At 29.1% G+C, this 48999-nt stretch carries 48 protein-coding genes and 3 tRNA genes (1 of these 51 running past the window's edge); 33 read left to right on the top strand and 18 right to left on the bottom strand.

Features of this window, described 5'->3' with window-relative positions:
• The first annotated feature begins 218 nt into the window (after positions 1 to 218).
• The 4 genes from pdxH to WAO74_RS07575 all read left to right on the top strand — a co-directional run bounded on the left by pdxH (position 219) and on the right by WAO74_RS07575 (position 3484).
• Positions 219 to 866 carry a pyridoxamine 5'-phosphate oxidase gene (gene pdxH / locus WAO74_RS07590; RefSeq protein ID WP_422160901.1) on the top strand — a complete coding sequence of 216 codons (648 nt, stop codon included), beginning with the start codon at positions 219 to 221 and terminating at the stop codon, positions 864 to 866.
• Between the two features lie 33 nt (positions 867 to 899).
• Entirely contained in the window at positions 900 to 1388 is a 489-nt protein-coding gene (locus WAO74_RS07585; RefSeq protein ID WP_422160899.1) for a SixA phosphatase family protein, read from the top strand.
• A 4-nt stretch (positions 1389 to 1392) separates the two neighbouring features.
• Positions 1393 to 2289 carry a Ppx/GppA phosphatase family protein gene (locus WAO74_RS07580; protein WP_422160898.1) on the top strand — a complete coding sequence of 299 codons (897 nt, stop codon included), beginning with the start codon at positions 1393 to 1395 and terminating at the stop codon, positions 2287 to 2289.
• Between the two features lie 94 nt (positions 2290 to 2383).
• The gene (locus WAO74_RS07575; RefSeq protein WP_422160896.1) at positions 2384 to 3484 is read left to right on the top strand and encodes an OmpA family protein; all 1101 of its coding nucleotides are present in this window, start codon (positions 2384 to 2386) and stop codon (positions 3482 to 3484) included.
• A 59-nt stretch (positions 3485 to 3543) separates the two neighbouring features.
• Here the strand turns inward: WAO74_RS07575 and WAO74_RS07570 are convergent, their stop codons facing one another.
• Together WAO74_RS07570 and lpxK are read right to left on the bottom strand one after the other, a co-directional pair.
• Positions 3544 to 4032, bottom strand: a complete 489-nt coding sequence (locus WAO74_RS07570) for a thioredoxin family protein (protein ID WP_422160894.1) — start codon at positions 4030 to 4032, stop codon at positions 3544 to 3546.
• Between the two features lie 124 nt (positions 4033 to 4156).
• On the bottom strand, positions 4157 to 5179 hold the full coding sequence (lpxK, locus tag WAO74_RS07565) for a tetraacyldisaccharide 4'-kinase (protein ID WP_422160892.1): 1023 nt from the start codon (positions 5177 to 5179) through the stop codon (positions 4157 to 4159).
• A gap of 53 nt (positions 5180 to 5232) precedes the next feature.
• Between lpxK and WAO74_RS07560 the strand changes: the two genes are divergently transcribed.
• Positions 5233 to 6327 carry a Nif3-like dinuclear metal center hexameric protein gene (locus WAO74_RS07560; RefSeq protein WP_422160891.1) on the top strand — a complete coding sequence of 365 codons (1095 nt, stop codon included), beginning with the start codon at positions 5233 to 5235 and terminating at the stop codon, positions 6325 to 6327.
• Positions 6328 to 6329: 2 nt separating this feature from the next.
• Positions 6330 to 7103, top strand: a complete 774-nt coding sequence (locus tag WAO74_RS07555; protein WP_422160889.1) for a zinc ribbon domain-containing protein — start codon at positions 6330 to 6332, stop codon at positions 7101 to 7103.
• A gap of 583 nt (positions 7104 to 7686) precedes the next feature.
• On the opposite strand, the gene WAO74_RS07550 is transcribed toward WAO74_RS07555, so the two are convergent.
• From WAO74_RS07550 to WAO74_RS07535, 4 genes are all read right to left on the bottom strand, one after another.
• A tRNA-Arg gene (locus tag WAO74_RS07550) sits at positions 7687 to 7760 on the bottom strand.
• A gap of 30 nt (positions 7761 to 7790) precedes the next feature.
• A tRNA-Pro gene (locus WAO74_RS07545) sits at positions 7791 to 7865 on the bottom strand.
• Between the two features lie 61 nt (positions 7866 to 7926).
• Positions 7927 to 8010 (bottom strand) — tRNA-Ser (locus WAO74_RS07540).
• A gap of 98 nt (positions 8011 to 8108) precedes the next feature.
• The gene (locus tag WAO74_RS07535; protein WP_422160888.1) at positions 8109 to 10172 is read right to left on the bottom strand and encodes an HD family phosphohydrolase; all 2064 of its coding nucleotides are present in this window, start codon (positions 10170 to 10172) and stop codon (positions 8109 to 8111) included.
• 137 nt (positions 10173 to 10309) lie between these two features.
• On the opposite strand from WAO74_RS07535, the gene WAO74_RS07530 reads away from it, so the two are divergent.
• Together WAO74_RS07530 and WAO74_RS07525 are read left to right on the top strand one after the other, a co-directional pair.
• Complete coding sequence (locus WAO74_RS07530) at positions 10310 to 11485, top strand: acetyl-CoA C-acyltransferase (RefSeq protein WP_422160886.1); 1176 nt, start codon at positions 10310 to 10312, stop codon at positions 11483 to 11485.
• A gap of 12 nt (positions 11486 to 11497) precedes the next feature.
• Positions 11498 to 12268: an NlpC/P60 family protein gene (locus WAO74_RS07525; protein ID WP_422160885.1), complete on the top strand. Its 771-nt coding sequence runs from the start codon at positions 11498 to 11500 to the stop codon at positions 12266 to 12268.
• Between the two features lie 66 nt (positions 12269 to 12334).
• On the opposite strand, the gene WAO74_RS07520 is transcribed toward WAO74_RS07525, so the two are convergent.
• The 4 genes from WAO74_RS07520 to WAO74_RS07505 all read right to left on the bottom strand — a co-directional run bounded on the left by WAO74_RS07520 (position 12335) and on the right by WAO74_RS07505 (position 17047).
• Positions 12335 to 14269, bottom strand: a complete 1935-nt coding sequence (locus WAO74_RS07520; RefSeq protein ID WP_422160884.1) for a DUF349 domain-containing protein — start codon at positions 14267 to 14269, stop codon at positions 12335 to 12337.
• A 110-nt stretch (positions 14270 to 14379) separates the two neighbouring features.
• Positions 14380 to 15135 (bottom strand): shikimate dehydrogenase family protein, encoded by a 756-nt coding sequence (locus tag WAO74_RS07515; RefSeq protein ID WP_422160883.1) that lies wholly within the window; start codon positions 15133 to 15135, stop codon positions 14380 to 14382.
• Positions 15113 to 16123 (bottom strand): DUF368 domain-containing protein, encoded by a 1011-nt coding sequence (locus tag WAO74_RS07510; RefSeq protein WP_422160882.1) that lies wholly within the window; start codon positions 16121 to 16123, stop codon positions 15113 to 15115. Before WAO74_RS07510 ends, WAO74_RS07515 begins: the two co-directional genes overlap by 23 nt.
• Entirely contained in the window at positions 16124 to 17047 is a 924-nt protein-coding gene (locus tag WAO74_RS07505; protein WP_422160880.1) for a DUF368 domain-containing protein, read from the bottom strand.
• A 99-nt stretch (positions 17048 to 17146) separates the two neighbouring features.
• On the opposite strand from WAO74_RS07505, the gene WAO74_RS07500 reads away from it, so the two are divergent.
• Complete coding sequence (locus WAO74_RS07500) at positions 17147 to 17929, top strand: MBL fold metallo-hydrolase (RefSeq protein WP_422160878.1); 783 nt, start codon at positions 17147 to 17149, stop codon at positions 17927 to 17929.
• 5 nt (positions 17930 to 17934) lie between these two features.
• Positions 17935 to 18456, top strand: coding sequence for a superoxide dismutase family protein (locus WAO74_RS07495; protein WP_422160876.1), 522 nt, complete (start codon positions 17935 to 17937; stop codon positions 18454 to 18456).
• Positions 18457 to 18620: 164 nt separating this feature from the next.
• Here WAO74_RS07495 and WAO74_RS07490 read toward each other — a convergent pair whose 3' ends face one another.
• Entirely contained in the window at positions 18621 to 19991 is a 1371-nt protein-coding gene (locus WAO74_RS07490; RefSeq protein ID WP_422160875.1) for a tetratricopeptide repeat protein, read from the bottom strand.
• A gap of 250 nt (positions 19992 to 20241) precedes the next feature.
• Here WAO74_RS07490 and pyrR point away from each other — a divergent pair, with 250 nt between their 5' ends.
• From pyrR to WAO74_RS07460, 6 genes are read left to right on the top strand one after another with little or no spacing between them, the layout of a single operon-like run.
• Positions 20242 to 20781: a bifunctional pyr operon transcriptional regulator/uracil phosphoribosyltransferase PyrR gene (gene pyrR / locus WAO74_RS07485; RefSeq protein WP_422160873.1), complete on the top strand. Its 540-nt coding sequence runs from the start codon at positions 20242 to 20244 to the stop codon at positions 20779 to 20781.
• A 21-nt stretch (positions 20782 to 20802) separates the two neighbouring features.
• Complete coding sequence (locus WAO74_RS07480) at positions 20803 to 21732, top strand: aspartate carbamoyltransferase catalytic subunit (protein WP_422160871.1); 930 nt, start codon at positions 20803 to 20805, stop codon at positions 21730 to 21732.
• 30 nt (positions 21733 to 21762) lie between these two features.
• Entirely contained in the window at positions 21763 to 22095 is a 333-nt protein-coding gene (locus WAO74_RS07475) for a hypothetical protein (protein WP_422160869.1), read from the top strand.
• A 12-nt stretch (positions 22096 to 22107) separates the two neighbouring features.
• Positions 22108 to 22440 carry a T9SS type A sorting domain-containing protein gene (locus WAO74_RS07470; protein WP_422160867.1) on the top strand — a complete coding sequence of 111 codons (333 nt, stop codon included), beginning with the start codon at positions 22108 to 22110 and terminating at the stop codon, positions 22438 to 22440.
• Positions 22437 to 23363, top strand: coding sequence for a ribonuclease Z (locus WAO74_RS07465; RefSeq protein ID WP_422160865.1), 927 nt, complete (start codon positions 22437 to 22439; stop codon positions 23361 to 23363). Before WAO74_RS07470 ends, WAO74_RS07465 begins: the two co-directional genes overlap by 4 nt.
• Entirely contained in the window at positions 23350 to 24120 is a 771-nt protein-coding gene (locus tag WAO74_RS07460) for a LuxR C-terminal-related transcriptional regulator (protein ID WP_422160863.1), read from the top strand. Before WAO74_RS07465 ends, WAO74_RS07460 begins: the two co-directional genes overlap by 14 nt.
• A gap of 163 nt (positions 24121 to 24283) precedes the next feature.
• Here the strand turns inward: WAO74_RS07460 and WAO74_RS07455 are convergent, their stop codons facing one another.
• On the bottom strand, positions 24284 to 24646 hold the full coding sequence (locus WAO74_RS07455; RefSeq protein ID WP_422160862.1) for a CoA-binding protein: 363 nt from the start codon (positions 24644 to 24646) through the stop codon (positions 24284 to 24286).
• Between the two features lie 94 nt (positions 24647 to 24740).
• On the opposite strand from WAO74_RS07455, the gene WAO74_RS07450 reads away from it, so the two are divergent.
• Positions 24741 to 27197 (top strand): TonB-dependent receptor domain-containing protein, encoded by a 2457-nt coding sequence (locus tag WAO74_RS07450; RefSeq protein WP_422160860.1) that lies wholly within the window; start codon positions 24741 to 24743, stop codon positions 27195 to 27197.
• A gap of 116 nt (positions 27198 to 27313) precedes the next feature.
• On the opposite strand, the gene WAO74_RS07445 is transcribed toward WAO74_RS07450, so the two are convergent.
• Together WAO74_RS07445 and WAO74_RS07440 are read right to left on the bottom strand one after the other, a co-directional pair.
• Complete coding sequence (locus WAO74_RS07445; protein ID WP_422160859.1) at positions 27314 to 28129, bottom strand: GLPGLI family protein; 816 nt, start codon at positions 28127 to 28129, stop codon at positions 27314 to 27316.
• A gap of 187 nt (positions 28130 to 28316) precedes the next feature.
• Positions 28317 to 29324, bottom strand: a complete 1008-nt coding sequence (locus tag WAO74_RS07440) for a 3-oxoacyl-ACP synthase III family protein (protein WP_422160857.1) — start codon at positions 29322 to 29324, stop codon at positions 28317 to 28319.
• Between the two features lie 184 nt (positions 29325 to 29508).
• On the opposite strand from WAO74_RS07440, the gene htpG reads away from it, so the two are divergent.
• From htpG to WAO74_RS07390, 10 genes are all read left to right on the top strand, one after another.
• Positions 29509 to 31416 carry a molecular chaperone HtpG gene (gene htpG, locus WAO74_RS07435; RefSeq protein ID WP_422160855.1) on the top strand — a complete coding sequence of 636 codons (1908 nt, stop codon included), beginning with the start codon at positions 29509 to 29511 and terminating at the stop codon, positions 31414 to 31416.
• Between the two features lie 169 nt (positions 31417 to 31585).
• A complete protein-coding gene (locus WAO74_RS07430; protein WP_422160853.1) occupies positions 31586 to 32020 on the top strand; it encodes a hypothetical protein in 435 nt (144 codons plus the stop codon).
• Between the two features lie 90 nt (positions 32021 to 32110).
• Positions 32111 to 32398 (top strand): amidohydrolase family protein, encoded by a 288-nt coding sequence (locus tag WAO74_RS07425; RefSeq protein WP_422160852.1) that lies wholly within the window; start codon positions 32111 to 32113, stop codon positions 32396 to 32398.
• Between the two features lie 41 nt (positions 32399 to 32439).
• The gene (locus tag WAO74_RS07420; RefSeq protein ID WP_422160851.1) at positions 32440 to 33675 is read left to right on the top strand and encodes a DEAD/DEAH box helicase; all 1236 of its coding nucleotides are present in this window, start codon (positions 32440 to 32442) and stop codon (positions 33673 to 33675) included.
• Between the two features lie 158 nt (positions 33676 to 33833).
• The gene (locus tag WAO74_RS07415) at positions 33834 to 34244 is read left to right on the top strand and encodes a carboxypeptidase-like regulatory domain-containing protein (RefSeq protein WP_422160849.1); all 411 of its coding nucleotides are present in this window, start codon (positions 33834 to 33836) and stop codon (positions 34242 to 34244) included.
• A gap of 4 nt (positions 34245 to 34248) precedes the next feature.
• Entirely contained in the window at positions 34249 to 35262 is a 1014-nt protein-coding gene (locus WAO74_RS07410; RefSeq protein WP_422160848.1) for a transglutaminase domain-containing protein, read from the top strand.
• A gap of 85 nt (positions 35263 to 35347) precedes the next feature.
• Positions 35348 to 36235: a neutral zinc metallopeptidase gene (locus WAO74_RS07405; RefSeq protein ID WP_422160846.1), complete on the top strand. Its 888-nt coding sequence runs from the start codon at positions 35348 to 35350 to the stop codon at positions 36233 to 36235.
• Positions 36236 to 36241: 6 nt separating this feature from the next.
• On the top strand, positions 36242 to 36757 hold the full coding sequence (locus WAO74_RS07400) for a GNAT family N-acetyltransferase (protein WP_422160844.1): 516 nt from the start codon (positions 36242 to 36244) through the stop codon (positions 36755 to 36757).
• Positions 36758 to 36826: 69 nt separating this feature from the next.
• A complete protein-coding gene (locus tag WAO74_RS07395) occupies positions 36827 to 38002 on the top strand; it encodes a nuclear transport factor 2 family protein (protein ID WP_422160843.1) in 1176 nt (391 codons plus the stop codon).
• Between the two features lie 4 nt (positions 38003 to 38006).
• Positions 38007 to 38633 carry a TMEM175 family protein gene (locus WAO74_RS07390; protein ID WP_422160841.1) on the top strand — a complete coding sequence of 209 codons (627 nt, stop codon included), beginning with the start codon at positions 38007 to 38009 and terminating at the stop codon, positions 38631 to 38633.
• Here WAO74_RS07390 and WAO74_RS07385 read toward each other — a convergent pair.
• Both WAO74_RS07385 and WAO74_RS07380 read right to left on the bottom strand, forming a co-directional pair.
• Positions 38630 to 39040, bottom strand: a complete 411-nt coding sequence (locus WAO74_RS07385) for a hypothetical protein (RefSeq protein WP_422160840.1) — start codon at positions 39038 to 39040, stop codon at positions 38630 to 38632. The two genes, WAO74_RS07390 and WAO74_RS07385, sit on opposite strands and share 4 nt — an antisense overlap.
• Complete coding sequence (locus tag WAO74_RS07380) at positions 39027 to 39611, bottom strand: RNA polymerase sigma factor (RefSeq protein WP_422160839.1); 585 nt, start codon at positions 39609 to 39611, stop codon at positions 39027 to 39029. The genes WAO74_RS07385 and WAO74_RS07380 overlap by 14 nt, the downstream gene beginning before the upstream one ends.
• 171 nt (positions 39612 to 39782) lie before the next feature.
• Here WAO74_RS07380 and WAO74_RS07375 point away from each other — a divergent pair, with 171 nt between their 5' ends.
• The 5 genes from WAO74_RS07375 to WAO74_RS07355 all read left to right on the top strand — a co-directional run bounded on the left by WAO74_RS07375 (position 39783) and on the right by WAO74_RS07355 (position 44424).
• Positions 39783 to 40130 (top strand): DUF6249 domain-containing protein, encoded by a 348-nt coding sequence (locus WAO74_RS07375; RefSeq protein WP_422160837.1) that lies wholly within the window; start codon positions 39783 to 39785, stop codon positions 40128 to 40130.
• Positions 40131 to 40224: 94 nt separating this feature from the next.
• Positions 40225 to 41553 carry a hypothetical protein gene (locus WAO74_RS07370; RefSeq protein ID WP_422160836.1) on the top strand — a complete coding sequence of 443 codons (1329 nt, stop codon included), beginning with the start codon at positions 40225 to 40227 and terminating at the stop codon, positions 41551 to 41553.
• 5 nt (positions 41554 to 41558) lie between these two features.
• The gene (locus tag WAO74_RS07365; protein WP_422160834.1) at positions 41559 to 42884 is read left to right on the top strand and encodes a M28 family peptidase; all 1326 of its coding nucleotides are present in this window, start codon (positions 41559 to 41561) and stop codon (positions 42882 to 42884) included.
• A gap of 24 nt (positions 42885 to 42908) precedes the next feature.
• Positions 42909 to 43685 (top strand): M23 family metallopeptidase, encoded by a 777-nt coding sequence (locus WAO74_RS07360; protein WP_422160832.1) that lies wholly within the window; start codon positions 42909 to 42911, stop codon positions 43683 to 43685.
• A gap of 127 nt (positions 43686 to 43812) precedes the next feature.
• The gene (locus tag WAO74_RS07355) at positions 43813 to 44424 is read left to right on the top strand and encodes a hypothetical protein (RefSeq protein ID WP_422160830.1); all 612 of its coding nucleotides are present in this window, start codon (positions 43813 to 43815) and stop codon (positions 44422 to 44424) included.
• Between the two features lie 283 nt (positions 44425 to 44707).
• On the opposite strand, the gene WAO74_RS07350 is transcribed toward WAO74_RS07355, so the two are convergent.
• Together WAO74_RS07350 and WAO74_RS07345 are read right to left on the bottom strand one after the other, a co-directional pair.
• Positions 44708 to 46174: a sigma 54-interacting transcriptional regulator gene (locus WAO74_RS07350; protein ID WP_422160828.1), complete on the bottom strand. Its 1467-nt coding sequence runs from the start codon at positions 46172 to 46174 to the stop codon at positions 44708 to 44710.
• A 171-nt stretch (positions 46175 to 46345) separates the two neighbouring features.
• Positions 46346 to 47467, bottom strand: coding sequence for a vWA domain-containing protein (locus tag WAO74_RS07345; protein WP_422160826.1), 1122 nt, complete (start codon positions 47465 to 47467; stop codon positions 46346 to 46348).
• Between the two features lie 193 nt (positions 47468 to 47660).
• On the opposite strand from WAO74_RS07345, the gene WAO74_RS07340 reads away from it, so the two are divergent.
• A protein-coding gene (locus WAO74_RS07340; protein ID WP_422160824.1) for a zinc-dependent metalloprotease crosses the window boundary here: on the top strand, positions 47661 to 48999 show its 5' portion. Its footprint extends 1286 nt past the window's final position; 1339 of the gene's 2625 nt are visible here — the first part of the coding sequence; it begins with the start codon at positions 47661 to 47663; the stop codon falls past the right edge of the window.

Genomic DNA, 48999 nt, shown 5'->3' with positions numbered 1-48999 from the left:
ATTTAATTAGGTATATAAATAAGTTGGGGGACTTATTTATATCACTACTAGGCACCCGAACAAATCTGTTTGGGTGTCTTTTAAAAGAAATCAATAGTTTAAATAAATTTTTAGGGGTATTAATTTAAAACTATTGATCCCAAGAGAGCTGAGAAATCAGCTCTCTTTTTTTTATCAAAAAATAATATTGTTTATTTTTGCAATATCAATTTAAAATAATGTCAAAAGACTTAAGCAATTATAGAAAATCTTACGAAAAACAAGAACTTTTAGAAAGTAATTGTCCAGAAAATCCAATGGAATTATTCCAGACTTGGTTTAAACTTGCAGACGAATCAGATACTATATTTGAAACCAATGCAATGTCAATATCAACTATTGGTAAAGATGGTTTTCCAAAAAACAGAGTGGTTTTATTGAAAAAATTCACTTGGGAAGGTTTTATATTTTATACCAATTATACTTCCGAAAAAGGAAAAGCAATTGCCGAAAATAATCGTATTTGTTTGTCTTTTTTTTGGGCGGGATTAGAACAACAAATTATCATTAAAGGAAAGGCCGAAAAATTAGCAGAAAACCTATCTGATGGTTATTTTGATTCAAGACCAGATGGAAGTAAGCTTGGTGCATGGGCTTCTAATCAAAGTGAAATAGTATCATCTAGAGAAGAATTAGACAAAAATTTAAAAACTTTTGAAGATAAATTTGAAGGGAAAGAAATCAATCGTCCTAAACATTGGGGAGGTTATTTGGTAAAACCCATTTCTATAGAATTTTGGCAAGGAAGACCTAACAGAATGCATGATAGATTAAGATATTCTCTGCAAAAAGATTTTTCTTGGAAATTAGAAAGATTAGCACCTTAAATTTTTATATTTACATTTCAATATTTTAATTGAATGAAAACACTTTACATTGTTCGACATGCAAAATCTTCTTGGGATTACCTTGGTATAGAAGATATTGACAGACCTTTAAAAAAACGCGGAATTAAAGATGCCTACCTAATGTCTAAATATTTGTCTAAAACCATAGAAAGACCAGACGTATTTATTTCGAGTAGCGCAAACAGAGCTTTACATACAGGTATTATATTTTGTGAAAACCTAAGTTATCCTTTAGCTAATCTTCAAATCAATAGACAATTGTACAGTTTTAGCGATGGCTATTTGGTAAAAACAGTATGTGCTTTAGATGATGCTTTTAATTCTGCAATTATTTTTAGCCATGATCATGGTATTAATACTTTTGTTAATAAATTTGGAAATATACCTATTGCTCACGTATCAACATGTGGCATTATAGGTATACAGTTTCAAGAAAAGCATTGGAAAAATATTAAAAAAGGAAAAACATTTATGGTGGAATTTCCTAAAAATCATAAATAATTTAATGCTAGAAATAAAAAAATATGCAGCTATAGATATTGGTTCTAATGCAATTAGATTATTAGTTTCTAACGTTATCATTAGACCTGATAAAGAACCTCAGTTTAAAAAATCCTCTTTAGTTAGAGTTCCTATACGTTTAGGAGCAGATACTTTTATCAACGGAATTATAAGTGAACAAAACACAAATAGGTTAATTAATGCAATAGAAGCATTTAAACTTTTAATTAATGTACATAATGTAGAACGCTTAAAAGCTTGTGCAACTTCTGCCATGAGAGAAGCAAAAAATGGTAAAGAGGTTGTAGAAAAAATTCTAGATAAAACGGGTGTTAAGATAGATATTATTGGTGGTAAGGAAGAAGCGAGTATAATATCATCTACAGATTTAAACAATTTAATAGGTGGAGATAATTCTTATTTATATGTAGATGTTGGAGGTGGTAGTACTGAGTTTACCATTTTCTCTGGTGGAAAAATAATTACATCTAAATCTTTCAAAATGGGTACAGTTCGTCTTTTAAGTAATAAAAAAGCTGTAAACAAAATTATTTTTGCAGAAGTTGAAAAATGGATTGTAAAAAATACAAAAGATTTAAAAAGATTATCTTTAATAGGCTCTGGAGGTAACATTAATAAACTATTTAAAATGTCTGGCAGAACAGAAGGAAAACCTATTTCTTTTATATATTTAAATGCCCAATATCAGTTCTTAAAGCAAATGAGTTATAGTGATAGAATTACGGAGTTAGGATTAAATCCTGATAGAGCAGATGTTATTATACCAGCTACAAAAATATTTTTATCGGCTATGAAATGGAGTGGAGCAAGAAAAATATATGTACCCAAAATTGGACTTTCAGATGGTATTATAAAAAATTTGTTCTACAATAAAATATAATTTCTAATTATTTAGTGTTTATTTATAAATGTTTTTACTACTTTTGATTTTATGTTTATCGCTTATAAAAAGATATATATTAATGTTTAGTAATATGAAAAAAAATCTATTCAGCTTAGCTTTTCTAATGATTGGAGCTGTTGCATTTGGTCAAGATTTACCTATAAATCCTGAACCAGGAAAATGTTACGTTCGTTGTAAAACACCAGATGTTTACCAAAATGAAACGATTCAAGTTGCAGTTGCACCAGAATATAAGAGAATAGTAACTTTCCCTGCTCAATATAGAACAATTCAAGAAAAAGTTTTAATTAAAGAGGCTGGCCAAGAGTTACTGGTGGTACCTGCTGTTTGGGGAACTCAAGAAGTTACTTATTTCGAAAAAGAAGACGGTTCTAAATTAGATGTTCAAAAAGCTACTTTTTTACAAGGTTTTGAAACTGTAGAAACAAAAGCTGCTTCTGCAACTTGGCAAATGAGTGAAAAACTTCCAGGTTGTGAATCTAACGATCCTGAAGATTGTAGATATTGGTGCTACAAACCTTTACCTGCAGAGTTTAAAACAATGCCAGTAGAAAAATTACAAAACGATGCTAGAGTTATTAGAACTCCAATTTTAGGGGTGAGAAAAACTTACCAAAGAAAAGTTATGGTAAAACCAGCTGAAACTACAATTGTCCAAACTGAAGCAGAATATTTAACTATAGAGAAAACAGTATTAGTAAAAGATGCATACACAGAAGAAACTATTGTGCCTGCAGTTTACAGATCTGTTACTAAAGAAATTTTAGTTAAAAAAGGAGGTTTAACCTCTTGGAAACCTGTAGATTGTGAGTTAGTAGACAATACACCTTTACCAATTAACTGGGATTTTTCTAGCTACGCTTTAAATGAAGGTGCTAAAAGAATTATTGATGCAAGACTACTACCTATCTTAAAAACTGGTGTGGCTGTTTTTATTGAATCTCATACTGATATGAGAGGAACTAGAAGAGACAATCAAGAATTATCTGACAAAAGAGCAAAAGCGGTTACGGATTATTTAATTTCTGAAGGTATTGATCCTTCTCTTATTTACGCTAAAGGTTTTGGTGAATCCAGACTTTTAAATAAATGTTCTGATGATGTTGTATGTTCTGAAGCTGAACACGCTATTAATAGAAGAACTACATTTAGGGTAGTAAATCAAAAATAAAAAAATTACTTAAAAATATTAAACAAAAAAAAAGAAGCATAATTGCTTCTTTTTTTTGTTTAATATTTCTGAATGACAGACTCAAAGAAAGGGTAGTAATATTCTGCTAACACATATCCACTTTTCTCGGCTAACTTTTTACCTTTATAATTTACCATCAGTAAAGTTGGAAATGACTTAACTTTATAGTCTAGTTGCAAAGTAAAATTCTCTTTTATCTTTTCTGGAGTAAGTAAATCTAATTTATGTGGAATGTCTACCTCTAAAAGAATCAAACTTTTATCAGACAGTTCTTTAAATTTTTCTGTATGAAACAACTTTTCGTCTAAAACTTTACAAGGACCACACCAATCTGAACCCGTAAAATAAATTAAAACCGGTTTATTTTCTTCTTTCGATTTTTTTAAAGCCTCTGCATAGTTAGATTGCCATTTTAATATAATCTCCTCCTTTTTTTCTAAATCTATATTTTCAGAAAACGCTTCTTGAGATGATGAAGGGAGAATGATTATAAAACACGCTAACAAAAAAAATACTCTTTTATTCATATAGTGATTTTGTTTTATCAAAAGTATCAAAAATAATACCAATGTTAGAACCTTATAATTTTTATTTTATTGTATTCTTTTAACGAGCATGTTTATATAAAAATTTGAAATAAGTTTTTTAAATTCATTTTGGATATATACGATTCATAATTTTAGCATTAAATTCGTCATTAGAACCATTTAAAAACTTAGTTTCTATAGCAAGAAAAGATAGGTTTTTAATTTTATCAAAAAGACGAACATAGTCTTTTTCAGTTGTTAAAATAATTTTATTCGTTGATTTTATTTGATCAAAATTATATTGAATCGAATCAATTTCTGCTTTTGTAAAATTATGATGATCTGAAAATTTTAAATGCTCGAAACTAATTTCATTTAACATTAAAAAATCTAATAAAGGCAAAGGATTAGCAATGCCAGTAACTAACAAAACTTTGTGTTTTTTTAATTCAGAAATAGATAATTTATCTTTTCCGGAAGTAGTGTCTGCATAAGAAATTCTAGTAAAAAAAACATCCTTTTTAAAGGCTTCTAATTTATTTTTGATGATGTTTTGCTGTAATACATCCAAATTATCAGGACATTTTGTAACCACAATTACATCTGACCTTTTTGCACCAGATCTAGATTCTCTTAAATTTCCTGTTGGAAGTAAAAAATCATCCACAAATAAATCGTTATATTTTGTCAAAAGAATATAAAAACTACCTTTTACTTTTCTATGTTGATAAGCATCATCTAACAAAATAACTTCGCTAGATTTTAAAGCTAACAATTGTTGAATACCAGCTACCCTATTTTCATCAACAGCAACAGAAATATTAGAAAATTTTTTGAAATATTGCAAGGGCTCATCACCTACTTTACCTGCAGAATGTGTGTCATTTAAAAGAATAAAGCCCTTTGTTTTTCGCCCATAACCTCTGCTTAAAACCCCTAATTTAAAGTTGCTTTTTAAATTTCGAATTAAATATTCAATTTGCGGAGTTTTTCCAGTACCACCAACACTTAAATTCCCAACAATGATTACAGGTATTTTAAATGATGTTGATTTAAAAACTTGAACATCAAACAAAAAATTACGTATCGACGTTATAACGTAATATATAGCCGAAAAAGGAAATAATAAGAATCTAACATATTTCATCTGGGTAAAAATACATTAAAAATGTTAACTTTGATTTTTCTCAATTCATAAAAATGACCATTAAACATATTACAAATTATATAGAAGAGTTAGCCCCATTAAACTACGCAGAAGAGTTTGATAACGTTGGTTTACTTGTTGGAAATTACGCTACAAAAGTCTCTGGAGTGTTAATTACATTAGATACTTTAGAGGAAACTGTAGATGAAGCCATTTCTAAAAATTGTAATTTAATTGTTAGTTTTCATCCTATTGTTTTTAGCGGATTAAAAAAAATAAATGGCAACTCTTACGTAGAAAGAGTTGTTTTAAAAGCGATTAAAAATGATATTGCAATTTATGCAACCCACACAGCTTTAGATAATTCTAAAAACGGAGTTTCTGCAAAAATATGTGAGGTTTTAGGATTGATGAATACTAAAATTTTAATCCCCAAAAAAGGGATTATAAAAAAATTAACTACTTATGTTCCAATTGATAAAGCAGATTTTTTAAGAAATTCTTTGTTTAAATCTGGAGCAGGAAATATTGGAAACTATGACAATTGTTCTTTTAGTGTTTTAGGTGATGGAACTTTTAGAGGAAATGAAAACTCGAACCCTGTTGTTGGTGAAAGAGGTGAATTTAGAACAGAAAATGAGGCTAAAATCTCAGTAGTTTATGAAAGTAAAAACGAAAACAAAATTTTAAAATCTTTACAAGAAAATCATCCTTATGAAGAAGCTGCATACGAAATTGTAACTACAGAAAATGTGCATCAGAATATTGGTATGGGCATGATTGGTGAATTATCAAAAGAAATGGACGAAAAAGAATTTTTATTATTTTTAAAAGAAAACATGAAAACAGATTGTATTAGACATTCTGCTTTTATCAATAAAAAAATAAAAAAAGTGGCAGTTTTGGGAGGTTCTGGAAGTTTTGCAATTTCGAATGCAATAAGTGCCAATGCAGATGCTTATGTGAGTGCTGATTTTAAATATCATGAGTTTTTTAAAGCAGAAAATAGTATCCTTTTAGCAGATATTGGACATTATGAGAGTGAACAGTTTACAAAAAAGCTTTTGGTTGATTATCTTACGAAAAAATTTAGTAATTTTGCAATCATTTTATCAGAAAAAAGTACAAATCCGATTTATTATATATAAACATGGCAAAGAAGAAAGAAGTTTCAGTTGAAGAAAAATTAAGAGCATTATACGATTTACAGTTAATTGACTCTAGAATTGATGAAATTAGAAACGTTAGAGGAGAATTACCTTTAGAGGTAGAAGATTTAGAAGATGAAGTTGCTGGTTTACATACTAGAATTTCTAACTTAAATCAAGATGTTGCTAATTTAGAAACCGATATAAACAACAAAAAGTTGGCTATCGAAGAATCTAAAGGATTAATGAAAAAGTATGATGAGCAACAAAAAAAAGTTAGAAACAACAGAGAGTTTGATTCTTTAACAAAAGAAATTGAATATCAAGATTTAGAAATTCAATTAGCTGAAAAAAGAATTAATGAATACAGAGCGAAAATTACTCAGAAAACCGAAATTATTGATTCTACTAAAGAAAAGTTAGCAAAACAAGACAAACACTTGGGCCATAAAAAAGCTGAATTAAATGCTATTTTAAAAGAAACTGAGAAAGAAGAACAATTGCTATTAAAAAAATCTGATGAATTTTCAGAATCTTTAGATACTCATTTATTGTCTGCTTACACAAGAATTAGAACAAAGGTTAAAAATGGTTTAGCTGTTGTAGCTATAGAGCGTGGAGCATCTGGAGGTTCTTATTTTACAATTCCACCTCAAGTGCAGTTAGAAATCGCTAACAGAAAAAAAATTACTATAGATGAGCATAGTGGTCGTATTTTAGTTGATGCTGCATTAGCTGAGGAAGAAAAAATAAAAATAGATAAAATATTTTCTTAAAAATTAAATACAATTTAAAAAAACTCGAAATTACAATTTCGAGTTTTTTTTTGTGTTTAATTTTTGATAAGAATGTTAAAAACATTAATACCTATATAATTATATTGAACAAAAAAGCCTCACATTTCTGTGAAGCTTTTAGGGGTTTTGTCATATTTTTTTTTAATAGTTATTGATACATAAACTTATTTTCAATTCATTTAATGGTATGCTAATCTATAGATAGATTTCAAAAATTTACTAATTAAAGCAATTGTTACTACTAAAAATGGAAATAAACAGGTAAAGAAAATCATAACATTTAAACCATCTAATAAGGTTTTTAGGTCAGGCATTACTAATAAATAATTACCTGAGTGGTGTAAACCTAAAGAACAGATTAACACGATAATAATTTGTTTTATACTATTAGTATTCATAATTTGGGGAATTAGGAGTTAATAATTATTTCAGAGATACGATATTCTCTAAATACCATGTAAAGATAATTGGTAATCAAAAGTTTTTAAATAAGCATATTCCTTAAAATTAAAATATTAATTTATAGTAACAAAAAAGCCTCACATTTCTGTGAAGCTTTAAGTGAGCCCTTCAGGATTCGAACCTGAGACCGCCTCCTTAGAAGGGAGGTGCTCTATCCAGCTGAGCTAAGAGCCCGTAGTTTTTATGTTTCTACGAAAACAAAAGTCGGGGTGGCAGGATTCGAACCTGCGACCTCCTCGTCCCAAACGAGGCGCGATAACCGGGCTACGCTACACCCCGAAAATAAATTACTAATTATTAATAAATAATAATTTAATTCTTTAATTTTTTATATTAATTGCGGAGAGACAGGGACTCGAACCCTGGCGACAGTTACCCGTCGACAGATTAGCAATCTGCTCCATTACCACTCTGGCACCTCTCCTACTTTTGAACTTATTTGCATTTGTTTAAAAATGCGAGTGCAAATGTAATATTACAATTACAATTTAACAAGATTTTTTTCTGTTTTTATTTTAATTTTTATTCTGGATATTCAATCCGTAAATGGTAAATATTCATTAACTTTTTTTTGATTACTTTTTTTATTATTTGAATCTCTCTAAAGGTAATATCTGAATTTAAAAATTGATTATCGGCCATCTGTTTACTAATAATTTTTTCAATCAAATCATTTATGGTTTGAGCTGTAGGTGATTTTAAACTTTTAGAAGCTGCTTCTGCTGCATCGCACATCATTAAAATAGCAGTTTCCTTGGAAAATGGAATTGGTCCTTTGTATTTAAATTTTTTAAAATCAACTGTAGTATCTGGGTTCATTTCTTGCTCCTTCTTATAAAAGTAGTATGTTGAACTTGTACCATGATGCGTTCTGATAAAATCTATTATCCTGTCTGGTAAGTTATTTTTCTTGGCCAACTCTACTCCTTTTATAACATGATCTATAATAATTTTAGAACTGTCTCTGGGAGATAAGTCGTTATGCGGATTTACACCTGTAGATTGATTTTCTATGAAATACATTGGGTTTAACATTTTACCAATATCATGATATAAAGCACCTGTTCTAACCAGCATTGAGTTTGCCCCTATTTCATTGGCAGCAGCTTCCGCTAAATTTGCAACTTGCATAGAATGTTGGAATGTGCCTGGAGCTTTTTCATTTAAATCTCTTAAAAGCTTTGTATTAGTGTTAGATAACTCTAAAAGTGTAACATCAGAAACAAGACCAAAAACTTTTTCATAAATATAAATTAGTATAATCGACAGAAAAGATAAGAGACCATTTACAGCAAATAATATAAAATAATCTAAATTTATTTGCGATGCATTTCCTTCTTTAATTATGGAAAACGCAAAATAAGTTACCATGTATATTAGCGTGATTTGAGCCACTGAAATAAACAAATTTGCTCTTTTATAAAGTTCTGATACCGTTAAAATTGTAACGATACCAGCTATTATATGAAGATAAATAAACTCGAAACTGTTAGGAACAATATAACCCAAAAGCAAAACTGTTAAAACATGGGTAAATAAACCTAACCTTGCATCAAAAAATGCCTTTAAAATAATTGGTAAAATACTTAGTGGAACAATATAAAGATAGTCTGAGTTATATTTTATAACCAATGTTTGAATAAAAATTATGGCAAAAACATTGAAAAAAATAAAAGTTACTTTATTATTGTTATTGTAAATTTCTATCCTGTATTTATGTAAAAATAAAAGTAACATCAACAGCGCTAATGATACAAGTATGGTGTATCCAAATACAATCCAGTTATAATTTGAATCTGTCCAAATTTGAGATTCAGACTCACTTTTTAGAGAATTTAATATTGCCAATTTCTTTCCTTCAACAATATCCCCTTTTAAAATAATAAGCTCTCCAGTAGTTACTTTACCTTTTGTATAAGATATATTACCAACACTATTTTCTATAATTTTATTTGTTAAATTCTCATCATAAAAAACATTAGGCTTAATGATTCCTGCTAAAAGATTCAAAAATAATTTTCTGTTGTAAGCAGAGGATACGCCATTTAATTTATTACTAATAATGGATAAAACATCCTTAGAAATCAATAAATTTTTAAAGAGCACATCTTGCACTTCATTCCCTTTTTTTAAGGCTATAATTTCATCTTTTTCAGAGACTCTATTCTCACTTATAATCTCTAAAAAACCAACATCATAAACGTTCTCGATTATATTATTTCCAATATATTGAAATGTTCTTAACTTATCATTAGATATAGAATCGTTCGGCTTTAATTCAGATATTTTATTTTTAAATGACTGTTTTACATTTGATACAATTTCCAAATCGTAGTTGAAATATAATTTGGCATTTGTATTAATTTCTTTTTTCTCCTTCTTAATTTCGTCTTCGGTCTTTTGAATAGCAAAATCGAAAGGAGCATATAAATTATCATATTTCCAAAGTTGCCCATTATTAAAATCGTATTTAAACTGCCCCCCTTTTGGAAACAAGTATACAATAGCTATTGTTGCTATTAAAAACAAAATTACCTTGTAAATTATTGTATTATTTCTATAAATTTTGTTTACAAAATCGCTCATAAAATCAATGTTACTTCAACAAACTTAATGTAAAATTTTGACGTCTAAAAATTACCATAACTCAAAGATTTTTTTTTGATTTAAATTGGTTAATTTAGCATACTAATTTTAGTCATAAAAAAGTAAAAATATTTAGAATGAGAGATGTAGTAATTGTAGCTGTGGCAAGAACACCAATTGGAAGTTTTATGGGAAGTTTATCATCTATACCAGCTCCAATATTAGGAGCAACTGCCATTACAGGAGCTTTAAAAAAAATTAACCTAGATGCAAATTTAGTTGAAGAAGTTTTTATGGGTAATGTTGTTTCTGCTGGTTTAGGACAAGCACCTGCAAGACAAGCTGCAATTCATGCTGGAATACCAAATACGGTTCCTTGTACAACTGTAAATAAAGTTTGTGCCTCTGGCATGAAAGCTATTATGTTAGCTGCTCAAACAATTGCTTTGGGTGATGCTAATATTGTGGTTGCAGGAGGGATGGAAAATATGAGTTCTATACCACATTATCAACATGCAAGAAATGGTTCTAAATTCGGACCAATTACCATGGAAGATGGTATGCAAAAAGATGGTTTAGTAGATGCTTATGAAAATGTAGCTATGGGAGTTTGTGCAGATGCTTGTGCAACTGAATATAATTTTTCGAGAGAAGACCAAGATGCTTTTGCTATAGAATCATACAAAAGATCTGCAAAGGCTTGGAGTGAAGGTAAATTTAACGATGAAATTGTACCTGTTTCAATACCGCAAAGAAAAGGAGATCCAATTCTTTTTTCTGAAGATGAAGAATATAAAAATGTTTTTATTGAAAAAATTCCTGCTTTAAGACCCGCTTTCACAAAAGATGGAACAGTTACAGCTGCCAACGCATCTACAATTAATGATGGTGGCGCTGCTTTAGTATTAATGTCTTTAGAAAAAGCAAAAGAATTAAACCTAACACCTCTTGCTAAAATTAAAAGTTATGCAGATGCTGCTCACGAACCAAAATGGTTTACAACTGCACCTGCAAAAGCATTACCAAAAGCATTAGCAAAAGCAAATATTTCTATTGATGAAGTCGATTTTTTTGAATTAAATGAGGCTTTTTCTATTGTGGGCTTGGCAAATATGAAAATCTTAGGACTTACTAAAGAGAACGTAAATGTAAATGGTGGCGCAGTTTCTTTAGGGCATCCTTTAGGAGTTTCTGGAGCTAGAATTATTATTGCTTTAACTTCTATATTAAAGCAAAATAACGCTAAAATTGGAGCAGCTGCAATTTGCAATGGTGGTGGTGGTGCAAGTGCAATGATTTTAGAAAGAATCTAAAAAAAATAAAATTTGTTTTACGGAATTTGTAATCTTAGTATTGTTCCTATTAGAAAAGAGGCGAATCATTTATCTGAAATGACGAGTCAATTATTGTTTGGAGAACATTTTACAGTTTTAGAAAAAACCAAAAATTGGAGTAAAATAAAAGTTTTTTTTGATGATTACGAAGGCTTTATAGATAATAAGCAATTCGCAGAAATATCAGAGAAAACTTTTCAAGAATTAGCTACTGCAAAAAGTATGCACTCTGCTAATATTGTAGATTTTATTGTAAGTTCTAAAAACGAATTAATAACAATTCCAATTGGTTGTAAACTTCCTTTTTTATCTGATAAAGAACTACTTATAAATTCTACAAAATATAGCTATGAAGGTAATTTTTTCACGGGAAAATTACCGAAACAAGAAATTATTCAAAAAGCATATACTTTTTTAAATACACCTTTTTTGTGGGGTGGAAAAACACCTTTTGGAATCGATTGCTCTGGTTTTACACAAACCGTATATAAACTTTGTGGATATAAACTATTTAGAGATGCCCAAGAACAGTCTAAACAAGGAGAAGTTCTAAGTTTTATAGAAGAGAGTGAACCAGGAGATTTGGCTTTTTTCGATAATGAAGAAGGAGAAATTACACATGTAGGAATTATTTTAAATGATTACCAAATCATACATGCTTTTGGAAAAGTTCGAATTGACACTTTAGATCATAGTGGAATTTTTAATGCAGATTTGCAAAAACACACTCACAAATTAAGGGTAATAAGAAAATTGATATAATAAAAAAAGATAGTAACCTTGGGTTACTACCTTTTTTATGCTATTATGTTAAATCAAAAAGCTTGTTTAATAATCTTGTTTTTTAAGATAACTTAGTTTTTGTTTCCAAACTTCTAAATTTTCTTTGAACTCATTTACCTTGTTTTTAACATTTAAAACAAGAGGATTGTCTTCACTTACATTAGAGAAAAAGCCTAAATTATTTTCCAATTGTTGAATTTCTCTCACAACCTCATCTATTTTTTTTCTGATAAATAATTCTTCTGAATCCAATTTTCTTGAGTCTTCATCTGCAACATAGGTGTCTACAACATTTGTAAATTTAAGCATCACCACTTCATTTTTATCTAAAGATGTATCTTCATCAAACAATTTGTCTACTTGTTTGTTAAATTTATCATCTAAATGACGCATATTTCTTGGTAATTTACCTAAATCATTCCATTCGTTTATCGCTTTTAAAACTTTATCTTTAGTCGGCGCCTTTATAGTTTTTAAGTTGTCTAAGTATTTCTTTTTTTCGTCTACAACTGCTTGTTCATCTTCACTTACCTTATTTTTTTGTTCATGAAGTCTTTCAAAATAAAGATTACAGGCCGATTTAAAACGTTTCCAAATATCATCAGAAAATTTACGAGGTACATGTCCTATTTTTTTCCAATCTGCCTGAATCTTCTTCATTGTATTGGTATCTTTTTCCCAATCTTCACTATCTTTTAAAGATTCAGCAATTTCAATCAATTTAATTTTTTCCTCTAAATTTTCTTGTTGATCGTTCTTTTCTTCTTTATAAAATATATTTTTGGAAGTATTAAACTTTTTAGTGGCTGCTTTAAATTTTTGCCAAACTTCTTCGCTTTTCGAATAAGGTAATTTTCCTATACTAAAATATTCTTGCCTTAATTTCTCTATATCTTTAATACTTTTTTGCCAATCGTTATGCGTCTTATTATTAGAAGTATCATAACTTTTTATAGCAGCAACAACTTCTAATTTTTTCTCAATAATTTCTTGAAATTTAGAGCGCATTTCTTTAAAATGATCATGTCTTTTATCATGAATTTTTTTAGTGACAGCACTAAATTTTTTCCAGACATTTTCTCTCATTTCTTTAGCAACAGGTCCAATATCTTCTTTCCAAGCTTTATGCAGTTCTTGCAACTCTTTTGCTGCAATATTTACATCTTTTTCATCTACAAGAGCTTCTGCTTTTTCTATAATTTTAAGTTTTTCCTCTAAATTATGTCTAAAATCTAAATCTCTAAAATCGTTACTAAAATTTAATAAATCGTAAAAACGCTCTACATGATGATGGTATATTTTCCAAGTATCATTATAGTGAGATTTTGGAACAGGCCCAATTAAACGCCATGCACTTTCAATTTCTTTGAAATTTTTATACATAGTGCTCGGTTCTGCAGTTTCGATTAACGTTTTTAAATCTTCGATAACTTGTAAGCGTCTTTCTAGATTATTATTTAACCTAGTTTCTAGGTCATTATAATAAGTATCTCTCTTCTTTTTGTATGCAGACAATAAATTATTGTATTCAATTTTTACAGGACTCGAAAATTGAAAATCTATTGAGTTTCCTCCTTCTGCTAAAAACGCAGCTTTTTTTTCTGCAAGTAAAGCACCAAATTTTTTATTAAAAGTAGTTTTAATGGTATCTATCTGAGATTTTATTTTCTGAACAGGATTGTTTTCTATAGTATCCGCTAAAATGCCAACTAACTCTTCTAATGTTAACTTGTTGTATTTAACTTGAGGTTGTAAATCTTGCTGAGCTTCTTTCTCTTCTTCATTTTCTGCATTTTCTGCAACAGATTTTTCAATCTCATTTACAGCTTCATCATCTTCATCAACTTCATTAACTTCATTAACTACATTTTCTAAAGAATCTTCAATCTCTTTATCTACTAATTTTTCTTCAGATTGAGGAGTAATAATTGAGTCGTTCTTCAATTCAATATTTCCAGGGTTCTCAGCGTTATCTAACATATCTACAATGTTTAAAGGTCTATATATGATACTATAATCATATAGTCATCAAAAATAAAGACAACTTACAAATTTTACAAGGTATATTGATAAGTAAAATTTATAGCATATTAAATATTCCATATTCTCCAAGATTCCTCTGCTTGAAGTTCTAACATCTCTAACCCATTTTTAATTTTTGCTCCTTGTTTTTTCCCTTTTGATAAAAAAACGGTTATCTCTGGATTGTAGATTACATCGAATAAAAGATGCCTTTCTGAAATAAATTGATAAGGTATATTAGGATATTTTTCTATATCTGGAGAAGTGCCTAAAGGCGTAGAATTAATAATAATTGTATAATCTTCTATAATTTGTTTTGATAAACTTTCGTAAGAAATCTCTTTTTTGCTACTAGGATCTCTAGAAACAAATTTAAATTTAATTTTATTCCTTTTTAGTGCGTAAGCTATGGCTTTAGAAGCGCCTCCAGTTCCAAGAATTAGTGCTTTTTTATGGTGCTTTTCAATTAAATGTAGAATTGAGTTTTCAAAACCAACAATATCTGAATTGTAACCTTTTAAGTTGCCTCTTTTGGTAAATTTTATAGTATTAACGGCTCCAATTTTTTTTGCTGTTTTATCTAATTTACTCAAAAAAGGAATTATCTCTTCTTTATAAGGTATGGTTACATTTATTCCTTTTAAATTTTTGTATTCTTCAATAATAGAAGGGAAATCTTCAATTTTTTGAATATCAAAATTTACGTATTTATAGTTATTAAGATTTAGTTCTTTAAATTTTTCTGTAAAATAACCACGTGAAAATGAATAAGAAATGTTTTTTCCAAGCAATCCGAAAATTTTATTTTTCTCTTTTTCTATCATAATAATCTATTGCTAAAATTAAACCTATGCCAACAAAAATAAATAAAATGGCAATACATGTTTCACTATTAAGAGTTTCTGGAATAAAACGCTCGTAATTTTCGATAATTTTATCACCCTTTTTATCTAATAAATAAGAATTATTTTTAGCAGCATATATGGTTTTTTTCCAAGGCCAAACTATGCCTAAAGAACCAGTTATAAAACCTATAATAACAGCATTTACAATTTTATTCCATCGTTTTAAAACATAACCTAAAACATGTGATATTGAAACCAATCCAAAGGCTGAACCAGCAGTAAAAACTGCAATAATTTTTAAATATCTAATTTTTATAGGATCTGACAGAACTTCAAAATTTCCAAATACCAAATTAGTAATTACACTCAATAATTCGTTTACAGAATCTACTAGAAGTAACACATAATTACCTAATAATATTAAAATAAAAGAACCTGAAAGACCTGGAAGTGTCATTCCAGAAACTCCAATAATTCCACAAATAAAAACAAACCAAAGATTATCATTTTCTGTTGCAGGTGTTAAAAAACTAATTCCTAACCCTAAAGAAATACCAATAATTAAAGAAGTGATGTTTGTTTTAGACCATTCTCCAAAATCTTTTCCAATATAATAAATAGAACCTATAATCATCCCAAAAAACCAACTCCAAACATAGAGTTCGTAATTTTCTATAAAATAATCTAAAATTAAAGAAATACTAAAATAGCTAAACATGCTTCCAACCATAATTAGGGTTAGAAACTGAGCGTTTGTATGCTTAAAAAAGGCTCTAAATTCTCCTGATAAAAGTAGTTTAAAGGCTTTGTAATTTATTTTTCTGAAAGAGTAAATCAACTCTTCGTAAAAGCCTAAAACAAAAGAAACAGTTCCTCCAGAAACTCCAGGTACTTTATTTGCAGCTCCCATTGCCAATCCTTTTAAAAATAGGCCTACTTTTTGAAGAAAAGTTCTTTCTTTAAGCATTTATTTTTTTTGAACCGCTAATTTTTCCATCAATAAAATTAATGCAAAGCCTATAATTGCTAAAATAGTAGCCAACATAATTTGAGATTCTCCATCAAAAGAAAAAGGTGAGACACTTTGTTGGTTGAATGGCACTTTTACTCCAAGAGAATTTGTGCGCCAAGTTAAGGTTTCTTTCCAAGGCCAAATTTTATTTAAAGAGCCTATAATAAAACCTGTTAAGGCAGCTAGTGTATAATTTTTATAGTTTGCAAAAAGCCATTTTAAAACTTTAGAAAAAGACAACAAACCTATTATAGTACCTAAGCCAACAGCAGCAATTGTTTTAAAATCTCTCTCATCTACCGCAGTTAAAATAGGTTTATAAGCACCTAACAAAACCAGAATAAAAGCGCCAGAAATTCCTGGTAAAATCATGGCACAAATTGCTATTGCACCTGCTAAAAACATAAATAGTAAAGATGAGTTTTCATTTACTAAAGGATTTAAAGTTGTAATATAATAGGCTAAAAATGCCCCTAAAATTAAAACCAATATGGATATAAAATTCCAATTTGTAATTTGCTTAGCAATATAAATTATACTCGCTAAAACCAAACCAAAAAAGAAAGACCATAATAGAATTGGTTCGTTTTCTAACAAATACTTTATCGCTTTTGCTAAAGAAATAATGCTGATAAAAATTCCGATAAAAAGTGATGCTAAGAAATTTCCATTTAATTGATTCCAAGCAGCTTTGAAACCACGTTTTTTTAATGTTTTAAAAAGATCTAAATTAATATTACTTATCGAGCCTAAAAGCTCTTCGTAAATACCAGAAATAAAAGCAATTGTACCTCCAGAAACTCCAGGAACAACGTCTGCAGCACCCATTGCCATTCCTTTTAGTCCAATTACTAAAAAGTCTTTAAATTTTCTACTCATATTAATTTTGGTTTTAAAAAAACGAAGATAGTAGAAATTAAAGAATTGTTACAACAATCTTATTTCATTATTCTTATCTTTGATATAAAATATAATTTAATGAAAAAAATAATTACCTTATTCGTTTTAGTATCACTTTTATCTTCTTGTAAAAACAACAAGAAACCGAATGAAGCAATAACTGAAGTAACAGAAAATATAGATATTGAAACCTCTATAGAAATAATTCCAATATCGCATGCAACAGCAGTTATTGAGTTTAATGACGAAGTTATTTACTTAGACCCAACAGGAGGTGCAGATGCTTTTTCAGAATTTGAAAATCCGACATATGTTTTAATAACAGACATTCATGGAGATCACATGAATAAAGAAACACTCGCTGGTTTAGATTTATCTGAAACTATTATCATTGCTCCAGAAGCTGTAGCAAAAGAGATTGCTGATTTAAAAACAAAAGAACTCATTGTTATTAATAATGACGAGGAAAAAGATCTTGAAAGTTTCGTTGTTGAAGCAATACCTATGTACAATTTAAGAGAAGAAGCCCTTAAATTTCATACAAAAGGCAGAGGAAATGGCTATGTTTTAACTATTAACAACGAAAGAATTTATTTTTCTGGAGATACAGAAGATATTCCAGAAATGCGTAATTTAAAAAATATAGACAAAGCTTTTGTTTGCATGAACCTGCCTTATACTATGACTGTAGAAAGTGCTGCAGATGCTGTTCTAGAATTTAAACCAAAGCAAGTATATCCTTATCATTACAGAGGTACTAATGGTTTAAGTGATGTTGCTAAATTTAAACAAATTATTAACCAAGGAAATCAAGATATTGAAGTGGTTCAATTAAATTGGTATCCTACAAAAACAGAATAAAAATTATGAAATTTTTAAAGCAAATTAAAATTTTAACTCTAAGCTTACTTGTATTTGCAAGTTGCACCAGCGAAACCAAAACTGCTGTTGCAACCATAAGTGCAAAAAGCGGTAGCAATGTTTCTGGTAAAGTAACATTTACAGAAAAAGACGGAAAAGTAATGATGATAGCCGAACTCCAAGGCTTAACAGAAGGCGAACATGCTATGCATATTCATGCAGTTGGAGATTGTTCTGCAGATGATGGATCTTCTGCTGGTGGCCATTGGAACCCAACAGAGGAAGACCATGGAAAATGGATGGCAAACCCTTTTCACATAGGTGACATTGGTAATTTAGTTGCAAATGCAGAAGGAAAAGGGACTATTGAAAAAGAAACTGATTTATGGTGTATTAACTGCGAAGATGAAACTAAAAACATTATTGGCAAAGCAATTATTGTACACTCAGGAATAGACGATTTTATGTCACAACCTTCTGGTGCAGCTGGCTCTAGAGTTGGTTGTGGAGAAATTAAAGCAAAATAATTTCCACATATTCAATTATAACAAACCACTAGTAAACTAGTGGTTTTGTTTTTTAATTTGATTTGTATCTAAAATTATTTTCTTGTAAATTCGTTCACTGTTGAAATAAAATTTCAACAATTTTATATTATTAAGTTAGCTTAAAACCTAAATATTCTTACAAACTACTCCAAGGCCTTTTTAAAATCTACTAATAATTTTTGTACGTTCTTGTTATCAAAAACGGTTGGAAAAAGCTCCTTTAAAATTACATGATAATCGTAATCTATTTTCATGGCTGCAATTAAATGATTAAAGCCATATTTTTCTTTGTTTAACACAAAAAACAAACCTGCTAATCTATATTCTATTTCAGCAAAGTTTTTATAAATTTTCTGTGCTTTAAAAAGAATATTTACAGCATCATTAAATTCCCCTAAAAAAGATAAAACATCTGTTAAGCCAATATAGATCTCTAGTTCGTCATCATTTAAAGCTAAACATTTTTCAAAACCTGTAACTGCTTCTTCGTAAAAGTTTAATTTTATTTTTATTTCAGCATATTTTCTCCAATACAAAGGGTTGTCCTCATCAATTTTTAAAGCTTTAGAAATATAATAAGATGCTTTCTGATAATTTTCATCATTATAATACAAGTTGGTTAATAAAATCCAGCCTCTGTCTAATAATGGATCTTCTTGTACTGCTTTTTTATAAAAAGAAATGGCAGCTTCATATTTATTTAGTTTCTCATAACACTCCCCTATTCTAACATAAGCAAATGCTGTTGGATCGTCTAAATCTAAAGTAACTACGTAATTATCTATTGCTTCTTGGTAATCGCCTAATTCTTCTAAAGTTTTTGCTTTTTCTAAGTAACCTCCTATAAACGATTCATCAATTAAAACAGCATAATCAAAAGAAGTTAAAGCCTCTTTAAACATATTTAATATAAAATACTGCCTTCCTAATTGATGCCAAGCAACTTCGCAATATGGGTTTTTATTTATATAAGCATTCAAATATTCTATGGCAGATTCATGTTCTTCTGCCATATCAAAACAATATACAATGTTGTAAAGTGCAGAGTAATCTTCATAATCTTCTTCTATGCAATTGATAAAATTCAGGCGAGCATTTTCAAAATCGTCCAAGTATAAATATTCCATACCCATTAAAGACCAAACATCTATTTTATCCTCAGTAAAAGAAAGTGCTTTTTTTAAATTTTCGATTGCCTCTAAATGATTGCCAGATTTTGATAAAATTGTAGCTCTTTGTATAAAAACCTCTTCGTTGTTTGGCTCTATTTGTTCTATTTTCTTTAAAAGTATATGGGCTTTGTCTAAATTGTTGTCAAAAATTAATAATTCTACTTGTAATAATTTTAAATCTACAGATTGTGGATGTTGTTCTAAGCCCAGTTTTAGAGCTTTTTTTGCTAAAGAATGCTTACCAACATCTAAATAATGAATTATAATCTCCTCAAACTCAACCAAATCAAAGAAATAAACGTTGTTGGTTTTGAGCATAGATTCAAATTTTACTAAAGACATAGCTATGAGATTTGAATTATTACAATAAAAATAATACAACTCATCCCCTACTTTTGTAAAAACAGTATTTGTTTTCAACAATTTAATTAACAACTTTCAAATTTGAGAACTGTGAAAAATTTCTAAACTTTACAATTCAAACTTCATTCTTAAAACTCCAAACTATTTTTACCTTTTAATTTTTACATCAACATTAATTTCCCTAATTTTGATTTTCAATTACTATCAACTAAAATTTGATAGCATTCTTATGAGCAAAAAAACCTTACTTAACTCAAAAGATATTGAAATTATACTGCATAGATTGGCCTGTCAGCTAATTGAAAACCATTACGATTTTTCGAATACAGTTTTAATTGGCTTACAACCAAGAGGTTCTTATTTAGCAAATAGATTAGCAGACTTGTTAAAAAACGAGTATCATATTAAAGACTTACAATTAGGTTTATTAGATATTACTTTTTACAGAGACGATTTTCGAAGAAGAGATGAACCTTTGGCAGCAACATCAACCCAAATCAATTTTTTAATTGAAGGGAAAAATGTTGTTATTATTGATGATGTTTTATTTTCTGGACGAAGCGTGAGGGCTGCTTTAACTGCTTTACAATCTTATGGCAGGCCAGATAATGTTGAATTGCTAGTTTTAATTGATAGACGATTTAGCAGACATTTACCCATTCAGCCAAATTATAGAGGTAGACAAGTAGATGCAATTAACGAAGAAAAAGTGTTAGTAAATTGGAAAGAAATCCATAAAAAAGATGCAGTTTATATTGAACATCGATAAAAATATTTAGATAAAAAATAAATGCAGAAATTAAGCGTAGAACATTTACTAGGTATCAAATATTTGAATGCGAATGATATTGATATCATTTTTAAAACTGCAGATGGTTTTAAAGAAGTAATTAATAGACCTATTAAAAAAGTGCCTTCTTTAAGAGATATTACTATTGCGAATCTATTTTTCGAAAACAGCACAAGAACAAAACTTTCTTTTGAACTCGCAGAAAAAAGACTTTCTGCAGACGTAATTAACTTTTCCGCAAGTCAATCATCTGTAAAAAAAGGAGAAACTTTAATAGATACTGTGAACAATATTTTATCTATGAAAGTAGATATTGTTGTCATGCGTCATGGAAATGTTGGTGCAGGTGTTTTTTTATCAAAACATGTAAACGCAAAAATTATAAATGCTGGTGATGGCACTCACGAACACCCAACACAAGCCCTTTTAGACTCGTATTCTATTAGAGAAAAACTAGGTTCTGTTAAAGGCAAAAAGATAGTTATTGTAGGTGATATTTTGCACTCTAGAGTTGCGCTATCTAACATATTTGCATTGCAATTACAAGGTGCTCAAGTAAAAGTTTGTGGCCCAACAACTTTAATTCCAAGATACATTACAAGTTTAGGAGTTGAAGTAGAAACCAACTTAAAGAAAGCTTTAGAATGGTGTGATGTAGCCAATGTTTTAAGAGTACAACATGAAAGAATGGACATAAAATATTTTCCATCAACTAGAGAATACACACAGCTTTTTGGCATTAATAAAGAAATTTTAGACAACCTTGGCAAGAAAATTGTAATTATGCATCCAGGACCAATAAACAGAGGTGTAGAGATTACAAGCGAAGTTGCAGATTCTGATCAATCAATTATTTTGAACCAAGTAGAAAACGGAGTTGCTGTAAGAATGGCAGTTATCTATTTGCTGGCTCAACAAATTAAAAGATAAAATCGATACTTTTGTTAGAAGTGATTTAACATGAAAATTACTAAAAAAGATACATTTACACTTATTTCTTCCGATGAAAATTCATTCAGAGAATTTTATGAATCATTTTTACAAAAAGAGAAAGAATTTAAAAATGAACATTTGGTACTAGAAATTTCTGAAAAAATTAACCCAAATACAGAAGATTTTTTACTATTTTTGAGTATTGCGCATCGTAAACAACAAAATGGCACGTCCTTTGTAATTATAAAAAGCAATGTAAATGTTGATAATTTTCCTGAAGATTTCAATATTGTTCCAACTTTAATAGAAGCTGAAGATATTCTAGAAATGGAAGCAATAGAAAGAGAATTAGGATTTTAATACCCCCATAAAATGATAAAAAAAATACTTTTTACCTTGTTTTTACTTTTTTCTGTAGTCGGTTTTTCTCAAGAAAAATCAGTAGAGATATCAATAGAAAAACTGTCAGCGGCTCCAAATCCATTTTCTAACGAAACCAAAATTACTTTTAATGCAGTTAGTAATTCCCAAATTATTTTTACGGTTAAAAATATTTTAGGTAAAACTTTGCATACAGAAAACTTGAAAGCTACTCTTGGTAACAATACAATTCCTTTTTCCAAAGGTAATTTAGCTACAGGAATTTATATTTATTCTATACAAAGCGAAAAAAATAGTATCTCAAAACGTTTTGTAATTAAATGAGTTTAAACCTAACTATTTTAGGTTGTCATTCAGCAACTCCACGTGTAAACGCATACCCAACATCGCAATTTTTAGAAATAAATAATCGACACTTTTTAATAGATTGTGGAGAAGGCACTCAGCGTCAAATGAGAAAGTACAAAGTTGGTTTTTCTAAAATAAACCATATTTTTATTTCGCATTTGCATGGAGATCATTTTTACGGTTTGGTTGGTTTATTGTCCACTTATGGTATTTTAAGCAGAGAAAAAGAATTGCATGTTTATGGTCCAGAAGGGATTAAAGAAGTTACCTTATTGCAACTAAAAATATCTCAAAGCCATGCCAAATATCCTATTATTTTTCACGAGTTATCATCTACAGAAAGCGAACTTATTTTTGAAGATAAAAATATTTCTGTAAGAACAATTCCTTTAAATCACAGAGTTTATACAAATGGATATTTATTTACAGAAAAAGAAAAATCGAAAAAATTACACTTAGATAATATTAGTAATTACGAAGAAATAGACAAAGCAGATTACTTAAACATTAAGGCTGGAAAAGATATTGTTTTATCAACTGGAGAAGTTGTGCCAAATTCAGAATTAACACTGCCTTCAAAAAAGCTTTTAAGCTATGCTTTTTGCAGTGATACCAAATACAAACCAGATATTATTCCTTTAATAAAAAATGCTGATTTACTATATCATGAAGCCACTTTTTTAGACGATAAAAAAGATTTAGCAAAAAAAACAAAACATTCAACCTCAAAAGAAGCTGCACAAATTGCAAAAGATGCAAATGTAAATCAACTTGTTATTGGACATTATTCTGGCAGATATAAAGATATTTCATTGTTTCGAAAAGAAGCACAAGAAATTTTTGAAAACACAGAATTAGCGGAACCTGGAAAAACATTTAAAATAAATGCAAAAGATTAAAATAAATGCGATTTACAATAAAATTTTTGACACCTACCCAAAAGTAGAAATAGAGGAACACATTAAAAAACTAGTTGAATTAGATTATTTTTATCCTTATAACTCTACATTTTACTGTATTACGAATACTGTTAATCAAAATTTCGAATTTGTAAGTAAGAATTTTACTGCGTGTACAGGATTGTCTTATGAAAAGATGATGAAAGGTGGAATGGATTATTTTTGGTCTCTTTTTCATCCTGAAGACATAAAACTTTGGTTAAAAAGTTTGAATAATTTAATGACGTTTACCATGACAGAATTAAACGATGAGCAACGTAAAAGAATGAGTTACACTTGGAATTATCGTATTAAAAATTCGAGTGGAAAATACGTAAATATCATTCAAAACACCACACCACTGCAATTTGATGATGCTAAAAAACCTATTATAGGCATGGCACACTATACTGTTTTAAATGGCGATTTAGCTATGGATATTTGTGCAAGTGCTAAATATTTAAATCATAAAAATGAGTATGAAACTTTATTTTATCAAAATGTATCCAACTCTAAATTATTAGATCTTATTAGCAATAGAGAACGAGATATTATTAGATTAATTATTACTAAAAACACGAGTGAAGCTATTGCAGAAAAACTTAACATTAGTATTCACACTGTAAATACACACAGAAGAAATATTTTAAAGAAAATAGATATCGATTCTACTTTTGAACTGATTAGTTATTTTAAAAACAATCCAAAACTATTATAAATACTCATTATGAGTATTTTGTATTTTCTTAAAGAGTTTTAATTTTGACAAAACCAAACTCAGTTAATTGGATTGGATTTTTCTGAATTTTTATAAAAAATTCAGAAATTAAGAAATTTTGAAAAAGAAAAAATGTTGTTAACTTTCCAGTCCAATTTTCTTTTTAATATTGATTTGTAGAAAGTAATACCAAAGTACAAGCAATTTCAGATTCGATATTATTCTCCTTTAGTACTTTTACAAATTCCATATTTTCTGTTCCTGGATTAAATATTACTCTTTTAGGTTTTAAACCTATAATATAATTATAATATTCTTCTTGCCTTTTTGGATTTAAGTATAATGTAACAGTATCAATATTTGAATAATCCTGCTTTTCATCATCAATAGAAACATCTAAAACTTTGCCTTTTTTTAATCCTAATGCTAAAACAGGCAACTTTTTATCTCTTAATCTTTTAATGGCGATGTTAGAATATCTGTTAGGATTTAAAGAAGCTCCTATGACCAAAGTTAGATTTTTCATAGTGTTAAGAATACGTTAAACAATGTTAATACAGTAACAAAGATAGTTAATGAGGCGTCTATAAAGTAATCAATCAAAAAGAAAATCAACCAAAATGAGAAAAGCAATCCTATTTTGCATGCTAATTGCATGTATTAGTTCTTATGCCCAATTACCTAAAAATGCACTTCCAAAACCTGGTTCTATTACTGGAAAAGTAATAGACAAAACTACAAATCAACCTTTGCCTTATGTAAATATTGTTGTTAGAGAATTGACGAAAAAACTGATTACAGGAGGTATTACAGACGAAAACGGACTTTTTGCCATTAAAGAATTACCTAATGGAAAAAGCTTGGTAGAAGTTCAATTTATAGGATATAAAACCTTTTCCAAAGAAATTGAAATTACAAAAGATACTAAAGAAGTAGATTTTGGAATAATTCCTTTAGAAGAAAATAGCGATTCACTTGATGAAGTTGTTGTTAGAGCAGAAACTTCTTCGGTAGTGCAAAAAGTAGATAGAAAAGTAATTAATGTAGGTAAAGATTTAACTTCTGCTGGCACAACTGCATCAGAATTATTAAACAATGTGCAATCTGTAACTGTTGACAGTCAAACAGGTGAATTAAGCCTGAGAGGTAATAGTAATGTTAGAGTTTTAGTTGATGGAAGACCCACAAATATTCCTGTGGCACAATTGCTAAAACAAATACCTTCTACATCCATAAAAAGTATTGAGTTAATTACCAATCCTTCAGCAAAATACAATCCAGAAGGAATGAGTGGAATTATCAACATCATTTTAAACAAAAATGCAAACATGGGCTTTAATGGCTCTTTAGATACTGGTGTGACAGCTGGGCATTATGTTCGTTACAATGCTTCTACAAATATGAATTATAAAACAGGAAAAGTGAATTTTTTCTTGAATTATGGGCATAATAGTGGAGACAATTATAATTATGGTTTTGTGGAAAGACCAGGAGTAAATTTGCAAGATTTCACCTTTGTAAATGACAATAGATCTAACTTAATTAAAATTGGAGCAGATTTTTATTTAAATGATAAAAACACATTATCTGTATATACAAATCAAAATTGGTTTACAGGTTTAGGAAATGGTAGCGCTGTTATTTCTGATGTAAATGGAAATGAACTTATTAACGCTCCAAATATTCAAAAAAGTAATTCTCCAACAGGAACTTACAACATAAACTATAAAGTTGATTTTGAAAAAAAGGGACATAATTTAGAGTTTGAAGCTACGTATTCTAACACAGATGGAACTTCAGATTTGGAGAACCTAAACACTTTACAACAACCATCAGATTTTGATTATAAGGTGTTTAACTACATAAATGATATTGGTACTGATAGAAGCAATACACTCATCAATTTAGATTATACAAATCCTATTTCAGAAACTACAAAGTTAGAACTTGGACTAGAATACAGAACAGACGAAACTAAAAACACCAATATTACAGATCAAGAAATTTATACTTTTGATGCAAATAACAACATTAATGGTGCAGAATTAATTGGGAATTCTAACTTTAATTTCGAAAGAAGAATTTATTCTGGATACATTAATTATGGAAAAACATTTGAAAAGTTAACCATGCAATTGGGTGCTAGAATTGAAAATTTTGAAGTAGAAGGAATCTTTAATAGAGATGGTCAAAACCCAGATCCTGTTACAGATAAAATTTTTACAGTGTATCCTTCAGCATTTTTTACGTATTCTGCATCAGAAAAAAATCAATATCAATTTAGTTATAGCAGAAGAGTAGACAGACCAAGTATTCAGCAAATAAATCCTATTAGAGAATGGAGTACTCCATTAATTATTTCTATTGGTGAGCCAGATTTAAGACCTCAATTTACAAACTCTTTTGAGTTAAATTACACGCGTCAAATAAAAGGAGGTAACATAACTGTAGGTACTTTTTACAGAAAAATTTCTGATGTAATTTCTAGAATTACAAATAGAGATCCAGCAAATCCAGAAGTTGGGCAAATATTATCGTTCACTAATTTTAGTGATACAGATGCTTTTGGTGTAGAATTTTCTGCAAACTTTAAAATGAATAATTGGTGGAGAGTGAATTCTAGCATGGATTATTATTCGCAAGAACAATTTGGAAACATTAACAATACAGGTACAAATCCTACTCAATTAACGGTTCAAAACAATGTTTTTAATGCACGCATAAGCAATAGTTTTACTGCCTCAAAAAATCTAAAATTTCAATTATTCTCTATGTATAGAGGTCCACAAAAAGATATTCAATGGGATGTAGAAAATATGTGGATGGTAAATTTAGGTGCAAGTTGGACAGTTTTAGAAGGAAAAGGAACCATAAACTTTAGAGTAAATGATATTTTTCAAGGAATGAAATTTGCCTTTAATTCAGAAAATCCGTTTGTACAAAATGGACGTTTTCAATGGGAAAGTAGAACCTCTTTTATAGGATTTAATTATAATTTTGGTGGAGGGAAAAATAAAGCAAAATCTAGAAGACAAAGAGATGATAGAGAAAAAGATGATAGTGGTGGTTTCTTTTAAGACTTAGCTTAATTAAAGACATTTAAAAAACCTCAAACCATTAAAAGGGTTTGAGGTTTTTTTTAAAAATAAAAGGGGGATATTTTTCAGTGAAAATAAAAGTTTAGGAAGGTGAATTAACCTCTTCTACCCATTCTATTATTTCTCATTTCTACCATTTTTTTACGAACTGTTGAAACATAATCAATTTTATTAATTTCTGTTCCTTTATCTGGAGCTTCGATGTTAACTTTTTCTTCTTTATTAATTACTATTTCTGTGCATAACAAAGTTGTGTTATCTGCACTCACTTCTAAAATTAACCCAGGTAAACCCCAAAATTCAGCAGGTCCTTGAGCTGTAGGTATTTGTGGAGTATACCAAGCATCTACAACAATCATTTTTTCTTCTGTTTTTTTATCTTCTCCTTCTGAAATAGAACTTAAATCGCTCCAAGAAAAGTTATACCAATTTAGCTCACTATAAGGCACAAAAGCTTTTGCTCTATAACAAGTATAATCTCCAATTTTCTTAGTTTCAGTACCCATAGTCCAGTCTATTTTATACAAATTGTCTTTAATTAAAAAACGCTTTCCATAAAATTCTTGACTTTGAAGCAATTTAGTATCTTGAATATTTTTATAATGATCTCCTCTCGAAAAATAGCCTCCCCAAGAATCTGTTGCTCCAGAAATGGCATCAATTTTCTCCTCTTCTAAAAAAACGGATTCTTTATTATTAAAGCTTAGTATGTAGGTTTTCTCTAATCTATTTTGAAGACGAGCCGCCATTTCTTTTTTCTGGCCTTCACTCATTCTTGCTCCCCAACTACCTAAATCCATTTTTGTTTTAGAAATATAAGTTGCTTTTCCACTAATTTTTTGCGCATTTGTATTCAATGCAAGTAAAATAATAAATACAGATAAAACAGATTTGAAGATAAATGATTTCATAATTTGGTTGATTTTTGTTTAACAAACATATAAAAATAATAAACAATTTTTACTATTTCACCAATATTTTAACAATACTTTAAGTGAATTAAGAATTAGCAATTATTCCAGACACCTTTTAATAAACTATTAAATCAAAAAAAAGACCTGTTTTCACAGGTCTTTTTTCTATAAATTTATTTTAATACTACCATCTTATAACAACACTTCCCCAAGTAAAACCGCTACCAAAAGCCGCCAAAACAACCAAATCATTATCTTTTATTTTACCCATTTCCCATGCTTCTGTTAGCGCTATAATTACAGAGGCAGCTGTTGTGTTACCATATTTTATAATATTGTTATGCACTTTATCATCAGATAATTTGAATTTCTTTTGTATAAACTGAGCAATTCTTAAATTTGCTTGATGAGGTATTAACATATCTATGTCTTCTTTTTGTAGATTGTTTGCTTCTAAACCTTCGACAATAGCTTCAGAAAAACGAACTACTGCATGTTTAAAAACAAATTGCCCATTCATATATGGAAAATATGATTGATCTTCAGGATCATTTTCTGCCAAAATTTCTGGAACCCATCTTCCTGTACTTGGTCCATCCAACATTAATTCTCTTGCATGGCTTCCTTCAGAATGCAAATGCGATGACAAAATTCCTTTCCCTTTTTCTTCACTTCTAGATAAAATTGCAGCTCCTGCTCCATCTCCAAAAATTACGGTTACTCCTCTACCTCTGGTTGAACGCTCTAATCCTCCAGAATGATTTTCAGAACCGATCACCAAAATATTTTTATACATGCCTGTTTTTATAAACTGGTCTGCAACAGACATTGCATAAATAAAACCTGAACATTGGTTTCTAACATCTAAAGCACCAATAGTTGGCATTCCAAGCATATCTTGCACGCGAACTCCACCTCCAGGAAAATACATATCTGGACTTAAAGTTGCGAACACAATAAAATCGATATCATCTTTTGTTAAACCAGCTCTTTCAATAGCAATTCTAGCAGCTTTTGCGCCCATAGAAGATGTATTATCATCTGTTTTTGGATCTATCCATCTGCGTTCTTTAATACCTGTTCTTTCTTGAATCCATTCATCTGATGTATCCATAAAAGCTTTAAGGTCATTATTGGTAACAACATTTTCTGGAACATAATATCCTAAACCAGTGATTTTTGAATTATACATAATTTATTGGGCTATAATTTAATTATCTGTTTTTTGTAGATAACAAAAATAGTAAATTTTCAATTTATAAACTATTTATACTTTTTTGAATTTTTAACTGTCATCTTGTCATAATATAATCTTTGGTATTTTTTTTGACAAGTAACAATTAAATATTAAAGTTAATCAAAATAAATATAAAATTATGAGTAAAGGAAATATCAATGTATCAGTAGAAAATATTTTTCCTCTGATTAAAAAATTCTTGTATTCAGATCACGAAATTTTTTTACGTGAACTAATTTCTAACGGAACAGATGCAACTACCAAATTGAAACACCTTATTTCTATTGGCGAAGCAAAAACTGAATTGGGTGATGCAAAAATTGAAGTTAGCGTTGATAAAAAAGCGAAAACAATTACGATTAAAGACCAAGGTTTAGGAATGACCATGGAAGAGGTTGAAAAATACATCAACCAAATTGCATTTTCTGGAGCTGAAGAGTTTTTAGAAAAATATAAAGATGATAAAAATGATACAGGAGTAATTGGTCACTTTGGGTTAGGTTTTTATTCTGCTTTTATGGTTGCAGAAAAAGTAGATATTTTTACAAAATCTTTTAAAGATGAACCTGCTGCTCATTGGTCTTGTGATGGTTCTCCAGAATATACTTTGGAAGAGCATAATAAATCTGACAGAGGTACAGAAATTGTTTTACACATAGCAGACGATTCTAAAGAGTTTTTGGAAGAAAGTAAAATTAAAGGTTTATTAAACAAATACAATCGTTTTAACCAAGTGCCTATTAAATTAGGAACTAAAAAAGTAAACGACCCAGATTTTACGCCGAAAACTACCAAAGATAAAGATGGTAAGGAAACCAAAGAACCTCACAAACAAATTGAGGTAGATAATATCATCAACAATACAAACCCTGCTTGGACAAAAGCACCAGCAGATTTAACTGATGAAGATTACACTAATTTTTACAGAGAATTGTATCCAATGCAATTTGAGGAATCTTTATTCCACATCCACTTAAACGTAGATTATCCTTTTAACTTAACAGGAATTTTATTTTTCCCTAAGTTGAGTTCTTCTATGGATATGCAAAAGGATAAAATTCAAGTGTATCAAAATCAAGTGTATGTAACTGATAATGTTGAGGGAATTGTACCAGACTTTTTACAAATGTTAAAAGGGGTTATTGATTCTCCAGACATCCCATTAAACGTTTCTCGTTCTTATTTGCAAGCAGATGGAGCAGTGAAAAAGATATCTGGTTATATCACTAAAAAAGTAGCTGACAAATTATCATCATTATTTAAAAATAATCGCGAAGATTTTGAGAAAAAATGGAACGATATTAAAGTAATTATTGAGTATGGAATGTTGTCTGAAGATAAATTTTTTGACAAAGCTAAAAAGTTTGCGCTATATCCAACAGTTGCAGATTCTTATTTTACTTTTGATGAATTGATTGAAAAAACGAAAGACAATCAAACTGATAAAGATGGCAATCATGTAATTTTATATACTTCTAATAAAGAAGCGCAACACAGTTACATACAAGATGCAACTGCAAAAGGTTATGAAGTTTTAGTGTTAGATTCTCCAATTATTTCGCATTTAATGCAAAAATTAGAAGGTGGAGATGAAAAAGTGAGATTTACAAGAGTTGATGCTGATTTTATTGACAATTTAATTAAAAAAGAAGATACTGTTATCTCTAAATTATCTGATGATGAAAAAGAAAAACTAAAACCGATTTTAGAAACCAACATTGGCGATTCTAATTACACAGTTCAATTAGAGGCTATGGATTCTGCTGCTTCTCCTTTTATAATTACGGTACCAGAATTTATGCGTAGAATGAAAGAAATGCAAGCTTCTGGAGGTGGAGGAATGATGGGAATGGGTAATTTTCCAGACATGTATAATTTAGTAGTAAACACAAACAGTACATTAGTTTCTGAAATTTTAAATGCAGATGCAGACAAGCAAAAAGGCTTAATTTCTCAAGCTTTCGATTTGGCTAAGTTATCTCAAAATCTATTGCATGGTGAAGCTTTAACTAGCTTTATTAAAAGAAGTTATGAGTTGATTAAGTAGATACAAAGTCATTACGAGCGATAGCGAAATAATTTGTTAGTTTAAATTAATAGAGTGCTTCGTGCCTCGCAAAGACATATAAATTATAAACCTTTTTGTGAAAACAAAAAGGTTTTTTTAGTTTAAAAACGTAAATTTGGGAGTATAGAAAAAAATCAATATTCAAATTATGATTATAGACGTACATACACATCTTAATAATTATCACGAAGATAAAGTAAGCTCTATTACAGAAAGTTTAGATTTACTATCTAACACAATGAAAGACAATAATGTAGATTACGCGCTTATTTTATCATCTTACAAGGTAAACGAACATAGACCAAGCACAAAACAAGTTGTGGAAGCTGTAAAAGGATATAAAAATTTAGGTGTTGTTGCAGGGATTAGTTATTTACATTACAACTATAAAGATGTCATAGAAATTAGTAAATATTTGGCAGAAGGTTATATAAAAGCGCTAAAATTTTATCCTGGTTACGAACCCTTTTATCCGAATAATATTCGGTTTAAACTCGTTTATGAAATGGCAATTGAATATGATGTTCCTGTAATGTTTAATTCTGTAGATACGTATGCACCCAATGGAAAAGTGAAATATTAGCATCCTTTACATATTGATGATTTGGCTGTAGATTACCCAGATTTAAAGATTGTAATTTGTCATGTTGGAAACCCTTAAATTAAAGACTGTATGGAAGTTGTTTACAAAAACAAAAATGTATACGCAGATATTTCTGGTTTGTTTTTAGGCGATTTTTCATACAAATTCGAACGTTACATGAAAAAGGAAATCGAAGAAATGATTACTTATGCAGGAAATCCAAAATACTTATTATATGGCACAGATTGGCCTATTTCTAATATGAAATCTTACTTGAAATTTATGGATCAATTAGATTTACCAGATGATAAAAAAGAACTCATTCTTTGGAAAAATGCAGCTGAATTATATAAGATTGATGTAAATGCTTTAAAGTAATAAATCATTGGTATTTAAACTACCTTTGTAAAAAAATCTACATGCAGTTTTCTGAATTACCACTAAACAAATCCATCTTAAAAGCAGTTTCTGAAGAACGTTTTCACACACCAACTTTGGTGCAAGAGCAAACAATTCCTTTGGTTTTGGCAAAGAAAAATGTAATAGTTTCTGCACAAACTGGTACAGGAAAAACAGCTGCTTTTGCATTGCCAATTATAGAGTTATTGTTGGAGAAACAAGATGCAGAAAAAGGCGAAAAAACAATTAAAGCATTAATTGTAACTCCAACTCGTGAGTTAGCAATTCAGATTTTAGAAAATTTTAAAAGCTATAGCAAGTATACTAATTTAAGAACTACAGCCGTTTTTGGTGGTGTTTCTTTAGAACCACAAAAAGATATTTTAGAAAAAGGAATCGATATTTTGGTGGCAACTCCTGGTAGATTAATCGATTTGCAAATGCAGGGAAATATCGATTTAAGTAACATCGAAATTTTTGTGTTAGACGAAGCAGATTTAATGCTAGATATGGGTTTTATTACGGATGTAAAAAAGATTGAAAAACTTTGTCCTAAGAAAAAACAAACCTTACTTTTTTCTGCAACCATTCCTGAAAAGATTGATGAGTTAGCCCAATCTGTGATTAAAAATGCAGTGAAAGTTGAAATAAATCCTGAGCAAACGACTGCAAAAAATATTGGTCAGTTATTGTATTATCTTCCCAAAAAGAACAAAACAGATTTGTGTTTACACTTATTAAGAAATACAATTAATGGAAGAATTATCATTTTTAGACGTACCAAATTTGGCGTTGATAAACTAGAAGAATCTTTGCAAAAAAACGGTTATAAAGCAACCAGTATTCATGGAGATAAATCGCAAGTAATACGAAATAAAGCTATTGAAGATTTTAAAGACAAAAAAGCAACTATTTTAATTGCTACTGATGTTGCTGCAAGAGGTATTGATATTACCAATGTAGATGCAATTATTAATTTTGATATTCCAAATATACCAGAAACGTATGTTCATAGAATTGGCAGAACAGGTAGAGCAGGAAAGTCTGGAATTGCTTTTTCTTTTTGTTCACCAGATGAAAATGGTTACATTAAAACGATTGAAACTTTAATTGAAAGACCAATAAAAGTGATTGAAGATCATCCTTATATTATCAACAAACCTAAGCATACAAAACAGCAACCAAACACCGTTAGCAAAAATAAAAAAGGAAGAAAATCGGATGCTTCTAAGAAGAACAAAAAGCGCTGGTATTAGTTTTCGTAACAGAAAGTCTTTTAATTTAACAATTCTTGTTTTTAAATTCCCTAAATAAAAAGTAACTTTAACCTCTAAAAAAGAACTAGTTACTCATTATCACTTTTTAAAACGTTCATCTCATTGTAAGTTTACTGTGAATTTAAAAACATACTATTATGAAAACTATTAAAAAAATTACATTTAAAAAATCAACAGTTATATTGTTTGGTTTATTTGTATTCATCTTCTTATTTTCTGAATCTTTTCAAGCACAAGAAATTGAAGTAAAAGGAATTGTAAAAGGCAAAACTGCAACAGAAACAGAAATATTAAATGGTGCAAATATCAATTTAAAAGGAACAAAAGTTTTTGCAACTTCCAATAAAAAAGGAGAATTCACATTTCCAAAAAAACTTAAAATAGGTGATGTTTTGGTTTTTTCTTATTTAGGATATGTAAAAAAATCAATAGAAATTAATAAAGATTCTGATTTTATAAATATTCTTTTATTAGAAGATGATAATGAAATGTTAGGCGCTTTAAACAGCAACAAACGATATTCTTCTAAGAATAAAAAACAGGAATAGTAAAATGCAAAAATGGTGTTTTTTAGTCCTAATTTTCACAAATTTCTGTTTTGCACAACAATCTGATTTTACTACAATTGATTTTAAAAAAGCAGATTACATAGCGAAATCATTCAAAAGTAAAGGATTATTAGACATTCATAAAACCGCAATTACTCTTACCGAAAATTTAGAAACAGAGGTTGAAAAAGTGCGTGCAATTTATCTTTGGATTTGTAACAACATTGCAAACGATTACAGATTGTATGCCAAAAACAGTAGAAAAAGAAATAAGTTTATCAACGATTCCATTCGTTTAAACGAATGGAATTCTGATTTTAAAAAACTACTTTTTAAAAAGCTTCTAAAAAACAGAAGCACTATCTGCACTGGTTATGCTTATTTATTTAAAGAAATGTGCGGAATTATTAATATAGAGGCTAAAATGGTAAATGGTTTTGGCAGAACCAGTGATGTGAATGTTGAGGATTTAATAGAACCAAACCACACTTGGAATGTTGTAAAAATCAATAACAAATGGTATTTGTGCGACCCAACTTGGTCTGCAGGAATTTCCTATCCTGAACAAGGTAAATTTGTTTTTGAATATAATGATGGTTATTTTTTAACAGACCCAAAAATATTTTTTCTCAATCATTATCCTATAGAAGAAAAATATGCTTTACTAAATAATAAAACCTATTCTTTAAAAGAATTTTCTGAAATGCCTTTGCTCTATGCAGAAGCATACAACATTTTAAAAGAACATGTAGCACCTGCAAAAATGCATCATGAAATTATTCAAAATGATTCTTTTACATTCACATATCAACTAAAAGAGAAGATTGACATCAATAAAATAAAGTTCATTTTTTCTAATGGTGACAATGAAAACATCAAAAAACCAGAAATAAATTTGGTTGATAAAACACTTACTTTACAATATACTTTCGCAAATAGAGGTTTTTATGATGTTCATTTATGCTACAATAACCAAATAATTTGCACCTATACTTTTTTGATAAAAAAAGCACTTTAATCTAAAAAACATCTTTTTATTATTTTTGCGTTCTTGCAGATTGAAAATAAAACGTAATTTTAAAACCTAATTTAAATGCATACTTATGAAGTGGAGAAATACACAAAGAAGCTCTAATGTAGATGACAGAAGAGGCATGTCTTCAGGAAGATCTGGAGGTGGTTTAAACCCAATGTTAATAGGTTTATTGCTAAAGTTAGTTACTTCTAAAAAAGGTTTAATAATTGTAGCTGTAGTTGTTGGAATTATGTATTTCACTGGCATGAATCCGCTTCAATTTTTAACAGGATCTCCAACAAATAGTGTACAAAATTCACAACCTTATAAAGGAACTGCCAAAGAAAATGAACTTGCAGATTTTAGCAATCAAGTATTAAGAAGCACAGAAAATGTTTGGAATAAATTATTAAGCAATTATAAAGAGCCAACTTTGGTATTGTTTACCAATTCAGTATCTTCTGCATGTGGTTCTGCATCTAGTGCAACTGGTCCTTTTTATTGTCCTGGAGATAGCAAATTGTACATCGATTTAAGTTTTTTTCAAGAAATGGAAACCCGATTAAATGCACCTGGAGATTTTGCTCAAGCCTATGTAATTGCGCACGAAGTTGGGCATCATATTCAGAATTTAATGGGTACAACAGATAAAATGCAACAACTTCGAGGACGAGTAAGCCAAACAGAATACAATCAGTTTTCTGTAAAATTAGAATTGCAGGCCGATTTTTTAGCAGGTGTTTGGGCTCATCATTCTAAAAATATGAATCTTATTTTAGACGATGGTGATTTGCAAGAAGCCTTAAATGCAGCTTTTGCAATTGGTGATGATCGTTTGCAAAATCAATCTTCAGGCAGAGTTGTGCCAGATTCTTTTACACATGGAACTTCTGCACAAAGAATGCGTTGGTTTAAAAAAGGTTTTGATACTGGAGATATTAATAAAGGAGATACTTTTAATGCGAATTCTTTATAATTTTTTATGCATAAAATTGTAAAAGCAAGTTTAAAAGACGCAAAACTTTTATCAAAATTAAGTGTTGACACTTTTTTACCTGCACATGGACATTCTGCTCCTAAAAAAGATATTGATAGTTATTTAGCGGAAAATTTTAATGAAACTAATTTTATCAAAGAATTATCAGATGCTGAGAATCAATATTATCTTTTTTATGTTGATGATAAAATTGCAGGTTACTCTAAAATAATATTCAATAAAGAAAATAAAAATATCGCCTCAAAAAATTGCACCAATTTAAGTAGGTTGTATTTTTTAAAGGAATTTTACAGTTTGGGTTTGGGCAAGATTTTGTTTGATTTTAATTGCAAACTTGCCAAAGAAAACAAGCAATCTGGGCTTTGGTTAGCAGTTTGGGTAGAAAACCAAAAAGCTATTTCTTTCTATAAAAAAATGGGTTTTAAAAAAGTAGGCGATTTTAATTTTAAGATTTCAGAAACTCATTCCAACCCAAATCATATTTTGTATTTAGCGTTTTAACCAACTTCATACTTTTCGCAACTTAGAAGGTTTTTTGATTTTTGTTATCTTTGATAAAATCAACTTTATATGAAACAGATCGTTTTAATTTTTCTCTTTTTAAGTTCAGCAATTTTTAGTCAAGTAAATACTGAAGTTCATGTTTTTGAAATTACTAAAGATGGTGAAAATTATAGTTTAGCAAATGGTAAAAATATTTCTAACAATAAAGATTATGATAGTCAACCCTTTTTCTATGATGTAAATACTGTAATTTTTGCATCCTCCAGAAATGGAAATACAGATATTTTTCTTTATCATTTAAAAGATGATGCCAAACGTTTTATTTCTGGCACCGAAAATGGAGGAGAATATTCACCACAAAGAATTCCAAATTCTAAAGACATTTCTGCTGTAAGATTAGATACTGATGGTTTGCAACGTTTGTATCAATATGATTTTAATTCTGGGAAAAACGAAGAACTCATTCCTGATTTAAAAGTAGCTTATCCTGCTTGGTTTGATGAAAAAACGGTAGTTGCTTCTGTGATTGTAAATGATAGTTTGCATTTAATTGTGTCTGATTTAAAAAAGAAAACCAACACAACTGTTGCAAAAAATGTAGGACGTTCTGTGCATAAAATTCCAAATTCTGAATTGATGAGTTTTATAAGTAAAGAAAATACTGATTATTGGTTGTTAAAATCCCTAAATCCTAAAACTAAAGAAATTAAAATAATTACTTCTGTTGGCAAAACTGAAGATGTAACTTGGTTACCAAATGGTGTTTTATTAATTCCTAATGGAAATGATATCTATCAATTTAATCCATTAACAGATAAAATTCCGAGTTTATTTTTTAGTTTTTCTGATGAGAATATCAACAATATTTCTAGAATTACAGTAAATTCTGATGGCTCAAAAATTGCCTTAGTTGCAGAAGTTTCTCCAGAATATTTGGCAGAAGAACAATTAAAAGGTTACAATAATAGGGATATAGAAGCCTTTTTAAAACCTTATTCAAAAGATGTAAAAGTGTATAATTATCCGAATACTTTTAGATATGAAGGCATTGAAAAAATGAGAGAAATTTACACTCCACTTTTTGAAAACACACCAGACTTGCATTGCCAAATTTTAAAAAGAATTGTGCAAAAAAACAAAATTATAGATCATGAACGGGTAACTAAAAATGGTAGAACTTTTAAAGCAGTTGCCATTTACGAGGTAAAAGATGGTGAAATTATAAATGTAACTTTTATGTAAAATTATGAAATTCATTCATTCTAAAGACAGATTAGAAAGTGTAAGCGATGGTGTATTTGCATTTGCTGCAACTTTAATGGTTGTAAATATTGGAGCGAATACAAACGTAAATTCATTTGTAGATGAACTCCCAAACTTTATAAGTTTTGCCATTAGTTTTTTTGTAATGATGGCAATTTGGAAAGTACATTATAACTTTTTTAGGAGAACAAATTATATAGACAATTTGGTTATTGCCTTAAATATGATTTTACTTTTTACTGTTTTGTTCTATATTTTTCCTATTAGATCTTTGTTAAATACAGGAATTGGTGGAGAAAGAATTAGCATAGATACTTTTTCTAATATTCTTCAATTGTATAGCATTGGTTTTTCTTTAATTTTTTTGTGCATTCATCTACTTTATCTTAGAGCATTTAAAAAAGATACTAAAAATGGGAAAAACTTTAAACTGCTTTTTTACGCAAGACACTTTTTTATATTTGTTATAGTTGGTGTTTTTTCTTTTCTTTTAGCAAGATTTCAAATTGGTTTGCGTTTTGGTGTTCCTGGCTTTGTGTATTGTTTTTTAGGTCCTTTATGTTATTTACATTCTAAACAGTTTCACAAGAAATACGATTTAAAATATTAGTGAAACCTGTTTTCAAAATGTTTTTTCAAGAAAATTACTTGCGCAATTAACATAAATCCAAAGAAGAAAACAGCATACAAACCTATGTTAGATATAGAAATTGAATCAAATAAATTTGGCATTTGAAATTTATCAAAAAATGAAAAATCTACTTTTGGTAAGTTTAAAAAACTTTCTTCTGATGATTTAAAAGGAATAAAAATAATAGCAATTAGGGATAGCAAAATTGCAAACCAACCTTTTTTAGAAATTAATTCTGTAGTTTTAAAAGCACTTGTTTTCTTTTCTAAAATAAGTTTATCCATTAAAGAACTTGTAAATTCTAAAGATGGTTTTTGCTGCTCAATTTCTTTTACATACTTTTTTGCAAAAGCATCTAACTCTTTTATGTATTTATTTTCGCCCATAATAATTTATCATTTCTGGTTCAACGTTTTCTTCAACAATCGTCAATAATTTTTTTCTTGCTCTGTGTAATTTTACTTTTATATTGGCTTCAGATAAATCTGTTATGTCTATAATTTCTTTTAAAGATAACTCATCATAATAAAACATCCAAATAATCGAGCGTTCATCATCAGCTAATCTCGCTAAGCAAGCATCCATTATTTTTGCTCGTTCTTTTCTTTCAATTCCTTCTAAAATAGTTTCTACAGATTTAATTTGATGAAAGGTAATGTCATTAATTTCGAACGTATTATTGCTCTTTTTATTTTTTTTGATGCTGTCTAAACTCGTGTGATATGCTATTCTATACAACCAAGTCGAAAATTTAGAATCACCTTTAAATTTTTTTAAATTCTTAAACGCCTTAATAAATGTATCTTGACTTATTTCTTCTGCTTCCTCCCTATTCTTTGTCATTTTAAAAGCCAAACTAAAAACCATATTCTTATAGTTATCAACAAGATACGCAAATGAATTGGTATCTCCATTGATGACTTTAGTTATAATTAGTTGGTCGTTTTTATCAGTCATTTTACATTAGACTGTAAGATATAAAATAAGGTTACATTTTTCTAATCATTTTTTTTTGAACATATAAAAATGAATTTTTTTTATAATTTTCTGTAACCTTTTTTAAACAGCCTTCGTCAAAGCTTCAAATACAATTGTAATAAACTTAATTTAAAACTTAAAATATTAAAAATGGAAGAAATAGCAGTATTAATCGTAATTTTTGGAACTTTATTTGGAATCATTTATTTATACTTCTCAACAAGAAATAAAGAAAGAATGGCTTTAATTGAAAAAGGTGCAGATGCGAGTATTTTTGTAAAAGGAAATCAAAAAAACGCAGCTCCTTTTTGGAAAGTAATTATACTTAATTTATCGCTTTTATTAATGGGCATTGGCTTAGGTGTATTTATGGCATTAATTTTAGATACATACACAAATTTAGATAGTGATGCTGTTTACCCAGCAACCATTTTCTTTATGGCAGGTGTAGGTTTATTTGTAGGCTTTAACTTAACTAAGAAGTTAGATAATGAATAGATAATTAAAAACTTTTTTAACGAACCACTTCATTTTATTGAAGTGGTTTTTTTATTTTTAAAAAGGTCTGTATCTTTAAACAATTAATTAAAAGATGCCACAAGATTTTCAAAATTTAAAATTTAAAAAATTATTAGACAAACTGCAGCAAGAAAGTTGGCAGTTAGAATTGCTAATTTCTGGTTTTGCTATTTTCGGATTATTTTCTGCTACAGAACCCATTCAGGTTAATTATGATATTGCACAAAATGATAATAATTTAGTACCCACCATAATTTGGTATGCAGCAAAAGTTTCTTGTTGGATTTTAATTTCTAACTTATTAGTTCATGTTATTTTAAGAGGGTTGTGGATTGGATCTTTGGGCTTAAGATATGTTTCTGGAGATATTGATTATGAGGAGTTAAAGTACAATGATAAGTTTACAAACTTTTTAAAGAAAAAAATAGGCTCTTTTGATAAATACATTGCTACTCTAGAAAACTATTGTAGTATTCTGTTTGCAGTTTCTTTTCTATTTATTTTTTACTTTTTTGCATGTTTGCTGTGTTTAATTACCATTCTTTTAACCATTTTTACCTTTTTGGATACAAATTTAAATGGAGTTTGGGAAAAAATCTCGGTAGCTGTTGGGATTGGTTTAATACTATTTATTGTATTCGGTTCTTTGCTAACTTTTATTGATTTTATAAGTCAAGGGTTGTTAAAAAAGAAAAAATGGATGACAAAAATCTATTTTCCATTTTACAAAATATTTAGTGTAATTACCTTGTCATTTTTATACAGACCTCTGGTTTACAATTTTTTAGACAATAAATTTGGAAAAAGATTAAGTCTAATTTTAATTCCTGTTTATGTAGGTATTATTATTTTTTCAACTTTTAACTATCAGAAATCTAATTACATCAACAAAGAGAGTTCATCTAGCAAATATTATGCAAATGCCAATAATTATGAGGATCAAATTTTAAAAGAAAACGATTTTATAAGATTTGCATCCATTCCCTCTAAAGTAATCACAGATAATTATTTAAAGCTTTTTTTAATTTATGGTAACAATCTAGAAGATAGAATTTTCGAATTTAATGAAGGCCTAAAACCAGAAGAAGACCAAAGAGGTTTAAAATCTGAAAATTTCTCTTTTAGTTCTTCCTATAAATATCAGAGAAATGATAGCCTTAGAAAAGAATATTATCATACTTTAAATGATATTCATAGTATTTATATAGATAATAAAAAATACGCATCAGACTTTATAGCAACCACAAATAATTTCAAAAAATTTGGTTTTGAAACTTTTTTAGATATCGATACTTTACCAAAAGGCAAACATATTTTAAAAGTTTTAAGAAAAAAAATCATAAGAAAAGATACATTAAACACAGTATTAGTAACAATCCCATTTTGGAAATTTAACAAATAAAACCCATGAAAAAACTCACCTTCGCATTATTATTATTCTCAACAATTATTATTGGACAAACAGATCAAAAAATTTATGAAATTGTAGATGCTGTGTCTGCAGATAGAATTAAAGCGGATGTAAAAACCTTAACCGAATTTGGTACAAGAAATACTTTTTCTGATACGATTTCAGAAACACGTGGAATTGGAGCAGCAAGAAGATGGATAAAATCTGAATTTGATAAAATTTCTAATAATTGTGAAAACTGCTTAAATGTTTTTTATCAGAAAGATTTAGTAACAAAAGAAATGAGTAATAGAGTGCCTCATGATGCCTATGTTGTAAATGTAGTTGCCATACAAAAAGGCACAAAATATCCTAACAGATACATTATTATGAGTGGTGATATAGACTCAAGAAATAGTGATGGTTCTAACTTTACCAAAGATGCTCCAGGTGCTAATGATAACGCATCAGGGATGGCTGGAACTATAGAAGCTGCAAGAGTTTTAAGCAAATACAGATTTGAAAGCAGTATTATTTACGTAGGTTTATCTGGTGAAGAACAAGGACTTTTTGGTGGAGCAGGTTTGGCAAAATATGCACAAGATAAAGGCTGGGATATTATAGGAATTTTAAATAATGATATGATTGGAAACATTACAGGTGTTGATGGTGTAATTGATAATAGAGCATTTCGAATTTTTTCAGAACCTGTACCTGCAAATGAAACAGAAAGACAAAGAACTTTGCGACGTTTTTATGGTGGAGAAGTGGATGGAATTTCTAGACAATTGGCAAGATATGTTCACAAAACCACAAAAACATATATGCCAGAAATGAATCCAATGATGATTTACAGATTGGATAGATTTGGCAGAGGAGGACATCACAGACCTTTCAACGATTTAGGTTTTGCAGGTATTAGAATTATGGAAGCACATGAAAATTACACACAACAACATCAAGATATTAGAACCGAAAATGGCATTAATTATGGTGATACTTTCGAGCATGTAAATTTCCCTTATGCAAAAAAATTAACGGCTGTAAATGCGATTAATTTAGCCAGTTTAGCTTGGGCTCCAGCTTCACCAGAAGAAGTTTCAATTGGTGGAATTGTAGAAGCTTCTGTAAAATTAAAATGGTCTGAAGTAGAGGGTGCAAAAGGTTATAAAATTTACTGGAGAGACACAACGTCTCCAACTTGGGATCATTCCAGATATGTTGAAAGTACAGAATTTACTTTAGAGGGAATTGTTATTGATAATTTCTTTTTTGGAGTTGCAGCTGTTGGCGAAAATGGGCATGAAAGTATGGTGGTTTTTCCGAATAAAATTATGAGATAATTGCGTTATTTTTTATTTATAATATTGTTATTTTTCATTTCTTGTGGTAAAAGTCAAGTAAAGACAAAACCAAGTTACATTACTTTTGATTTCAAAGGTGATTCCATTTTGGTAATTGCTAAAAATCCTGTTTTAGGAAAATCTTTTTTAAAAATTAAAAATTTAAAAACACAAAAAGAAAACTATATTGATTTTGTAAAACCGAATACTTTAACAGTTTTAGGATTTCATAAAAATGAAATAGATAGTTTACAAATTTTAGAAAACTATAAATTCACTTTATATTATGGTCTTTCTAGTATTGTAAAATATGACACTTTATACAATTACAGTTTGCCATTTTTAAAAGGAAAGCGCTTTAAAGTTTTACAAGGTCAAAATTCGAAATTTACACATAAAGGTGATTTTTCTAGATACGCCATTGACTTTAAAATGAGAATTGGAGAAACCATTTGTTCAATAAGAGATGGCATTGTTGTTTCTGTAAAAGAAGATTCTAATAAAGGAGGTAGAAGTGAAAAATATAAAAGCGATGGTAATTATATTGTGATTGCCCATAAAGATGACACATTTTCACAATATGTACATTTAAAAAAAGACGGAGTTATTGTAGAAAAGGGAGATTCTGTTTTAAAAGGACAAAAAATTGGATATTCTGGAAATACAGGCCAAAGTACAGAACCTCACTTACATTTTGCTGTCTATAAACCTACTAAAAACGGCCTAATATCAATTCCTATTATTTTAGATTCTATACCCTCCAAAAAATATAAAAAAGGGAGATACGCAATCAATAACTAATTGAGTTTATAACCTTTTGATTCGTTATTCTGCATCATTTAAAATTATTTCGCAATAAGATAAATCAATAGTTTATATCTTTTTTTTAATAGTATTACTACTATATTTGAGTATAAAACTATCTATTATGAAAAATTTACTATCTATCGGGTTATTTTTTTCTTTCTTGTTATCTCATTCTCAGAATGACATAAATGAAACAAACCGTTTAAAAGAAGCTCTTTTCGAAAGTAATATTGAAGAGAATCACTTTAAAACTAAAAACCAAAATTTAAAAATTTTTACTGATATTCTAGATTTAGAGCCTCGTAGTTTTAAAAAAAATTCTGAAGGAAAATTTTCATTCAGCAATTCTAGTAAAAATCTTTTTTCAGAATTAATAGAAACATCTGAACAAAACATATTTAACTCAAATGGTTTAAAAAAAGGACAGGATAATAACTTCAACACTAAAATGAAAGAAGAATTCATTCAAAAAGTTATTATCAAAAAAATGAAAGAAGAACTTGTTAACTATATAAAATCGAATGAAGCTTTAACCTATGGAGATAGAAATATAGATTCATACAGAAACTACACATTGTATTTAGAGAATAAATTAATATTAGATTATGCTTTAAATCCTACTATTGAGATTCAATTAGGTAAAGATATTTACACATATTTGAATAAAACTTTAAAGACAGAAATAGACAAAACACTACTAAATAGTTTGAATTTATTAGCTATTAACTTTTAAAATTGTTTTTGAATTAATTATTTTAAGTTGAATTAAAATTGGCACCTTAAGTTTTAAGGTGCCAATTTTCTTTTTTAAATAGTATTTTTATAAAATAACAATAAAAAAAGAGGCTGTCCGAAAAGTTAATTTAGCTGTCATTTTGAGCGAAGTCAAAAAATCTACATATTTGATTTTCAATAAATAAGATTTCTACATTACAGTCGAAATGACAAAAATTAATACTTTTTAGAAAGCCTCTTTGTGTAGCTAATATTAAGTCTCTTTTAAAATTGATAATCAATTATAATCCACTTATAAAACTACCATAAGGATCTTTAAATTGCGTGCCTTCTGCAAAACGATATTTACTTAATTTTTTAAATTCAACCAAACCCCAAAGCAAAAATTCCTTTACAAAATAAGCGTCTGCTTTGTTCATATTTGGTTGGTGTTTTTTAAGAAAAGTATCCAAAGGTTTCACTTTATCTAACTCCTTTTTATATTCTTCTTCTGTATGTTCATCTAACAATTCAAAATCTTCATCTGCATTAAAAAACCAAGAAATAATATCATCATAAGGTGTTTCTGCAGTTTGCTTTTCTAATTTTTTAATCTCTGGAAAATAAGTTGGAAATAATGTTTTAATGGCATTTTTAATTAAATTTTCTGCAACCACTTGAGCTCCTTCTTGCTCACCTTCATATACCAATTCTACTTTTCCTGTAATTGCAGGTATAATTCCATCGAAATCATTCAAACGAATCATCGTCTTTTCATCACCAGAAAGTAAAGCTCTTCTTTCTGCTGTGCTTAATAAATTCTCAAAGGCTGTAATACTTAAACGTGCACTTACGCCACTTTTAGCATCAATAAATTCGCTTTCTCTAGCTTCAAAAACAATTTGCTCTAACAAATCTTTTGCCAATTCTGGTACTTGAATAAACTCTTTTTGTGCACTTGCTTTGCTAGTTTCTTGCTGAGTTATAGCTTTCGCAGTTTCTATATCTTCTGGATAATGTGTTAAAATTTGTGAACCTATTCTATCTTTTAAAGGTGTAACTATACTTCCTCTATTTGTATAATCTTCTGGATTTGCAGTAAAAATAAATTGCATATCTAAATTCAAACGCATTTTAAAACCACGAATTTGAATATCACCTTCTTGTAAAATATTAAATAAAGCTACTTGAATTCTTGCTTGTAAATCTGGTAATTCGTTAATTACAAAAATGCATCTATTTGCTCTTGGAATCATTCCATAATGTATAACTCTATCATCTGCATAACTCAATTTTAAATTGGCTGCTTTTATTGGGTCTACATCTCCAATAATATCTGCAACAGTAACATCTGGAGTTGCTAATTTTTCTGCAAAACGTTCTTCTCTATACAACCAAAAAATGGGAGTATCATCACCTTTTTCTTTGATGATTTCTTTAGCAAATCTTGAAATTGGGTTTAAAGGATCATCATTAATTTCTGAACCTTCCACAACAGGAATATATTCGTCCAACAAATTCACCATCAATCTTGCCAAACGCGTTTTTGCTTGTCCTCTTAAACCTAATAAATTAATATTGTGTCTGCTTAAAATCGCTCTTTCTAATTCAGGAATTACCGTGTTTTCATAACCGTGAATTCCTTTAAAAACAGTTTCTTTACTCATCATTTTAACAATCAAATTTTCTCTCAATTCATCTTTAATTGATTTTGATTTGTATCCTGATTTTACTAATTCTCCTAATGTATTTATCTTAATTATATTCATAAGCCTATATTCCTATCCTTAATCCTTTCCAAAGGAAAGGAAACTGTTGTGTTTCTTTGTGTGTTAATACTTATTTATCTAAAATTCCAAAATTAGAAAGTTACATTTTCTTGTTTTTAAACTTGCTAAATTCTTCCCTTTGGGAAGATGCCCTTTTGGGCAGATGGGCTTTTACCTAATTCTCTTTTTCCTGTTCGTTTCGTAATCTTCAAAAATCATTTCTCCTAAACCTTTTAAGCCAGTATAAAAGGCTTTTCCTTGATTTGCTTGGGTAAATGCTCTTACAAATTGCATCAGATAAGGATCTTGAGCAATCATAAAAGTGGTAATAGGAATGTGTAATTTTCGAGCTTGTTGTGCCATTGCATAACACTTATTTACAATGTACTTATCTAAACCATTACTATTTTTATAGTATTGTCCATCAGGTAAACGCAAACAGCTTGGCTTTCCATCAGTAATCATAAAAATTTGTTTATTGGTGTTCCGTTTTCTTCGCAATAAATCCATAGCCAATTGCAAACCAGCAACTGTATTTGTGTGATAAGGCCCTACTTGTAAGTAAGGTAAATCTTTAATTTCTATGGCCCATGAATCATTTCCAAAAACAATAATATCTAAGGTATCTTTTGGATAACGAGTGGTAATTAATTCTGCCAAAGCCATTGCTACCTTTTTGGCAGGTGTAATTCTATCTTCACCATACAATATCATAGAATGGCTAATGTCTATCATTAAAACAGTACTCATTTGACTTTTGTGAAGTGTTTCCTCAACTACCAAATCGTTTTCTGTTAAACTAAAATTATCAATTCCGTTATTTACTTGTGCATTTCTAATACTTTCAGTTACAGAAACTTTATCTAATGCATCACCAAATTGATACGCTCTAAAATCTCCTGTATGCTCATCTCCTATTCCTGGTGATTTACTTTTATGATTTCCTGAGCCACTTCTTTTTATTTTTCCAAAAATCTGATTTAAAGCTTTCTGACGAATTGCTCTTTCTGTTTTAGAGGTGATTGCTGTACCTCCTGTTCCATCTGCTTTTATTTCTTCTCTGATGTAGCCTTTCTTTTTTAAGTCTTCAATAAAATCATCAATCGTATAATTTTCATCAGTCAATTTATATTCTTTATCTAAAGAACGCAACCAATCTATGGCTTCATCAAAATCGCCAGAAGTATGGGTAATGAGTTCCTTGAAAATCTCGAAGAGTTTTTCGAAAGGTGATTGCTCATTTGCCTCATACGTTTTAAAGACAAATCCGCTTCTTTTTTTGTTTTTTTTCATCACTATAAAAATACAGCATTCCCCTCAAAGAAAATAAAAATTAACATAGGTTTGACATATTTGAATATCAATGGAATTTATTTTTAATCAACCTTGTTCAATAAAAAAATCAAGTCAATTTTATAATTTAATTAACAGTTTTTTAAGACAATAAAACTAAATTGTAAAACTAATTAAACTCAACTCAATTTTTATGAAAAATTTACACTCAAGAACACTAAAAATCTTTTGTTCGCTTTTTCTAACTTTTTCAATCTTAGGCGTTTCTGAAATAAATGCTCAAAAGAAAGACAAAAAGGATAAGAAAAATAAAAAAGAAATGCCTGTTGCAAAACCAGCACCAAAAAAGGCAGAAAAAACAATTGCTGAATTAACCAAAAGCAGCAAAAAAATAGAAGGTTTATTTACAATTTTCCAAGACACAATAACTGGCGATGTTAAGTTATTGGTAAAAGAAGATCAACTAAATAAAGACTTTATTTACTTTTCTCAAATTGCAGATGGAGTAACTGAAGCAGGTGCTTTTAGAGGTTCTTTTAGAGGTAATTCAGTATTTCATGTGACAAAATATTTTAACAGATTAGAGTTTTTAGCACCAAACACATCTTTTTATTTTGATAAAAAAAGCGCACTTTCAAAATCTGCTGAAGCGAATATAAGTGATGCAGTTCTTGCAAGTGGTAAAATTCTTGCTTCTGATGATAAAACAGGCGAACACTTAATAGACGCTAATGGATTATTTTTATCAGAAACTTTTACAAGAATTAAAGGCCCAAGATTTCCTGGACAATCTCCTTTTGCATTTAGTTTAGGTAATTTCGATAAAGCTAAATCTAAAATCAACGAAATCAAAAACTATCCAGAAAACACAAATATAAAAACAGAATATGTTTATAGTAATCCCAATGTTTTAAATGGAGGTTCTGAAGCTGTAACTGATGGTAGAAATGTGTCTATAAAAGTATTTCATACCTTTATGAATATGCCAGAAGATGGTTATGAACCAAGAATGGATGATGCAAGAGTTGGTTATTTTTTAACCGAAACAAATGATATGACTACCACAGAAACTGTAAATTATAGAGATATGATTCACAGATGGAGATTGGTAAAGAAAAACCCAGAAGCTACATTTTCAGAGCCAGTAACTCCAATTACTTGGTGGATAGAAAATACAACGCCTTTAGAATGGAGAGAAACTATAAAAGAAGGTGTTTTAGCTTGGAATGAAGCTTTTGAAAAAGCAGGATTTAATAATGCAATGGTGGTAAAAGTGCAACCAGATGATGCAACTTGGGATGCAGGTGATGTTAGATACAATGTTTTACGTTGGACATCTTCTCCTAATCCTCCTTTTGGTGGTTATGGACCAAGTTTTGTAAATCCAAGGACTGGTGAAATTTTAGGAGCTGATATTATGTTAGAGTTTGTACATTTTACAAACAGAGTTTTTGCAGACAAACTATACAACAAAGCAGCTGCAAATATGTATTTAGAAACTTCTGAAGAATTAGAAATTAAAAAGTATTTAG

The sequence above is a fragment of the Polaribacter sp. genome (assembly GCF_049276715.1).
Taxonomy (GTDB): Bacteria; Bacteroidota; Bacteroidia; order Flavobacteriales; family Flavobacteriaceae; genus Polaribacter.
This window is presented reverse-complemented; position numbering and strand designations above follow the sequence as displayed.

Bases quoted from the DNA above. Each gene is read 5' to 3' on its own strand.
- WAO74_RS07350 (WP_422160828.1), bottom strand. From the start codon at position 46,174: ATGAATATAATTAAGATAAATACATTAGGAGAATTAGTAAAATCAGGA.
- pyrR (WP_422160873.1), top strand. From the start codon at position 20,242: ATGAGCAAAAAAACCTTACTTAACTCAAAAGATATTGAAATTATACTG.
- WAO74_RS07555 (WP_422160889.1), top strand. From the start codon at position 6,330: ATGGCAAAGAAGAAAGAAGTTTCAGTTGAAGAAAAATTAAGAGCATTA.
- WAO74_RS07515 (WP_422160883.1), bottom strand. From the start codon at position 15,135: ATGATAGAAAAAGAGAAAAATAAAATTTTCGGATTGCTTGGAAAAAAC.
- WAO74_RS07510 (WP_422160882.1), bottom strand. From the start codon at position 16,123: ATGCTTAAAGAAAGAACTTTTCTTCAAAAAGTAGGCCTATTTTTAAAA.
- WAO74_RS07395 (WP_422160843.1), top strand. From the start codon at position 36,827: ATGAAACAGATCGTTTTAATTTTTCTCTTTTTAAGTTCAGCAATTTTT.
- WAO74_RS07520 (WP_422160884.1), bottom strand. From the start codon at position 14,269: ATGTTAGATAACGCTGAGAACCCTGGAAATATTGAATTGAAGAACGAC.
- WAO74_RS07400 (WP_422160844.1), top strand. From the start codon at position 36,242: ATGCATAAAATTGTAAAAGCAAGTTTAAAAGACGCAAAACTTTTATCA.
- WAO74_RS07460 (WP_422160863.1), top strand. From the start codon at position 23,350: ATGCAAAAGATTAAAATAAATGCGATTTACAATAAAATTTTTGACACC.
- WAO74_RS07535 (WP_422160888.1), bottom strand. From the start codon at position 10,172: ATGAGCGATTTTGTAAACAAAATTTATAGAAATAATACAATAATTTAC.
- WAO74_RS07475 (WP_422160869.1), top strand. From the start codon at position 21,763: ATGAAAATTACTAAAAAAGATACATTTACACTTATTTCTTCCGATGAA.
- WAO74_RS07575 (WP_422160896.1), top strand. From the start codon at position 2,384: ATGAAAAAAAATCTATTCAGCTTAGCTTTTCTAATGATTGGAGCTGTT.
- htpG (WP_422160855.1), top strand. From the start codon at position 29,509: ATGAGTAAAGGAAATATCAATGTATCAGTAGAAAATATTTTTCCTCTG.
- WAO74_RS07370 (WP_422160836.1), top strand. From the start codon at position 40,225: ATGCCACAAGATTTTCAAAATTTAAAATTTAAAAAATTATTAGACAAA.
- WAO74_RS07470 (WP_422160867.1), top strand. From the start codon at position 22,108: ATGATAAAAAAAATACTTTTTACCTTGTTTTTACTTTTTTCTGTAGTC.
- WAO74_RS07445 (WP_422160859.1), bottom strand. From the start codon at position 28,129: ATGAAATCATTTATCTTCAAATCTGTTTTATCTGTATTTATTATTTTA.
- WAO74_RS07425 (WP_422160852.1), top strand. From the start codon at position 32,111: ATGGAAGTTGTTTACAAAAACAAAAATGTATACGCAGATATTTCTGGT.
- WAO74_RS07530 (WP_422160886.1), top strand. From the start codon at position 10,310: ATGAGAGATGTAGTAATTGTAGCTGTGGCAAGAACACCAATTGGAAGT.
- lpxK (WP_422160892.1), bottom strand. From the start codon at position 5,179: ATGAAATATGTTAGATTCTTATTATTTCCTTTTTCGGCTATATATTAC.
- WAO74_RS07480 (WP_422160871.1), top strand. From the start codon at position 20,803: ATGCAGAAATTAAGCGTAGAACATTTACTAGGTATCAAATATTTGAAT.
- WAO74_RS07385 (WP_422160840.1), bottom strand. From the start codon at position 39,040: ATGGGCGAAAATAAATACATAAAAGAGTTAGATGCTTTTGCAAAAAAG.
- WAO74_RS07465 (WP_422160865.1), top strand. From the start codon at position 22,437: ATGAGTTTAAACCTAACTATTTTAGGTTGTCATTCAGCAACTCCACGT.
- WAO74_RS07560 (WP_422160891.1), top strand. From the start codon at position 5,233: ATGACCATTAAACATATTACAAATTATATAGAAGAGTTAGCCCCATTA.
- WAO74_RS07585 (WP_422160899.1), top strand. From the start codon at position 900: ATGAAAACACTTTACATTGTTCGACATGCAAAATCTTCTTGGGATTAC.
- WAO74_RS07355 (WP_422160830.1), top strand. From the start codon at position 43,813: ATGAAAAATTTACTATCTATCGGGTTATTTTTTTCTTTCTTGTTATCT.
- WAO74_RS07405 (WP_422160846.1), top strand. From the start codon at position 35,348: ATGAAGTGGAGAAATACACAAAGAAGCTCTAATGTAGATGACAGAAGA.
- WAO74_RS07505 (WP_422160880.1), bottom strand. From the start codon at position 17,047: ATGAGTAGAAAATTTAAAGACTTTTTAGTAATTGGACTAAAAGGAATG.
- WAO74_RS07570 (WP_422160894.1), bottom strand. From the start codon at position 4,032: ATGAATAAAAGAGTATTTTTTTTGTTAGCGTGTTTTATAATCATTCTC.
- WAO74_RS07450 (WP_422160860.1), top strand. From the start codon at position 24,741: ATGAGAAAAGCAATCCTATTTTGCATGCTAATTGCATGTATTAGTTCT.
- WAO74_RS07380 (WP_422160839.1), bottom strand. From the start codon at position 39,611: ATGACTGATAAAAACGACCAACTAATTATAACTAAAGTCATCAATGGA.
- WAO74_RS07490 (WP_422160875.1), bottom strand. From the start codon at position 19,991: ATGTCTTTAGTAAAATTTGAATCTATGCTCAAAACCAACAACGTTTAT.
- WAO74_RS07440 (WP_422160857.1), bottom strand. From the start codon at position 29,324: ATGTATAATTCAAAAATCACTGGTTTAGGATATTATGTTCCAGAAAAT.
- WAO74_RS07390 (WP_422160841.1), top strand. From the start codon at position 38,007: ATGAAATTCATTCATTCTAAAGACAGATTAGAAAGTGTAAGCGATGGT.
- WAO74_RS07415 (WP_422160849.1), top strand. From the start codon at position 33,834: ATGAAAACTATTAAAAAAATTACATTTAAAAAATCAACAGTTATATTG.
- WAO74_RS07495 (WP_422160876.1), top strand. From the start codon at position 17,935: ATGAAATTTTTAAAGCAAATTAAAATTTTAACTCTAAGCTTACTTGTA.
- WAO74_RS07420 (WP_422160851.1), top strand. From the start codon at position 32,440: ATGCAGTTTTCTGAATTACCACTAAACAAATCCATCTTAAAAGCAGTT.
- WAO74_RS07430 (WP_422160853.1), top strand. From the start codon at position 31,586: ATGATTATAGACGTACATACACATCTTAATAATTATCACGAAGATAAA.
- WAO74_RS07580 (WP_422160898.1), top strand. From the start codon at position 1,393: ATGCTAGAAATAAAAAAATATGCAGCTATAGATATTGGTTCTAATGCA.
- WAO74_RS07345 (WP_422160826.1), bottom strand. From the start codon at position 47,467: ATGAAAAAAAACAAAAAAAGAAGCGGATTTGTCTTTAAAACGTATGAG.
- pdxH (WP_422160901.1), top strand. From the start codon at position 219: ATGTCAAAAGACTTAAGCAATTATAGAAAATCTTACGAAAAACAAGAA.
- WAO74_RS07455 (WP_422160862.1), bottom strand. From the start codon at position 24,646: ATGAAAAATCTAACTTTGGTCATAGGAGCTTCTTTAAATCCTAACAGA.
- WAO74_RS07410 (WP_422160848.1), top strand. From the start codon at position 34,249: ATGCAAAAATGGTGTTTTTTAGTCCTAATTTTCACAAATTTCTGTTTT.
- WAO74_RS07500 (WP_422160878.1), top strand. From the start codon at position 17,147: ATGAAAAAAATAATTACCTTATTCGTTTTAGTATCACTTTTATCTTCT.
- WAO74_RS07375 (WP_422160837.1), top strand. From the start codon at position 39,783: ATGGAAGAAATAGCAGTATTAATCGTAATTTTTGGAACTTTATTTGGA.
- WAO74_RS07365 (WP_422160834.1), top strand. From the start codon at position 41,559: ATGAAAAAACTCACCTTCGCATTATTATTATTCTCAACAATTATTATT.